Source organism: Streptomyces sp. NPDC093586, from assembly GCF_044764905.1.
GTDB lineage: Bacteria > Actinomycetota > Actinomycetes > Streptomycetales > Streptomycetaceae > Streptomyces.
On record NZ_JBIWJA010000015.1, the window covers coordinates 55926 to 113117 of the forward strand.

The 57192-nt window shown below is 72.8% G+C and carries 50 protein-coding genes, 1 tRNA gene and 3 pseudogenes (2 of these 54 running past the window's edge); 36 read left to right on the forward strand and 18 right to left on the reverse strand.

Annotated elements, in window-relative coordinates; translation table 11 throughout:
* The 4 genes and pseudogenes from ACIRFH_RS17760 to ACIRFH_RS17775 all read left to right on the forward strand — a co-directional run.
* Window positions 1-299: the final stretch of a type II secretion system F family protein gene (locus tag ACIRFH_RS17760; protein WP_403521518.1), read on the forward strand. Its footprint begins 496 nt before the window's first position; only the last 299 of its 795 coding nucleotides appear in the window; its start codon lies off the left edge, out of view; it ends in the stop codon at window positions 297-299.
* An 85-nt stretch (window positions 300-384) separates the two neighbouring features.
* Window positions 385-612, forward strand: a complete 228-nt coding sequence (locus tag ACIRFH_RS17765) for a DUF4244 domain-containing protein (RefSeq protein ID WP_403521520.1) — start codon at window positions 385-387, stop codon at window positions 610-612.
* Window positions 599-973 (forward strand): annotated as a pseudogene (locus ACIRFH_RS17770) (TadE family type IV pilus minor pilin); the annotation flags it as partial. The gene ACIRFH_RS17765 and the pseudogene ACIRFH_RS17770, both read left to right, overlap by 14 nt.
* A gap of 131 nt (window positions 974-1104) precedes the next feature.
* Window positions 1105-1566 carry an Rv3654c family TadE-like protein gene (locus ACIRFH_RS17775; RefSeq protein ID WP_403521522.1) on the forward strand — a complete coding sequence of 154 codons (462 nt, stop codon included), beginning with the start codon at window positions 1105-1107 and terminating at the stop codon, window positions 1564-1566.
* Window positions 1567-1610: 44 nt separating this feature from the next.
* Here ACIRFH_RS17775 and ACIRFH_RS17780 read toward each other — a convergent pair whose 3' ends face one another.
* Window positions 1611-4091 carry a DEAD/DEAH box helicase gene (locus ACIRFH_RS17780; RefSeq protein WP_403521524.1) on the reverse strand — a complete coding sequence of 827 codons (2481 nt, stop codon included), beginning with the start codon at window positions 4089-4091 and terminating at the stop codon, window positions 1611-1613.
* Window positions 4092-4173: 82 nt separating this feature from the next.
* On the opposite strand from ACIRFH_RS17780, the gene bldG reads away from it, so the two are divergent.
* The 11 genes from bldG to ACIRFH_RS17835 all read left to right on the forward strand — a co-directional run bounded on the left by bldG (window position 4174) and on the right by ACIRFH_RS17835 (window position 20472).
* Entirely contained in the window at window positions 4174-4515 is a 342-nt protein-coding gene (gene bldG, locus ACIRFH_RS17785; protein WP_003975386.1) for an anti-sigma factor antagonist BldG, read from the forward strand.
* A 105-nt stretch (window positions 4516-4620) separates the two neighbouring features.
* The gene (locus tag ACIRFH_RS17790) at window positions 4621-5052 is read left to right on the forward strand and encodes an ATP-binding protein (RefSeq protein WP_403521526.1); all 432 of its coding nucleotides are present in this window, start codon (window positions 4621-4623) and stop codon (window positions 5050-5052) included.
* Between the two features lie 319 nt (window positions 5053-5371).
* Window positions 5372-7777 (forward strand): sodium-translocating pyrophosphatase, encoded by a 2406-nt coding sequence (locus ACIRFH_RS17795; RefSeq protein WP_403521528.1) that lies wholly within the window; start codon window positions 5372-5374, stop codon window positions 7775-7777.
* Window positions 7778-7981: 204 nt separating this feature from the next.
* A complete protein-coding gene (locus tag ACIRFH_RS17800) occupies window positions 7982-8572 on the forward strand; it encodes a small secreted protein (protein ID WP_403521530.1) in 591 nt (196 codons plus the stop codon).
* A gap of 105 nt (window positions 8573-8677) precedes the next feature.
* The gene (locus ACIRFH_RS17805; protein WP_403521532.1) at window positions 8678-10243 is read left to right on the forward strand and encodes a methyltransferase; all 1566 of its coding nucleotides are present in this window, start codon (window positions 8678-8680) and stop codon (window positions 10241-10243) included.
* A 195-nt stretch (window positions 10244-10438) separates the two neighbouring features.
* Complete coding sequence (locus tag ACIRFH_RS17810) at window positions 10439-10636, forward strand: hypothetical protein (protein ID WP_403521534.1); 198 nt, start codon at window positions 10439-10441, stop codon at window positions 10634-10636.
* 271 nt (window positions 10637-10907) lie between these two features.
* Complete coding sequence (gene topA / locus ACIRFH_RS17815) at window positions 10908-13766, forward strand: type I DNA topoisomerase (protein ID WP_403521536.1); 2859 nt, start codon at window positions 10908-10910, stop codon at window positions 13764-13766.
* Window positions 13767-13899: 133 nt separating this feature from the next.
* Window positions 13900-17268 (forward strand): dTMP kinase, encoded by a 3369-nt coding sequence (gene tmk, locus ACIRFH_RS17820; RefSeq protein ID WP_403521538.1) that lies wholly within the window; start codon window positions 13900-13902, stop codon window positions 17266-17268.
* Between the two features lie 105 nt (window positions 17269-17373).
* Window positions 17374-18579 carry a DNA polymerase III subunit delta' gene (locus ACIRFH_RS17825; RefSeq protein WP_403521540.1) on the forward strand — a complete coding sequence of 402 codons (1206 nt, stop codon included), beginning with the start codon at window positions 17374-17376 and terminating at the stop codon, window positions 18577-18579.
* Between the two features lie 94 nt (window positions 18580-18673).
* A complete protein-coding gene (locus ACIRFH_RS17830; protein WP_403521542.1) occupies window positions 18674-20281 on the forward strand; it encodes an alpha/beta hydrolase in 1608 nt (535 codons plus the stop codon).
* 117 nt (window positions 20282-20398) lie between these two features.
* Window positions 20399-20472: transfer RNA gene (locus ACIRFH_RS17835), tRNA-Thr, on the forward strand.
* A 417-nt stretch (window positions 20473-20889) separates the two neighbouring features.
* On the opposite strand, the pseudogene ACIRFH_RS17840 reads toward ACIRFH_RS17835, so the two are convergent.
* The 3 genes and pseudogenes from ACIRFH_RS17840 to ACIRFH_RS17850 form a co-directional block, all read right to left on the reverse strand.
* Window positions 20890-21857, reverse strand: a pseudogene (locus tag ACIRFH_RS17840) (ABC transporter permease); the annotation flags it as partial.
* Between the two features lie 23 nt (window positions 21858-21880).
* Window positions 21881-23563: a bifunctional 3'-5' exonuclease/DNA polymerase gene (locus ACIRFH_RS17845; protein ID WP_403521544.1), complete on the reverse strand. Its 1683-nt coding sequence runs from the start codon at window positions 23561-23563 to the stop codon at window positions 21881-21883.
* A 103-nt stretch (window positions 23564-23666) separates the two neighbouring features.
* The gene (locus tag ACIRFH_RS17850) at window positions 23667-24428 is read right to left on the reverse strand and encodes a Clp protease N-terminal domain-containing protein (protein WP_403521546.1); all 762 of its coding nucleotides are present in this window, start codon (window positions 24426-24428) and stop codon (window positions 23667-23669) included.
* Between the two features lie 113 nt (window positions 24429-24541).
* Between ACIRFH_RS17850 and ACIRFH_RS17855 the strand changes: the two genes are divergently transcribed.
* Window positions 24542-25675 carry a DUF2786 domain-containing protein gene (locus ACIRFH_RS17855; RefSeq protein WP_403521548.1) on the forward strand — a complete coding sequence of 378 codons (1134 nt, stop codon included), beginning with the start codon at window positions 24542-24544 and terminating at the stop codon, window positions 25673-25675.
* Between the two features lie 19 nt (window positions 25676-25694).
* Here ACIRFH_RS17855 and ACIRFH_RS17860 read toward each other — a convergent pair whose 3' ends face one another.
* Genes ACIRFH_RS17860 through rpmB form a run of 4 tightly spaced genes read right to left on the reverse strand, consistent with a single transcriptional unit; the run spans window position 25695 to window position 27480 of the window.
* A complete protein-coding gene (locus ACIRFH_RS17860) occupies window positions 25695-26246 on the reverse strand; it encodes a DUF4232 domain-containing protein (RefSeq protein ID WP_403521550.1) in 552 nt (183 codons plus the stop codon).
* A 26-nt stretch (window positions 26247-26272) separates the two neighbouring features.
* On the reverse strand, window positions 26273-26884 hold the full coding sequence (locus ACIRFH_RS17865) for a hypothetical protein (protein ID WP_403521552.1): 612 nt from the start codon (window positions 26882-26884) through the stop codon (window positions 26273-26275).
* 54 nt (window positions 26885-26938) lie between these two features.
* Window positions 26939-27244, reverse strand: a complete 306-nt coding sequence (gene rpsN, locus ACIRFH_RS17870; protein ID WP_403521554.1) for a 30S ribosomal protein S14 — start codon at window positions 27242-27244, stop codon at window positions 26939-26941.
* A complete protein-coding gene (rpmB, locus tag ACIRFH_RS17875) occupies window positions 27244-27480 on the reverse strand; it encodes a 50S ribosomal protein L28 (protein WP_403521556.1) in 237 nt (78 codons plus the stop codon). Before rpmB ends, rpsN begins: the two co-directional genes overlap by 1 nt.
* Before the next feature lie 61 nt (window positions 27481-27541).
* Between rpmB and rpmG the strand changes: the two genes are divergently transcribed.
* The 5 genes from rpmG to ACIRFH_RS17900 all read left to right on the forward strand — a co-directional run bounded on the left by rpmG (window position 27542) and on the right by ACIRFH_RS17900 (window position 29930).
* Window positions 27542-27706 carry a 50S ribosomal protein L33 gene (gene rpmG, locus ACIRFH_RS17880; protein ID WP_044382365.1) on the forward strand — a complete coding sequence of 55 codons (165 nt, stop codon included), beginning with the start codon at window positions 27542-27544 and terminating at the stop codon, window positions 27704-27706.
* Window positions 27707-27714: 8 nt separating this feature from the next.
* A complete protein-coding gene (locus ACIRFH_RS17885) occupies window positions 27715-27969 on the forward strand; it encodes a type B 50S ribosomal protein L31 (protein WP_403521558.1) in 255 nt (84 codons plus the stop codon).
* Window positions 27966-29126: a CobW family GTP-binding protein gene (locus ACIRFH_RS17890; RefSeq protein WP_403521560.1), complete on the forward strand. Its 1161-nt coding sequence runs from the start codon at window positions 27966-27968 to the stop codon at window positions 29124-29126. Before ACIRFH_RS17885 ends, ACIRFH_RS17890 begins: the two co-directional genes overlap by 4 nt.
* A 5-nt stretch (window positions 29127-29131) precedes the next feature.
* Window positions 29132-29365: a 30S ribosomal protein S18 gene (gene rpsR, locus ACIRFH_RS17895; RefSeq protein WP_403521562.1), complete on the forward strand. Its 234-nt coding sequence runs from the start codon at window positions 29132-29134 to the stop codon at window positions 29363-29365.
* A gap of 295 nt (window positions 29366-29660) precedes the next feature.
* The gene (locus ACIRFH_RS17900) at window positions 29661-29930 is read left to right on the forward strand and encodes a DUF397 domain-containing protein (RefSeq protein WP_077799099.1); all 270 of its coding nucleotides are present in this window, start codon (window positions 29661-29663) and stop codon (window positions 29928-29930) included.
* Between the two features lie 95 nt (window positions 29931-30025).
* Here ACIRFH_RS17900 and ACIRFH_RS17905 read toward each other — a convergent pair whose 3' ends face one another.
* A complete protein-coding gene (locus tag ACIRFH_RS17905; protein ID WP_403521564.1) occupies window positions 30026-30526 on the reverse strand; it encodes an ATP-binding protein in 501 nt (166 codons plus the stop codon).
* 356 nt (window positions 30527-30882) lie between these two features.
* On the opposite strand from ACIRFH_RS17905, the gene ACIRFH_RS17910 reads away from it, so the two are divergent.
* The 6 genes from ACIRFH_RS17910 (at window position 30883) to ACIRFH_RS17935 (ending at window position 37049) form a co-directional block, all read left to right on the forward strand.
* Entirely contained in the window at window positions 30883-31707 is an 825-nt protein-coding gene (locus ACIRFH_RS17910) for a helix-turn-helix domain-containing protein (RefSeq protein ID WP_403521700.1), read from the forward strand.
* 75 nt (window positions 31708-31782) lie between these two features.
* Complete coding sequence (locus ACIRFH_RS17915; protein ID WP_403521566.1) at window positions 31783-33243, forward strand: aldehyde dehydrogenase family protein; 1461 nt, start codon at window positions 31783-31785, stop codon at window positions 33241-33243.
* Window positions 33244-33389: 146 nt separating this feature from the next.
* Complete coding sequence (locus ACIRFH_RS17920; protein WP_403521568.1) at window positions 33390-34031, forward strand: PadR family transcriptional regulator; 642 nt, start codon at window positions 33390-33392, stop codon at window positions 34029-34031.
* 77 nt (window positions 34032-34108) lie between these two features.
* On the forward strand, window positions 34109-35050 hold the full coding sequence (locus tag ACIRFH_RS17925) for an ATP-binding cassette domain-containing protein (protein ID WP_403521702.1): 942 nt from the start codon (window positions 34109-34111) through the stop codon (window positions 35048-35050).
* Complete coding sequence (locus ACIRFH_RS17930; protein ID WP_403521570.1) at window positions 35047-35808, forward strand: ABC transporter permease; 762 nt, start codon at window positions 35047-35049, stop codon at window positions 35806-35808. Before ACIRFH_RS17925 ends, ACIRFH_RS17930 begins: the two co-directional genes overlap by 4 nt.
* A gap of 479 nt (window positions 35809-36287) precedes the next feature.
* Window positions 36288-37049, forward strand: coding sequence for a MerR family transcriptional regulator (locus ACIRFH_RS17935; protein ID WP_403521572.1), 762 nt, complete (start codon window positions 36288-36290; stop codon window positions 37047-37049).
* Between the two features lie 69 nt (window positions 37050-37118).
* Here the strand turns inward: ACIRFH_RS17935 and ACIRFH_RS17940 are convergent.
* Window positions 37119-37466, reverse strand: a pseudogene (locus tag ACIRFH_RS17940) (YbjQ family protein); the annotation flags it as partial.
* A gap of 132 nt (window positions 37467-37598) precedes the next feature.
* On the opposite strand from ACIRFH_RS17940, the gene ACIRFH_RS17945 reads away from it, so the two are divergent.
* Window positions 37599-38525: a DedA family protein gene (locus ACIRFH_RS17945; protein ID WP_403521574.1), complete on the forward strand. Its 927-nt coding sequence runs from the start codon at window positions 37599-37601 to the stop codon at window positions 38523-38525.
* A gap of 121 nt (window positions 38526-38646) precedes the next feature.
* Here ACIRFH_RS17945 and ACIRFH_RS17950 read toward each other — a convergent pair whose 3' ends face one another.
* Entirely contained in the window at window positions 38647-40359 is a 1713-nt protein-coding gene (locus tag ACIRFH_RS17950) for a threonine/serine exporter ThrE family protein (protein WP_403521576.1), read from the reverse strand.
* A 113-nt stretch (window positions 40360-40472) separates the two neighbouring features.
* Window positions 40473-40964, reverse strand: coding sequence for an inorganic diphosphatase (locus ACIRFH_RS17955; protein ID WP_006132604.1), 492 nt, complete (start codon window positions 40962-40964; stop codon window positions 40473-40475).
* Window positions 40965-41088: 124 nt separating this feature from the next.
* On the opposite strand from ACIRFH_RS17955, the gene dacB reads away from it, so the two are divergent.
* The 6 genes from dacB (at window position 41089) to folE (ending at window position 48726) form a co-directional block, all read left to right on the forward strand.
* Window positions 41089-42639, forward strand: a complete 1551-nt coding sequence (gene dacB / locus ACIRFH_RS17960) for a D-alanyl-D-alanine carboxypeptidase/D-alanyl-D-alanine-endopeptidase (RefSeq protein ID WP_403521578.1) — start codon at window positions 41089-41091, stop codon at window positions 42637-42639.
* 144 nt (window positions 42640-42783) lie between these two features.
* Window positions 42784-43911 carry a zinc-dependent metalloprotease gene (locus tag ACIRFH_RS17965; protein ID WP_403521580.1) on the forward strand — a complete coding sequence of 376 codons (1128 nt, stop codon included), beginning with the start codon at window positions 42784-42786 and terminating at the stop codon, window positions 43909-43911.
* A gap of 194 nt (window positions 43912-44105) precedes the next feature.
* The gene (gene tilS, locus ACIRFH_RS17970) at window positions 44106-45152 is read left to right on the forward strand and encodes a tRNA lysidine(34) synthetase TilS (RefSeq protein ID WP_403521582.1); all 1047 of its coding nucleotides are present in this window, start codon (window positions 44106-44108) and stop codon (window positions 45150-45152) included.
* Window positions 45153-45225: 73 nt separating this feature from the next.
* Window positions 45226-45786, forward strand: coding sequence for a hypoxanthine phosphoribosyltransferase (gene hpt / locus ACIRFH_RS17975; protein ID WP_403521704.1), 561 nt, complete (start codon window positions 45226-45228; stop codon window positions 45784-45786).
* Window positions 45787-45960: 174 nt separating this feature from the next.
* The gene (gene ftsH / locus ACIRFH_RS17980; RefSeq protein ID WP_403521584.1) at window positions 45961-48000 is read left to right on the forward strand and encodes an ATP-dependent zinc metalloprotease FtsH; all 2040 of its coding nucleotides are present in this window, start codon (window positions 45961-45963) and stop codon (window positions 47998-48000) included.
* A 120-nt stretch (window positions 48001-48120) separates the two neighbouring features.
* The gene (folE, locus tag ACIRFH_RS17985) at window positions 48121-48726 is read left to right on the forward strand and encodes a GTP cyclohydrolase I FolE (RefSeq protein WP_403521586.1); all 606 of its coding nucleotides are present in this window, start codon (window positions 48121-48123) and stop codon (window positions 48724-48726) included.
* 51 nt (window positions 48727-48777) lie between these two features.
* On the opposite strand, the gene ACIRFH_RS17990 is transcribed toward folE, so the two are convergent.
* The 6 genes from ACIRFH_RS17990 to ACIRFH_RS18015 all read right to left on the reverse strand — a co-directional run bounded on the left by ACIRFH_RS17990 (window position 48778) and on the right by ACIRFH_RS18015 (window position 54582).
* Window positions 48778-49263, reverse strand: coding sequence for a DUF3180 domain-containing protein (locus ACIRFH_RS17990; protein ID WP_403521588.1), 486 nt, complete (start codon window positions 49261-49263; stop codon window positions 48778-48780).
* Window positions 49264-49365: 102 nt separating this feature from the next.
* Window positions 49366-49977, reverse strand: coding sequence for a 2-amino-4-hydroxy-6-hydroxymethyldihydropteridine diphosphokinase (gene folK, locus ACIRFH_RS17995; protein ID WP_403521589.1), 612 nt, complete (start codon window positions 49975-49977; stop codon window positions 49366-49368).
* The gene (folB, locus tag ACIRFH_RS18000) at window positions 49974-50333 is read right to left on the reverse strand and encodes a dihydroneopterin aldolase (RefSeq protein WP_403521591.1); all 360 of its coding nucleotides are present in this window, start codon (window positions 50331-50333) and stop codon (window positions 49974-49976) included. The genes folK and folB overlap by 4 nt, the downstream gene beginning before the upstream one ends.
* A gap of 238 nt (window positions 50334-50571) precedes the next feature.
* Window positions 50572-51081, reverse strand: a complete 510-nt coding sequence (locus ACIRFH_RS18005; protein WP_403521593.1) for a nuclear transport factor 2 family protein — start codon at window positions 51079-51081, stop codon at window positions 50572-50574.
* A complete protein-coding gene (gene folP / locus ACIRFH_RS18010; protein ID WP_403521595.1) occupies window positions 51078-52091 on the reverse strand; it encodes a dihydropteroate synthase in 1014 nt (337 codons plus the stop codon). The genes ACIRFH_RS18005 and folP overlap by 4 nt, the downstream gene beginning before the upstream one ends.
* Before the next feature lie 661 nt (window positions 52092-52752).
* Window positions 52753-54582: a phosphatidylglycerol lysyltransferase domain-containing protein gene (locus ACIRFH_RS18015; RefSeq protein WP_403521597.1), complete on the reverse strand. Its 1830-nt coding sequence runs from the start codon at window positions 54580-54582 to the stop codon at window positions 52753-52755.
* Window positions 54583-54812: 230 nt separating this feature from the next.
* On the opposite strand from ACIRFH_RS18015, the gene ACIRFH_RS18020 reads away from it, so the two are divergent.
* Both ACIRFH_RS18020 and ACIRFH_RS18025 read left to right on the forward strand, forming a co-directional pair.
* Window positions 54813-55934, forward strand: a complete 1122-nt coding sequence (locus ACIRFH_RS18020) for an alpha/beta hydrolase (RefSeq protein ID WP_403521599.1) — start codon at window positions 54813-54815, stop codon at window positions 55932-55934.
* Window positions 55935-56099: 165 nt separating this feature from the next.
* Window positions 56100-57192: the 5' portion of a hypothetical protein gene (locus tag ACIRFH_RS18025; RefSeq protein ID WP_403521601.1), read on the forward strand. 59 nt of this gene lie beyond the right edge of the window; only the first 1093 of its 1152 coding nucleotides appear in the window; the start codon lies at window positions 56100-56102; its stop codon lies beyond the right edge, outside the window.

A 57192-nucleotide genomic window follows, 5' to 3' on the forward strand; every position in this document is an offset into this window, starting at 1 on the left:
GCGGCGAACCGGGCGGGGCCTGGCGCGGACTGGCCGCGCTGCCGGACGCCGGGCCCCTGGCGCGGCTGCTGGAGCGCGCCGAGGTGTCCGGTCTGCCCGCCGCGGGGCCGGTCGCCCGCCTCGCCGCCCAGGCCCGTGCCGACCGGGCGCGCGCCACGACGGTCCGGGCCCGCCGGGCGGCCGTCATGGTCACCGCGCCGGTGGGGCTGTGCTTCCTGCCCGCGTTCGTCGCGGTGGGCGTACTGCCGGTGGTGATCGGCCTCGCGGGTGGGGTGCTGGGCGGAGGAGGTGGTGGATGACGGAGCGGAGCGGAACGGCGTGAAGCCGGCGAGCGAGTGACCGACGGACGAGTGAACGACGGAACCGAACCTCACGGGGGTTGTGATGAGTCGATTGGTACGGGCACGGCTGCGTGCCCTGGTGTGCAGGGCACGTGCGGCGCGGCGGCAGGCTGTGCTGCGGCGGGACGCGGGAATGGTCACTTCCGAATACGCGATGGGCATCGTCGCGGCGGTGGCGTTCGCCGTGGTGCTCTACAAGGTGGTGACGAGCGGGGCGGTCAGCGCGGAGCTCCAGGGCATCGTGAAGAAGGCGCTCGATGCGCGTATGTGAGCGGTCGGCGGGACGGGAGGCCCGTAGGAGGGCCGACGGGGGGTTCGTGACGGCGGAGACCGCCGTGGTGCTGCCCGTGCTGGTGGTGTTCGCGATGTCGCTGGTGTGGGGTCTGCTGGCCGTGGCCGCCCAGATCCAGTGCGTGGACGCCGCCCGTGCGGGAGCCCGCGCGGCGGCCCGTCAGGACCCGGCCGACGAGGTCGTCCAGGTCGCCCGGGAAGCGGCGCCGAACGGCGCGCGGGTCACCGTCGCCCGGGAGGCGGACCGCGTCCGCGTGGTGGTCGTGGCCGCACCGCCGATGCTGCACGGTTTGCCCTTCGAGGTACGGGAGGAGGCTGTGGCCTCGGTCGAGCAGGCGGTGAGCCCGGCCGTGGGCCCCACGAGTGGTCCCGCGGGTGATCCGGGGGCGGGCCCGGTGGCGGAGCCGGCAGCGGGCGCGGCGCCGGACCGGACGGCCGGCACGCCGGTGGGCGAAGAGGTGGGGGTGGGGTCGTGAGGAGCGTCCTTTCGTTCCGCCGGCCGACCGGCCGGGACTCGCCCGGGGACTGTGACCGGGGATCCGCCACCGTCTGGAGCGTCGGTGCCGTCGCCGTCCTGTGCCTGGTGTTCGGCGTCGTGCTGGCCCTGGGACAGGCCGTCGTGGCCCGGCATCGCGCGGCCGGCGGAGCCGACCTCGCGGCGCTCGCGGCGGCAGACCACTGGTCGCTCGGCGGCACGGCGGCCTGTGCCCGCGCGGACCGGATCGCGCGGGCCCAGGGCACGCGGCTGGTGCGGTGCGCACTCACCGGCCAGGTCTCGGACGTGACGGCGGTGTCGGGCCGGGGGCCCTTCGGGGCGGAGATCCGGGCCCGAGCCGGCCCGGCCGGGCCGGACCCGCTGGCTGGGCCGGTCCCGGCGGTGGAGCCGGCAGAGACGGCCCCGCGGGGTCGGCCCGTGGGCCCGTACCGGAGATGAGACGACGTGAGGTGATGACGTGATGGCGCAACGAGGCGCGGCGCCTATTGTGTCCCCGTCCCCGTCCCCGTCCCCGTCCCCGCCGCTCCCCGCAGCAGCGTCGTGAGCAGTCGTACGGCCCCCCGTTTGTGCAGTGGCTCGTTGCCGTTGCCGCATTTGGGGGACTGGATGCACGAGGGGCAGCCGGCGTCGCACTCGCAGGAGGCGATGGCCTCCCGGGTGGCCGTGAGCCAGGCCCGGGCCGTGCGGAAGGCGCGCTCGGCGAAGCCCGCGCCGCCGGGATGGCCGTCGTACACGAAGACCGTCGGCAGCAGCGTGTCCGGGTGCAGCGGCACCGACACACCGCCGATGTCCCAGCGGTCGCAGGTGGCGAACAGGGGCAGCATGCCGATCGACGCGTGCTCGGCGGCGTGCAGGGCGCCGCCGAGGATCTCCGGGTTGATCCGGGCCTCGTCCAGCTGGTCCTCGGTGACCGTCCACCACACCGCCCGTGTGCGCAGGGTCCGAGGAGGGAGGTCGAGCTTCGTCTCGCCCAGGACTTCGCCGGTGATCAGGCGCCGGCGAAGGAAGGAGACCACGTGGTTGGTGACCTCGACGGAGCCGAGGCACAGGCGGCCGTCGCCCCACGGGACCTCGGTGTCGGTCTCGAGGACGGAGATCGACGTCGTGTCGCGGGCCACCGTCGAGTACGACGGCGTGGCCTGCTCGACCAGGGCGACGGAGTCCTCCAGGTCCAGGGAGCGCACGAGATAGGTGCGGCCCTGGTGGAGGTGGACGGCACCCTCGTGGACGGTCGTGTGGGCGGCACCGGCGTCGACCGTGCCCAGCAGCCGGCCCGTCCCGGCCTCGACGATCTGGACCGGGCGTCCGCCTTCACCGCGGATGTCGGTCAGGTCGGCGGCCCGCTCACGGCGTGTCCAGTGCCAGGCCCGGGTCCGCCGGCGCAGCAGCTTCGCCGCCTCCAGCTGGGGGAGCAGCTCCTCGCACGCGGGTCCGAAGAGCTTGAGATCGTCCTCCGTCAGGGGCAGCTCGGCCGCGGCGGCGCACAGGTGGGGGGCGAGGACGTACGGGTTGTCGGGGTCGAGCACGGTGGATTCCACCGGTTGGTCGAACAGGGCCTCCGGATGGTGGACGAGAAAGGTGTCCAGCGGGTCGTCCCGGGCGACGAGGACCGCCAGGGCTCCCTGCCCGGCCCGGCCCGCCCGCCCGGCCTGCTGCCACAGCGACGCCCGGGTGCCCGGGTAGCCGGCGATGACCACGGCGTCCAGGCCGGAGATGTCGACGCCGAGTTCGAGGGCGTTCGTCGCCGCGAGGCCGAGGAGTTCGCCCGAGTGCAGGGCGCGTTCCAGGGCCCGGCGTTCCTCGGGGAGGTAGCCACCGCGGTAGGCGGCCACGCGCCGGGTCAGTGACCGGTCGACCTCGGCCAGGCGCTCCTGGGCGATCACCGAGATCAGTTCGGCGCCGCGCCGGGAGCGTACGAAGGTGATCGAGCGCATGCCCTGCACGGTGAGGTCGGTGAGCAGGTCGGCGGCCTCGGCGGTGGCGGTGCGGCGGACCGGCGCGCCCTTCTCGCCCTCCAGTTCGGTCAGCGGCGGCTCCCAGAGGGCGAACACCAGTTCACCACGTGGTGAGGCGTCGTCGGCGACCTCGACCACCGGCAGGCCGGTGAGCCGCCGGGCCGCCACCGAGGGCTCGGCGGCGGTGGCGGAGGCCAGCAGGAACACGGGCGACGCGCCGTAGCGGGCACACAGGCGGCGCAGTCTGCGCAACACCTGCGCGACGTGGGAGCCGAAGACGCCGCGGTAGGTGTGGCACTCGTCGACGACCACGTACTTCAGCGACTTCAGGAAGGAGGACCAGCGGGGGTGGGACGGCAGGATCCCGCGGTGCAGCATGTCCGGATTGGTGAGGACGTAGGTGGCGTACTGACGGATCCACTCGCGTTCCTCGAACGGCGTGTCGCCGTCGTACACGGCGGTTCGCACAGATGTGCCCAGCGGCTGTGCGAGTTCCTTCACGGACCGGCACTGATCGGCGGCCAGCGCCTTGGTGGGGGCCAGGTAGAGGGCGGTGGCACCACGCCCGTTCGGGGCCTCGGAGCCGTCCAGGAGCGTCGACAGGACCGGCACCAGATAGGCCAGGGACTTGCCGGAGGCGGTGCCGGTGGCGACGACCACCGAGTCGCCGTCCAGGGCGTGTTCCGCCACCCGTGCCTGGTGGGCCCAGGGGTGTTCGATGCCCGCGGCCCGTACCGCCGCGACGACCTCCGGGCGAATCCGGTCCGGCCAGCGGGCATGACGGCCCGCACGCGGGGGCAAGTGCTCCGTATGAGTGATGCGCGCAGCCCGGTTCGGTCCCGCGGCGAGCCGGCCCAGGACCGTGCCCGGATCCGGCCGGGAGCCGGGCCCCGCCGGGGGTCGATCGGATCGGTGATTCTCGGCCATCGGCATCGAGTGTGTCACTGGCGTGACGGACAATGGGACCAAGGCGTCGTGCACGCCTGCCGGTAAGTGATTGAATGCCATCGCGGCTGGCGAACCGTCCTGGGGGCTTCAAGCCGAGGTGTCCCGAGGGACGACCGCTCGATAGCAAGGTGCTGGAGGATCCGTGGACCTGTCCCTGTCGACCCGTACCGTCGGCGATCGTACGGTCGTCGAGGTCGGTGGCGAAATTGACGTATACACCGCGCCCAAGCTGCGCGAGCAGCTGGTCGAGCTGGTGAACGACGGGAGTTTCCACCTCGTCGTCGATATGGAGGGCGTGGACTTCCTCGACTCCACCGGGCTCGGCGTGCTGGTCGGCGGACTGAAGCGGGTGCGCGCCCACGAGGGCTCGCTGCGCCTGGTCTGCAACCAGGAGCGCATTCTCAAGATCTTCCGTATCACCGGCCTCACCAAGGTGTTCCCCATTCACACCTCGGTCGAGGAAGCGGTGGCGGCCACCGACTGACGACCGGTCCCGGGCCGTGGGCCCGGGACGACCGAACCAAGGAGGGGCCGGGCTGTTCGGCGGCCCGGCCCCTCGACAGCACGCCCGTAGTTCCGAGGGGGATGCATGGCCACCGTCGAACTCCGTTTCAGTGCGCTGCCCGAGCATGTCCGCACCGCTCGTCTGGTGGCGGCGGCGGTGGCACGCAGGGCCGGAGTGGACGAGGCCGTCCTCGACGAGGTCAGGCTCGCCGTCGGTGAGGCCTGCACCCGGGCCGTGGGTCTGCATCAGCACGGCGGCATCACGGCGCCGGTCAACGTGTCGCTGATCGAGGAGGAGAAGCAGTTCTCCATCGAGGTCGGCGACCGGGCGCCGCACGCGGCCCCCGGGGCCGGAACGCCGGGCACCGTCGCCGACGACGCGGAGACCGAGGAGGACGAGATGGGCCTCGCGGTCATCAGCGGTCTCGTCGACGACGTGGAGGTCACGGCCGGAGAGGACGGCGGACGGATCCGCATGACGTGGCCGACCGCGTCCGCGGTGCTGCCATCGGTCTGACACCCCCCGCATCATCCGAAGGGCCCTACCTCGTAGGGCCCTTCGTCATGTGCGGAAGACGAGGGCCGCGCTTACAGTGGTGCCGTGCGGACGATAAGTGAATTCATTCACGATCGATCCCGCGGAAAAGGATGCGGAAAAGGATCAGGTAAGGGGATCAAGAAAGAGGGTCGCGGATTAATGCCGGAAGGGCATTACTACGTCCGTGGTCCTTCCGGTTGACAGGTGGATTCCATTTGTCGTGCACTGTTTCGATCGGGTTCCGGTACCTGCAGTCCCGTCCACATCTTGAGCTCAGCCCAAGCGTCAAGGAGGACGAATGGCGGAGCTTTCCATCCTTCATCGGTCGGGCGACGCCTCGACCGTCGCCGCCGCCGTACTGACCGACGGGAACCGCGCCCTGGTCGCGGTCATCGCGGTCGTCGCACTGGCCGCGCTGGTGCTCGCGGGAGTCCTGGTGCGTCAGGTGCTCTCGGCGGACGAGGGAACCGACAGCATGAAAAAGATCGCGGCGGCCGTCCAGGAAGGCGCGAACGCCTATCTGGCCCGGCAGTTGCGCACGCTCGGCGTATTCGCGGTCGTCGTGTTCTTCCTGCTCATGCTGCTGCCCGCGGACGACTGGAATCAGCGTGCCGGGCGGTCGGTGTTCTTCCTGATCGGCGCGGTCTTCTCGGCGGCCACCGGTTATATCGGCATGTGGCTCGCCGTACGCAGCAATGTGCGCGTCGCCGCGGCGGCGCGGGAAGCGACACCGGCCCCGGGCGAACCGGAAAAGGATCTCACCCTCGTCTCGCACAAAGCGATGAAGATCGCCTTTCGCACGGGCGGCGTCGTCGGCATGTTCACGGTGGGGCTCGGCCTCCTGGGCGCCTCCTGCGTGGTGCTGGTCTACGCGGCCGACGCGCCGAAGGTGTTGGAGGGCTTCGGCCTCGGCGCCGCATTGATCGCGATGTTCATGCGGGTCGGCGGCGGCATCTTCACCAAGGCCGCCGACGTCGGCGCCGACCTGGTCGGCAAGGTCGAGCAGGGCATTCCGGAGGACGATCCGCGCAATGCCGCGACCATCGCCGACAACGTGGGCGACAACGTCGGCGACTGCGCGGGCATGGCGGCCGACCTCTTCGAGTCGTACGCCGTGACGCTGGTGGCCGCGCTGATCCTCGGCAAGGTGGCCTTCGGCGACGCGGGACTGGCGTTCCCGCTGCTCGTGCCGGCGATCGGCGTCATCACCGCCATGATCGGCATCTTCGCGGTGGCGCCCCGCCGAGCCGACCGCAGCGGAATGAGCGCGATCAACCGGGGCTTCTTCGTCTCCGCGGCGATCTCGCTGGTGCTGGTGGCGGTGGCGGTCTTCGTCTACCTCCCCGGCACGTACGCCGACCTCGACGGCGTCACCGACGCGGCGATCACCGGGAAGAGCGGCGACCCGCGGATCCTCGCGCTCGTCGCCGTGGCGATCGGCATCGTGCTGGCCGCCCTGATCCAGCAGCTCACCGGCTACTTCACGGAGACCACCCGGCGGCCCGTCAGGGACATCGGGAAGACCTCGCTCACCGGCCCCGCCACCGTCGTCCTCGCCGGTATCTCCGTCGGCCTGGAATCCGCCGTCTACACCGCCCTGTTGATCGGCCTCGGCGTCTACGGGGCCTTCCTGCTCGGCGGTACGTCGATCATGCTGGCGCTGTTCGCGGTGGCGCTGGCCGGCACCGGACTGCTCACCACCGTCGGCGTGATCGTCGCCATGGACACCTTCGGGCCGGTCTCCGACAACGCCCAGGGCATCGCCGAGATGTCCGGCGACGTCGAGGGCGCCGGCGCCCAGGTGCTCACCAACCTGGACGCCGTCGGCAACACCACCAAGGCCATCACCAAGGGCATCGCCATCGCCACGGCCGTCCTCGCGGCATCGGCGCTGTTCGGCTCGTACCGCGACGCGATCACCACCGGAGCGCGGGACGTGGGCGAGAAACTCAGCGGCGAGGGCGCTCCGATGACCCTGATGATGGACATCTCGCAGCCCAACAACCTCGTCGGGCTGATCGCGGGCGCGGCGGTCGTCTTCCTCTTCTCGGGGCTGGCGATCAACGCGGTGTCGCGGTCGGCGGGTTCGGTGGTCTTCGAGGTGCGACGGCAGTTCCGGGAGAAGCCCGGGATCATGGACTACAGCGAGAAACCCGAGTACGGCAAGGTCGTCGACATCTGCACGAGGGACGCCCTGCGGGAACTCGCCACGCCCGGGCTGCTCGCCGTGATGGCGCCCATCTTCATCGGGTTCACGCTCGGCGTGGGCGCGCTCGGCGCGTTCCTGGCGGGCGCGATCGGCGCGGGCACGCTGATGGCGGTGTTCCTCGCCAACTCCGGCGGCGCCTGGGACAACGCCAAGAAACTCGTCGAGGACGGACATCACGGCGGCAAGGGCAGCGAGGCCCATGCCGCCACCGTCATCGGCGACACGGTCGGCGACCCCTTCAAGGACACCGCGGGACCCGCCATCAACCCGCTGCTGAAGGTCATGAACCTGGTCGCGCTGCTCATCGCACCGGCGGTCATCAAGTTCTCCTACGGCGACGACAGGAGCGTCGGCGTGCGGGTGCTGATCGCGGTCGTCGCGTTCGTCGTCATCGCCGCGTCGGTGTACGTGTCCAAGCGGCGCGGGATCGCGGTGGGTGACGAGGACAACGCCGGTCAGGAACCCAAGTCGCCCGACGCGGCGGTGGTTTCGTAGACGTCGTCTCCGGCACCGGCGGGAAGTCCCGGACAAGGCACGGGCGGACAGCGCGTACTGACGCGTGGTCCGCCCGTGCGGCCGTTCGCGCGCCCTCACCGTGACCCTTCTCTCTCTTGGTGCAAATGGCTGCAATACGGTCTTAATGGATGCTCGTCCTGCGAGTGCCCTCCGTCCGGCGTGTATGTTCCGGGGCCGAGAGCCATGGAAGGGACCAATCCGGTGAACAAGAAGCTCGCGGCCGCACTGTCCGGCGGTGCGGTACTGGTACTGGCGCTGACGGGATGCGGCAGCAGCGACGACGGCAACGACAAGCTGGACTCCTGGGCCAAGCAGGTCTGCGACGCGGTGCAGCCGCAGGCGAAGAAGATCGAGGCCGCCAACGCCGCGATCCAGCGGGAGACCTCGGACAACAGCACGCCGGAGCAGGTCCAGAAGACCGATGCGAAGGCCTTCCAGGACATGTCCGACGCCTACCGGGCGATGGGCGGCGCGGTCCAGAAGGCCGGGGCGCCGAACGTCGACGACGGCGAGAAGAAGCAGCAGGACGCGGTCAAGGAACTCAACGGCCTCTCGTCCTCCTACGCCTCCCTGAAGACGCAGGTGGCGGGCCTCGACACCAAGAACCAGGCGAAGTTCGCCGACGGCCTCAAGGACGTCGCCACCGAGCTGAACAAGCTCAGCAAGTCCGGCAGCGACGCGCTGAAGACGCTCGAGGAGGGCGACGTCGGCACGGCGATGGCCAAGCAGCCCAGCTGCAAGTCGGCCACCGCGTCGCCGTCGGCCAAGAGCTGACACCACGGCGCGACCGGGACGGCGGCCGGGTCCGGCAGCCCTTCGCCCTCCGTTTCCGCCCTCCGCCCGGCGGGCGCGAGGCGGAGGGCGGGCCACAATGGGGAGGTGAGTAACGCCAGCCTCTCCCCCCTGCCCTCCGCCGACCGCCCCGACGTCACCGCGCGGCTGCGGGACGCCCTGCTCGGGGCCTCCTTCACCGCCGACGGGCTGCTGGAGCTGCTCGGTGCCCCCGCCTACGCGGCGCTGTCGCGCGGCGAGATCGTGCCCGCGCTCCGGGCCACCCGCGGCGACACGCCGCTGGAACTGCTCGCCCGGCTGTTCCTCCTCCAGCAACCGGTGCCCCACGCGCGCGCGGCGGACGTCCTGCCCGTCGACGCGTGCCTGGAGAGCGGATGGCTCGTGTCCGTCGACGGCGAGCTGGCGGCCACCGTGGACGTACGGCCGTACGGCGGGCCCGGCGGCGAGGACTGGTTCATCGTGTCCGACCTCGGTTGCGCGGTCGGGGGATCAGGGGGTGTGCGCGTCAGCGCTCCCGCCAAGGGGGGTGGCGGGCGACGGGAGGGCGGTACCGGCAGCCGTGCGGAGGGCGTCGTCCTCGGCGTCGGCGGCGCCTCCATGACCCTCGCCGGCCTCACCGTCCGCACCCCCGTCTCCGCCGCCCTCGACCTCGGCACCGGTTCCGGCATCCAGGCGCTGCACGCCTCCCGGCACGCCACGCGCGTGACGGCGACGGACGTCAACCCGCGCGCGCTGCACATCACCGCGCTCACGCTCGCCCTGTCCGGGGCCCCGGCCGCCGATCTGCGCGAGGGCTCGCTCTACGAGCCGGTCCGCGAGGACGAGACGTACGACCTGATCGTCTCCAACCCGCCGTTCGTGATCTCCCCGGGCGCCCGCCTCACCTACCGCGACGGCGGGATGGGCGGGGACGATCTGTGCCGCACGCTCGTTCAGCGGACGGGGGAGCGCCTGAACGAGGGCGGGTTCGCGCACTTCCTCGCCAACTGGCAGCACGTGGAGGGGGAGGACTGGACGGACCGGCTGCGCTCCTGGGTGCCGCGCGGCTGCGACGCGTGGATCGTGCAGCGCGAGGTGCAGGACGTCACGCAGTACGCCGAGCTGTGGCTCAGGGACGCGGGCGACCACCGCGGCGACGAGACCGAGTACCAGGCACGCTACGACGCGTGGCTGGACGAGTTCGAGGCGCGCAAGGTCCGGGCCGTCGGCTTCGGCTGGATCACGCTGCGCAGGACGGCGGCCGCGGAGCCGTCGATCACGGCGGAGGAGTGGCCGCATCCGATCGAGCAGCCGCTCGGCGAGACGGTGCGGGCGCACTTCGCCCGCCTCGACTACCTGCGCGAGCACGACGACGCGGCCCTGCTCGAGGCTCGCTTCACCCTGGCCGCCGAGGTCGTCCAGGAGCAGGTCGGCCTGCCCGGCGCCGAGGACCCGGAGCACGTCGTGCTGCGCCAGAACCGCGGCATGCGCCGGGCCACCCGGGTCGACACCGTCGGCGCCGGCTTCGCGGGCGTCTGCGACGGCACGATGAGCGCCGGCCGCATCCTGGACGCCATCGCGCAGCTGGTGGGCGAGGACCCGGTGGCGCTGCGGGACCGCACGCCCGCGCAGATCCGGTTGCTGGTGGAGCAGGGCTTCCTGGAACCGGCGTAGGGATTTCTCCCAGCGGCGCGAGGACGCGGCCGACCGTCCCGGTGCGCCCCGGCACCGAGGGCGGACCCGGCGGAACGAGCCACGGGCGGGGCCCGTCGGCTCCCCGTTCACCTCGGGTTCGCCTGCCCGCCGCCCACGCGTGTCAGCCTCCCGGAGGCTGAGCACTCGCGGACGGGGAAAAGGGGCACGGGGACCATGGAGAGCGGGCCGGCGATCTTCGCGGGAATGGTGTTCGCCCTGTTCGGGGGCGGCCTGCTGGTGTGGACCGTGACACGGGTGCGGCACGGCCGGCCCGTCGCGCTGGGTGTGAGGCCCGTCGCATCGGCGACCGTCGCGGGCGTCGTCGCCGTGGTCGCGCTGGCCGCCGGTACATGGTGCCTGACGCGCGTGTGACAGGCCGGATCCGGACGGCGCCCACGCCCCCGCCCAGGTAACCGGGGGATCGCGCTCCGGATACGCGCATCCGGGCCGCTGGACACTCCGGGCGGCAGGAACGGGGTTCGTCGGGTTACCGTTCGAGTGGCCGTTGCGGGCTTTTCCCGTTTGACAAGGGGGCGGGAGGTACCGTCACACTCCGCAGCGTCACGACCGAAATGCAGCACGACCCGACCCCGGGAGCACCGCCTGGGTCAGGCCCCAGCGTCGACCGGAGAGAAGAGCGAAGTTGTCCCCGACCAGCGAGACCGCGAACGGCGGCCGCCGACTCGTCATCGTCGAGTCGCCTGCCAAGGCGAAGACGATCAAGGGCTATCTCGGTCCTGGCTACGTCGTCGAGGCGAGCGTCGGGCACATTCGCGACCTCCCCAGCGGCGCCGCCGAGGTGCCCGAGAAGTACACCGGTGAGGTCCGCCGCCTCGGTGTGGACGTCGAACACGACTTCCAGCCGATCTATGTGGTCAACGCTGACAAGAAGGCCCAGGTCAAGAAGCTCAAGGACCTGCTGAAGGACTCCGACGAGCTCTTCCTCGCCACCGATGAGGACCGCGAGGGCGAGGCCATCGCCTGGCACCTGCAGGAAGTCCTCAAGCCGAAGATCCCGGTCAAGCGCATGGTGTTCCACGAGATCACCAAGGACGCGATCCGGGCCGCCGTCGCCAACCCGCGCCAGCTCAACCAGAAGCTCGTCGACGCCCAGGAGACCCGCCGCATCCTCGACCGCCTCTACGGCTACGAGGTCTCGCCGGTCCTGTGGAAGAAGGTCATGCCGCGCCTGTCGGCCGGCCGCGTCCAGTCCGTGGCGACCCGGCTCGTCGTCGAGCGGGAACGCGAGCGCATGGCCTTCCGCTCCGCCGAGTACTGGGACCTGACCGGCACCTTCGCGACCGGTCGCGCCGGTGACGCCTCCGACCCGTCGTCGCTGGTCGCCCGCCTGCAGACCGTCGACGGCCGGCGCGTCGCGCAGGGTCGCGACTTCGACTCCCTGGGGCAGCTCAAGAGCGCGAACACCCTCCACCTCGACGAGGCGAACGCCCGCGCGCTCGCCGCCGCGCTGGAGGACACCCGCTTCGCCGTCCGCTCCGTCGAGTCCAAGCCGTACCGCCGCTCGCCGTACGCCCCGTTCCGTACGACGACGCTCCAGCAGGAGGCGAGCCGCAAGCTCGGCTTCGGCGCCAAGGCGACCATGCAGATCGCCCAGAAGCTGTACGAGAACGGCTACATCACCTACATGCGTACGGACTCGACGACCCTGAGCGACACGGCGATCACCGCCGCCCGCGCCCAGGTCACGCAGCTGTACGGCGCCGACTACCTGCCGGCGCAGCCGCGGACGTACGCCGGCAAGGTCAAGAACGCGCAGGAGGCGCACGAGGCGATCCGCCCCTCCGGCGACCGCTTCCGCACGCCCGCGGAGACGGGACTGACCGGCGACCAGTTCAAGCTCTACGAGCTGATCTGGAAGCGGACCGTCGCCTCCCAGATGAAGGACGCGACCGGCAACAGCGTCACCGTCAAGATCGGCGGCACGGCCTCCGACGGCCGGGACGTCGAGTTCAGCGCCTCCGGCAAGACGATCACCTTCCACGGCTTCCTCAAGGCCTACGTCGAGGGCGCCGACGACCCGAACGCCGAGCTGGACGACCGCGAGCGCCGCCTGCCGCAGGTCGCCGAGGGCGACGCGCTGACCGCCGACGAGATCACGGTCGACGGCCACGCCACCAAGCCCCCGGCCCGCTACACCGAGGCCTCGCTGGTCAAGGAACTCGAAGAGCGGGAGATCGGCCGCCCCTCGACGTACGCGTCGATCATCGGCACGATCCTCGACCGGGGCTACGTGTTCAAGAAGGGCACGGCCCTCGTCCCGTCCTTCCTGTCCTTCGCCGTGGTCAACCTCCTGGAGAAGCACTTCGGCCGGCTCGTCGACTACGACTTCACCGCCAAGATGGAGGACGACCTCGACCGCATCGCCCGCGGCGAGGCCCAGGCCGTGCCGTGGCTGAAGCGGTTCTACTTCGGCGAGGGCGCGGGCGAGGGCGGCGCGGCCGACGCCGGCAACGGCGACGGGGACCACCTCGGAGGCCTCAAGGAACTGGTGACCGACCTCGGCGCGATCGACGCGCGCGAGGTGTCGTCCTTCCCCGTCGGCAACGGCATCGTGCTGCGCGTCGGACGCTACGGCCCGTACGTCGAGCGGGGCGAGAAGGACGCCGAGGAGCACCAGCGCGCCGACGTCCCGGACGACCTGGCACCGGACGAGCTGAGCGTCGAGCTGGCGGAGAAGCTGCTGGCCGAGCCCAGCGGCGACCGCGAGCTGGGCACCGACCCGGCCACCGGCCACACGATCGTCGCGAAGAAGGGCCGCTACGGCCCCTACGTCACCGAGGTACTGCCCGAGGGCACCCCGAAGACCGGCAAGAACGCCGTGAAGCCGCGGACGGCCTCGCTCTTCACCTCGATGTCCCTGGACACGGTGACCCTGGACGACGCGCTGAAGCTGATGTCGCTGCCGCGCGTCGTCGGCACCGACGCCGAGGGCGTCGAGATCACCGCGCAGAACGGCCGCTACGGCCCGTACCTGAAGAAGGGCACGGACTCGCGGTCCCTCACGTCCGAGGACCAGCTCTTCACGATCACGCTCGAGGAGGCGCTGGCGATCTACGCCCAGCCCAAGCAGCGTGGCCGGGCGGCGGCCAAGCCGCCGCTGAAGGAGCTGGGCACCGACCCGGTCAGCGAGAGGCCGGTCGTGGTCAAGGACGGCCGCTTCGGCCCGTACGTCACCGACGGCGAGACCAACGCGACCCTGCGCTCCGGCGACAGCGTCGAGGACATCACGCCGGAGCGCGGCTACGAACTGCTCGCCGAGAAGCGCGCCAAGGGGCCCGCCAAGAAGACGGCGAAGAAGACCGCGGCCAAGAAGACCACCGCCAAGAAGGCCCCGGCCAAGAAGACGGCGGCGAAGAAGACCGCGGCCAAGACGACCGCCAAGAGCACGGCCGCCAAGACGACGGCGAAGAAGACGACGGCCAAGACCGCGACGAAGACGGCCGCCAGGAAGGCGACCGCTTCCCCGGTGACGGAGGACTGAGCCGGCCTCAGACCCTCGCGCGGCACGCGCTGCCGTTCGCTGAGCGAACGCCCCGGCATCGATTCGGTGTCGGGGCGTGCGTACGTTCGGCCGGGTACCGCGGTCTGCCGGTGACGCCCGATAGGCTGAACGCATGACGCGAGCCGACCAGCCAACGGCCCCTCACCCCGCCCCGGACGACGCCCTGGTCGCGGACTCCCGCGAGCGTGCCGTCCGCGCCCTGCTGCGGCGACCGCAGCTGAGGCGGTTGTGGAGCGCACAGCTCGTGGGGGGTGTCGGCGACACCCTCGCCCTGCTGGTGCTGGTCCTCCTCGCCGTGCAGGCCGCCCTGGGCGCGGACTCGTTCGGCGGGGGCTCCCGGGGCGTGGCGTTCGCAGTGGCGATCGTTTTCGGTGTTCGCATCCTGGCGACGCTGCTCTTCGGCGCGGTCCTGCTCGGCCCGCTCACGTCGCTCACCGCGCAGGGCGGTCCCCTCGACCGCCGCTGGACCATGGTGGGCGCGGACGGCCTGCGGGCGGCGCTGCTGATCGTGGCGCCGCTGTGGATCGACTGGACGCCGGACAACGCCCTCACCGTCCTCCTGGTGACCGTCTTCCTCACCGGTGTCGCCGAGCGCTTCTGGACCGTGTGCCGCGAGAGCGCGGCCCCCGCGCTGCTGCCCCCGCCGCCTTCGGAGGGCGCGACGGTACGGCCCCTGCCGGACCACATGGACGCCCTGCGCCGCCTGTCGCTGCGCACCGGCTTCGTGGCGATCCCCCTCGCCGGCGCCGTGCTCGTCGTCGCCGGCCTGCTGAACAACCTGCTGGGCGCCGGCGTCGACTGGTTCGCCCAGCACCAGGCGGCCCTCGGCTCGTACGTCGCGGCCGGACTGTTCGCCGCCTCGCTGTCCCTGGTGACCTTCCTCGAACTGCCCGCGACCCGCACCCCGCGCGCGCGGTCGCCGCTGGAGGGCATGCGCCGCCCGCGGACGGCCGCCGGCGTCGACAAGGGCCGCACCGGTGTCCTGCCGCTGCTGGTGTTCGCCTGCGCGGCCGTCGCCGAGGCCGTGTCCGCCGCGGTCGCCGTGGCGGTGCTGCACGCCGGGGACCTGGGCGGCGGCCCGGTGCTGTACGGGCTGATGGTGGGTGCGCTGACCGGCGGGGTGGTCGTCGGCATCCGCACGGCCCCCGCCCTGCTGCCCTCCCTGTCGCGGCGGCGGCTGCTGGCCCTGGCGATCGCCTTCGTCGGCATCGCCCTGCTGGCCGCCGGCCTCGTCCCGGACGTCACCACGGTGCTGCTGCTCCTCGTCCTGGCCGGCGTCGGCGCGGGCGTGGCCGCCAACACCGGGCACGCGCTGCTCGACCAGGAGACCGAGGAGCACCGCCGGACGCGGACGACCGAGCACCTGCACGCCGTCGTCCGGGTCTATGTGGCGCTCGGCGCGGTGATCGCGCCCGTCGTGGCGGCGGGGATCGGGCCGCACCGGCTGGAGAACGGGAAGTTCGTCTTCGCGCACGGTGGCGCCGCGTTCGTGCTGATGCTGGTCGGCGCGCTGCTGCTGCCGGTGGCCGCGCTGGTGCTGGCCAAGGTCGACGACCGTTCCGGGGTGCCGCTGCGGCACGACCTGCGGGACGCGCTGCTCGGCGGTGACGACCCGGTGCCGACCCCCGCGGCGAACGGTTTCTTCATCGCCCTGGAGGGCGGCGACGGTGCCGGTAAGTCCACCCAGGCGGAGGCTCTCGCCGAGTGGATCCGGGGCAAGGGGCACGAGGTCGTGCTGACGCGCGAGCCGGGTGCGACGCCCGTGGGCAAGCGCCTGCGGTCGATCCTGCTGGACGTGTCGAGCGCCGGTCTGTCGCACCGCGCGGAGGCGCTGCTGTACGCCGCCGACCGGGCGGAGCACGTCGACACCGTGGTCCGGCCCGCGCTGGAGCGCGGCGCCGTGGTCATCTCCGACCGGTACATCGACTCCTCGGTGGCCTACCAGGGCGCCGGCCGCGACCTGTCGCCGACCGAGATCGCCCGGATCAACCGCTGGGCGACCGGCGGTCTCGTCCCGCATCTGACGGTCCTGCTGGACGTTCCGCCGGAGACCGCGCGCGAGCGGTTCACCGAGGCACCGGACCGCCTGGAGTCGGAGCCCGCCGAGTTCCACGCGCGCGTGCGGGCCGGTTTCCTCACGCTGGCCGCCGCCGACCCCGGCCGCTACCTCGTCGTGGACGCGGGCCAGGAGCCCGAGGCCGTCACCACCGTCGTACGCCACCGGCTCGACCGGGTGCTGCCGCTGTCCGAGGCCGAGATCGAGGCCCGGGAGGAGGCGCGCCGCAAGGCCGAGGAGGAGGCCCGGCGCAAGGCCGAGGAGGAGGCCGCGCGCAAGGCCGAGGAGGAGCGCCTGGAGCGTGAGCGCCTCGAGCAGCTGGAGCGGCTGCGCGCCGAGGAGGAGGAGCGCAAGCGGCGCGAGCTGGAGGAGGCGCAGCGGCGCGAGGCCGAGCGGCAGGCCGAGGAGGCCCGGCGGCGGGCCGAGGAGGCACGCCGGAAGGCGGAGGAGGAGCGGGCCCGGCTCCTCGCGGAGGAGAAGGCCCGCGCCGAGGAGGAGGCACGTCGGCGGGCCGAGCAGGAGCGGCTGCGCAAGCGGGCCGAGGAGGAGGCCCGGCTGCGCGCCGAGGCCGAGGCCCGGCGCCTGGAGAAGCAACGCAAGGCCGAGGAGGCCCTGATGCGCGCCGAGGAGGCACGCCGGGCGGCGGAGCAGGCGGCGGCCGCGGCCGCAGCGGGCCCCGGACCGGCGGCCCCGCCCGCGGCGGACGCCCCCCGGCGCACTCCGGCCGCACCGGCCACTCCGGCCGCACCGGCCACTCCGGCCACGCCGGACCCCTCGGACGCGATGACCGTTCAGACGCCGGTCGTGACGCCGGCCAACGCCCCCGGCGGGACGGGGGAGGACACGGCGGTACTGCGGCCGGTGCGGGACACACGGGGTGACGACCGGGACGACGACCGCGGCGACGCCGACGGCCGGGCCCGGGACGGGCACGGCGACGACGGCAGGACGTCCGGCGTGTCCGAGTCCGAGGTGACGGCCGAGCTGCCCAAGCCGCCGGTGCCGCCCGGCGCGGCGGACGAGACGGCGGTGCTGCCGGCGGTGGACCCACGTGCCGCGGACGAGACGGCGGTTCTGCCGCCCGTGACGCCGGGAGCCGCCGACGAGACGGCGGTGCTGCCCCCCGTGCGCGGGGACGACCCCGCCGACCGGGTCCCGCCGGGCTACTTCCGGGAGGAGGACCCGGCCGGTGCCGACCGGTCCGGGGAGCCCCGGGAGACCACGCGGGAGACCACGCGCGAGCTGCCCCGGATCGACCCCGACCAGGCGCCGCCCCGCAGGCGTCGCTCCGACTGGGCCGAGGAGACACCGCTGGACGACCTGCCGACGCTGGCGGACGAACTGCTCGGCCCGCGCGACGACGACCGCGACGACGGCCGCGACGGCGACGGGGAGGACCGTCGGAGGGGCCGGGGCCGGCGCTGACCGGCGTCCGCAGGCCGGTCGGCACCGGTTGTCAGAGGCGGCCCCCACAATGGAGGGCGTGGCGCAGAGCGCGCGGCGGAGAGTGACGGAAGGACGGCGTGACCCATGACCGTGTGGGACGACCTCGTCGGACAGGAGAAGGTGAGCGAACAGCTCGCCGCCGCCGCCCGGGACGCCGACGCCTTCGTCACCGCCGCCGCCACCGACGGCCCCCTCCCCGAGGCGTCGAGCATGACGCACGCGTGGCTGTTCACCGGCCCGCCCGGTGCGGGGGTGACGCAGACGGCGCGGGCCTTCGCCGCCGCGTTGCAGTGCGTGAGCCCCGACCGCGCCCTCGGCGGCGTCCCCGGCTGCGGATTCTGCGACGGATGCCACACGGCACTCGTCGGCACCCACGCGGACGTCAGCACGGTGACCGCCGTGGGCGCCGAGATCCTGGTGAAGGACATGCGCGACACCGTCCGCAAGTCGTTCACCTCGCCGGCGAACGGCCGTTGGCAGATCATCCTCGTCGAGGACGCCGAGCGGCTGAACGAGAAGTCCGCCAACGCCGTCCTCAAGGCCGTCGAGGAGCCCGCCCCGCGGACGGTCTGGATGCTGTGCGCCCCGTCCGTCGAGGACGTCCTGCCCACGATCCGCTCCCGCTGCCGCCACCTGAACCTGCGCACGCCGTCGGTCGAGGCCGTCGCCGACATGCTCGTGCGCCGCGAGGGCGTCGAGCCGGACGTCGCCGCCGCGGCGGCGCGGGCCACCCAGGGCCACGTCGACCGGGCCCGCCGCCTGGCCACGGACCCGGCTGCCCGAGAGCGCCGGGCGGCCGTGCTGAAGCTGCCGCTGAGGGTCGACGACATCGGCAGCGCACTCAAGGCCGCGCAGGAGTTGGTGGACGCGGCGGCGGCGGATGCCAAGGAACTCGCCGAGGGGATGGACACCAAGGAGACCGAGGAGATGAAGGCCGCCCTGGGAGCGGCCCAGGGCGGTCGCCTGCCGCGCGGCACGGCGGGTGTGATGAAGGATCTGGAGGAGAACCAGAAACGCCGCAAAACGCGCACACAACGCGACAGTCTCGACGTCGCCCTGACCGATCTCACCACCTTCTACCGTGATGTCCTGGCCCTTCAGCTCGGCTCCCGCGTGGCGATCGCCAACGCCGACTCCATGGACGTCCTGGAGCGCCTCGCCCGCGCCGGCTCGCCGGAGTCCACCCTGCGCCGCATCGAAGCGATCACCGCCTGCGCGGAGGCACTCGACCGCAATGTGCCGCCGCTGCTCGCGGTGGAGGCCATGACGATGGCGCTCAGATCGGGCTGACGAAGTACACCGACGGCGGTTGACCGGGGAACTCGTTCGAGGCACGGAGAGTACTTTAAGCGTTCGCATGGTCGCGGAGAGTTACGCTCGCAGGATGGAGACAAGGCGCACCCATCGCAGGACCCGTACCGGAACCACGCTGCTCGCCGCCGCGCTGCTCGCCACCGCCTGTTCGGCCGGGAGCGCCTCGACATCGGCCGGTCCGGCGGCCGCGGAGGAGGCGGCCGGAGCGACCAAGGCGGTGCAGGCGACCCTGGCCGCGCTGCCCGAGCCCACGCCGTCGTCGCTGGCCCCGTACTACGGGCAGAAGCTGAGCTGGCGCGACTGCGGCGTCCCCGGCTTCCAGTGCGCCACGATGAAGGCGCCGCTCGACTACGCGAAGCCGGCCGAGGGGGACGTACGCCTCGCCGTGGCGCGCAAGAAGGCCACCGGCCCCGGAAAGCGGCTCGGCTCGCTGCTGGTGAACCCGGGCGGGCCGGGCGGCTCCGCGATCGGCTACCTCCAGCAGTACGCCGGGATCGGGTACCCGGCGGAGGTCCGTGCCCGGTACGACATGGTGGCGGTCGATCCGCGGGGCGTGGCCCGCAGCGAGCCCGTGAAGTGCCTCGACGGGCGGAAGATGGACGCGTACACGCAGACGGACGTCACCCCGGACGACGCGCGGGAGACCGACCGGCTGGTCGGCGCCTTCAAGGGATTCGCCGAGGGCTGCGGAGCGGCCGCGCCGAAACTGCTGCGCCACGTCTCGACCGTCGAGACGGCCCGGGACATGGACATCCTGCGGGCGGTGCTGGGCGACCGGAAGCTGACGTACGTCGGCGCCTCGTACGGCACGTTCCTCGGGGCGACGTACGCCGGGCTGTTCCCGAGCCGGGCGGGGCGCCTGGTCCTGGACGGCGCGATGGACCCGTCCCTGTCCGCGCGCCGCCTGAACCTGGAGCAGACGGAGGGCTTCGAGACGGCGTTCCGGTCCTTCGCGAAGGACTGCGTGCGCCGGTCCGGCTGCCCCCTCGGCGGGCCGGGCACGTCACCCGACCAGGTGGGCAGGAACCTGAAGGCGTTCTTCGACGACCTGGACGCCGAGCCCGTCCCCACCGGCGACGCCGACGGCCGCAGGCTCACCGAGTCCCTGGCCACCATCGGCGTGATCGCGGCGATGTACGACGAGAGCGCCTGGCAGCACCTGCGCGAGTCACTGACGTCGGCGATGAAGAACCACGACGGCGCCGGCCTGCTGGCCCTGTCCGACAGCTACTACGAGCGCGAGGCCGACGGCGACTACAGCAACCTGATGTCCGCCAACGCGGCGGTGAACTGCCTGGACCTCCCGGCGGCCTTCTCCTCCCCGGACGAGGTGCGCGCCGCGCTGCCCGAGTTCGAGAAGGCGTCCCCGGTCTTCGGCGAGGGCCTCGCCTGGTCCTCCCTGAACTGCACGTACTGGCCGGTCCACCCCACGGGCGAGTCCCACCGCATCCGGGCCGCCGGTGCCGCCCCGATCGTCGTGGTCGGCACCACCCGTGACCCGGCCACCCCGTACCGCTGGGCCCAGGCCCTGGCCGGCCAGCTCTCCTCCGGCCGCCTCCTCACCTACGAGGGCGACGGCCACACCGCGTACGGCCGCGGCAGCACCTGCATCGACTCGGCGATCAACGCCTACCTGCTGCGCGGCACCCCGCCGGCGAAGGGCAAGCGCTGCTCCTGACGCGCCCTGCCTGCTCCACCCGCCCCGGAGGCCCGGCCTCCGGGGCGGGTGCGAAGCACCCCCGGAAACTGTGTAGACTTACCGTCGTTGCTGATCGCACCATGGTGCGCACAGCGCGCCGCCTTAGCTCAGATGGCCAGAGCAACGCACTCGTAATGCGTAGGTCTCGGGTTCGAATCCCGAAGGCGGCTCAACCGGAACCCCAGGTCACATTTCCCGTGCCCTGGGGTTCGCTGTTGCTCGGGGCGTGACGTGTCACACGGACGGGACGCCGTGGGACCGCTCGCGTGAGCGATGCGCGAGCGGAGGGGGACCGGCCCCGCTCCGACGATCATCGGGTGGCCGGGCTCGGGCACGGGCAGGACCACCCCGGTGACCGGCCGGTGCGACCCGGGAGCCATGGCGCCGATCCGCCGGGGACAGCGCGGGGACTCTCCTGGCATCGATCCGGGCGCCGCGGTCCCACTCGTCGACGTCTGTGCCTCTCGGGCTCGCAGGGATCGGTCGATGCCTCTCCGGTGGGGCTGTTCGCGCATGCCCGCCGGCTCCACCGGCCGGGTGCGCAGGGCGAACGACGCGGGCAGAGTGGCCGAGAGGACCGCGAGCACGGCGCCCGGCAGCCGGGCGGGCAGCCAGGCCAGCAGTCGGGTCAGCGGCCGCACCAGAACCAGCGCGAGCAGGGCGGTCGCCACGATGAGCAGCATCGGCTGGGTGATGTACGTCTTGCGCTTCAGCACGTCGCCGGGGTCATCCACCAGCGCCGTCACCAGCAGGCCGAGGCCCGTGAGCAGCACGGCGACGGCCACCAGGCGGCGGCTCCACGGCATCGTGCCGCTGTCGACGGCGGACCCCCGCAGCGCCGCCGTCGGGCCGGTCCGGCCCGCGCGGAAGGACGCCACGACGACGCCGCACAGGGCCACCGTCAGGCCGGTCCAGAAGGCGACATGGAGCGGCCAGGTCTGCTCGCCGATCCGGAACCAGGCCGGGGCGATGCCCTGTCCCGTCATCCACGAGGTGAGCCGCGGCGCGGCCCACCGGCCCAGCCGGCACCTCGTGCCCGATGCGAGCACCCCGATCACCAGGGCCTCCGCGCAGACCATGCGCCGTACCTGACCGGGCGTCGCGCCCGCCGTCCGTAGGAGGCCGAACTCCCGCCTGCGCTGCGCCACCGCGAAGGTGAACGTCGAGGCGACCACGAACACCGACACGAACGCGGTGATGCCGGCCGCGGTGCCGAGCAGGGCGTTCACGGAGACCAGGGCCTCCTTGTCGCGGTCCGGGGCGGGGTCGGCGCGCCGCCGGTCGTCGCCGGTGAGGACGGCCATGCCCGAGCCGGTGCCGAGCACCGCGCGGACGGCCGCCGGGTCGGCGTCCACCGTCACCCGGTCGATCCGCGGTGACAGGCGCGCGGCCTCGGCGGCGGTGAAGAACACCGCCGACTCGAAGCCGGCCGCCGGCACCGTGCCGACCACGGTGCGGGTGCCGGCGCCCTCGGGCGTGACGATCCGGATCCGGGCCCGGCGCGCACCTGCGCGCCGGGCCCGGTCGTGACGACGACCTCGCCGGGCGCCACGGGGCACGAAGCGGCGCCGTACGCGCTCACTTCGCGTCCGCGTAGCACTCCACCACCGCCGTCGTGAACGGGAACCGCACCGGTGTCCGCCCGAAGGTGAGGTGCCCCGCCAGGTCGGCCGCCTCTCGGATCGCCGCGACGACCGTGTCGGCCTCCTCCCGCGGACAGTGCACGATCACCTCGTCGTGCTGGAAGAAGACCAGCTCCGCCGCCATGTCCGCACAGGCCCGCCGCAGCGCGGCGAGCATCAGCAGGGCCCAGTCGGCGGCGCTGCCCTGGACGACGAAGTTGCGGGCGAAGCGGCCACGCGCGCGGGCGTCGGTGGATGTGTGGCCAGGGACCCGTTCCTGCGTACCGGGGCCGTCCTGGGGAATGCCCGCCTCCTCGGCGGGATCGTCGCCGGACGTCCCGGCCGCCGGCGGGCAGGTGCGCCCCAGCCAGGTCCGCACGAGCCGGCCCTCCTCGCCCGCGCGGGCCGCGTCGTCGACGTAGGCCACCGCCCTGGGGAAGCGGCGCCGGAGGGCGGCGAGGTTCTTCAGGCCGTCGCCGGAGGTCTGTCCGTACACCGCGCCGAGCACGGCGAGTTTGGCCTGGGCGCGGTCGCCGGAGAAGGCGCGGTCGGACACCGCCTGGTAGAGGTCGCTCTCCCGGCCGGCCACCTCCATCAGCCCGGGGTCGCGGGAGATCGCGGCGAGGACGCGCGGTTCCATCTGGTCGGCGTCGGCGACGACGAGGCGCCAGCCCGGGTCGGCCACGGCGGCCCGCCGGATCACCCTGGGGATCTGCAGCGCGCCCCCGCCGTTGGTCACCCAGCGTCCGGTGACGGTGCCGCCGGCGAGGAACTCGGGGCGGAAGCGGCCGTCGCGCACCCAGTCCTGCAGCCAGGACCAGCCGTGGGCGACCCGGATCCGGTACAGCTTCTTGTACGCGAGCAGGGGCTTCACGGCCGGGTGGTCGACCGATTCCAGCTCCCAGCGGCGGGTGGAGCCGACCTTGATCCCGGCCCGGGCGAACGCCTTGACGACGTCGGCGGGCAGGTCGGGCCGCACCCGGTGCCCGAACGCGGCGGACACCTCCTCCGCCAGCTCGGCCAGGCGGCGCGGCTCGCCCCCGCCCGCGTACCGCTCGCCGAGCAGGTCGTGGAGCACCTCGCGGTGCACGTCGGCCCGCCAGGGCAGGCCGGCGCGGTTCATCTCGGCGGCGACCAGCGTCCCCGCCGACTCGGCCGCCGTCAGCAGCCGCAGCCGGTCGGGGTGCGCGGACCGGTCGTGGCGGCGCTGCTGCTCGGCGTAGACGGCGAGGAGGTCGTCCAGGGGCAGGTGCGCGTCCTGCGGTTCGAACAGCGGGGACTGCGCGCCCGGTGCGGCGGACCGCTGGGGCGGGTCGGGCGGCACGGGGCCGCCGCGCAGGCGGGCGAGGGCCGCGGCGGCCGAGCGGGGCTGCCCGTAGCGCCCCTCGTGGCCGAGCAGGAGGGTCTCGGCGGCCTCGATGTCGTAGCACCGCTCCACCCGTACCCCCGCGGCGAGCAGGCGCGGGTAGACCTCCGCGGTGGACCGCCACACCCACCGGGCGACGTCCGGCCGGGCGCGTACGGCCTCGGCGAGGCCGGGCTCCCGTCGCACCGGTCCGGCGGGCAGCCCGTCGGGGCCGAGGGGGGCGACGTCCACGCCACCGTCCTCGGCCACGGCGAGCGCCCATCGGTCGGCCATGCCGCGAGTGTGACAGGGGGGTCTGACAACGGCCCCCGGGCGGGGAGCGCGGTTCGGGCGCCGGCCCTGTTCAGGAGCCCTTGCCGCGGAAGCGGCGACGGGCTCAGTCGCCCGCTGCCCCGGCTGTCCCCCGGTCCGGTTCCTCGGCCGTCTTCAGGAACCGGGCCAGCGTCTCGGTGACGTACCGTTCGACCGCCTCCTTGCCGATGCCGAGGCCGCTCAGCACGCCCTCGCCGTGCTCGTGCTCCAGCAGGGCGAGCAGGATGTGCTCGGTGCCGATGTAGTTGTGGCCGAGGCGCAGGGCCTCGCGGAAGGTGAGCTCCAGGACCTTCTTGGCGGCCGGCCCGTAGGGCACCAGTTCCGGGACCTCCCCGGCGGCCGGCGGGAGCGCCGCGAGGGCCGCCCGGCGGACCGCGTCGAGGGGGACGCCCTGCTGGGCGATCGCCTTGGCGGCGAGGCCCTCGCGCTCGGTGAGCACGCCGAGGAGCAGGTGCTCGGGCAGGCCCTCGGTGGCGCCCGCGGCCACGGCCTCGTTGTGCGCGGCCATCACCGCGTTGCGCGCGCGGGGCGTGTAGCGGTTGAAGCCCTGGCTCGCGTCGAGGTCGGCCGACTCCTTGGGCACGAAGCGCTTCTGCGCCGCCTGCCGCGTGACGCCCATGCGCCTGCCGATGTCGGTCCAGGACGCGCCCGAACGCCGGGCCTGGTCCACGAAGTGGCCGATGAGGTGGTCGGCCACCTCGCCGAGGTGCTCCCCGGCGATGACGGCGTCCTGGAGCTGTTCGAGCGGCTCCGCGTGCGCCTTCTTGATGGCGTTGATGAGTTCGTCGAGACGGACGGATGACGTGATGCTCGAATTCGTCGTCATGTGTCAACCGTAGGTTGCGCCCCCCGCGCTGTCAACCGATGGTTGACAGTGCTCTTCCGTGCGGGCGGGGCACGCCGCGGCCCGGTGTCCGGGGGCCGTGGCACCATCACCGGGTGAGTACGTCCAGCACCGTCGACCGTGCCTTCGAAGCCGCCCTGTACGACACCGCCGACACCGCCCTCGACACCGCGGCCTCGCTGCTCGCGGCCGATCCGGCGGCGGATGCCGAACTGGCCCGGCGGGGCGAGGAGTTCGTGACCACGGCCTGGCGGCGCGGCTGGCAGCCCGCCGACCTCGTGCGGATCGTGCGGCGCGAACTGGACGACGTGCACGTCCGGCTGGTGGCCGCGCTGATCCGGGCCCAGGCGGCGCACGACCGGCCGCGCGGTCCCCGCTGGGCCGCGCAGCTGGACGGCCTGCCGGACCGTGCGGCGGCGCCCCGCACCGACCGCTTCTCGCACGCCACCGCCGTACTGGAGCTCTACCGCCTGCTGCTGCGCCTGCCCGTGCTGGAACCGCTGGAGGCGGGGACGCCCCGTCAGGAGCACCGGCCGGAGTCCCGCGCCCTCGCCCGCATCCGCGCGCTGCTCGCCAAGGCGGAGGCGACGGGCTACCCGCAGGAGGCGGAGGCGCTCAGTGCCAAGGCGCAGGAGCTGATGGCCCGGCACAGCGTGGACGAGGCGCTGCTGTCGGCCCACGCGCCCTCGCCCGACGCGCCGGGCGCCTGCCGGATCGGGGTGGAGCCGCCGTACGAGCAGGCCAAGGCGGTGCTCCTGGACGCGGTGGCCGAGGCCAACCACTGCCGGGCGGTGTGGAACGAGGCCTTCGGTTTCTCGACCGTCGTCGGTTTCGAGACCGACCTGGAGGCGGTCGAGCTCCTCTACACCTCCCTGCTGGTGCAGGCCGAGACCGCGATGACCGGGGCGGAGGCCGCCCAGCGGGCCGGCGGGCGCAGGCGGACCAAGACCTTCCGTCAGTCCTTCCTCGCGGCCTACGCCCATCGCGCGGGCACCCGGCTGAGGGCCGTCGCCGAGCGGACGGCCGCCGGGGCCGGCGCGGCGGACGCCGATCTGCTGCCCGTACTCGCATCCCGCCAGGTCGCGGTCACCGACCGTCTGGAGCGGATGTTCCCGGAGACGACCACGACCCGGCTGCGGGGCGTCGGCGACGCGGCGGGCTGGACGGAGGGCACCCGCGCGGCCGACCGGGCCCAGGTCGGCCGCCGGCGACCACTGTCCGGGCAGTGACCCCGGGCGGTCGCGCCGGTCAGTCCCCGGCGGGCTGGAACGCGCTCACCGTGGCGTCCGGCGCCCCGCCCTCCGTCGCCACCTCGCCGTACGACCACGGGATGCGATGGGTGGCGGCGTCACCGGGCAGGGCGAACTGTGCCGACCGCACGGCGAGGCCGTCGGCGCCGCCGCGGACGTAGGTCAGGGTGAAGGTGGCCGTGCCGTCCGCGGCGAGGTCCAGCCGCTGAGCGGTGGCGGCCTCGTCCGCGGGGACCTCGGCCGGGGCGGCGTCGGAGGAGCCGTCGGCGGTGAGGGTGACGGCCGGGAAGCCGTCGAGCGTGCACGCCGGGCCCTGGTTGGTGAGGTTCACGGCGACGGTGCCCGTGTCCCCGGCGGCCGGTGCGGGGCTCGGCGCGAACTCCACGCCCATCTCCCCGATCCGGCAGGCGGCGGGGCCGCGGTCGCCGGTACCGCCCTTGTCGGCATCGTCGTCACGACTGCCGCTGCCGCTACCGCCGCCGCAGGCGGTGAGGAGGAGGGCCGCGGTGACGGCGGCCGTCGCGAGGGCGGCCGACTTGGTGGTGCGCATGGGCGTGGTTCCTTCGTGGATGCGGTTCAGGACCCCAGACCGGCCGTCGGCAGTCCGGGCGGCAGCGTACCGCCCTCGGACCTGGTGTACGTCTCCTCGCCCACGGCGCCCCGCCACTTCACCTTCAGCGACGTCGCGTCGACCGACTCGACCGTCCCGTCCACCCGGTCGTCGCTGCCGTCGGTGCACTTCAGGCGGATGGTGCGGGTGCCGGACGCCTCGCCCGCGGTGCCGCTGCACACGGACCCGCCCGTGGCGAAGAGGGCGGCCTTGTCGCCGGTGACCATCAGGGCGACGGCGTGGCCGTCGGCGGCCGCCAGCCAGCTGCCCTCCAGCTCACCGGCGGCGGACGGCGAGCCGCCGCCGCTACCGCCCGTGTCCGCGCCCGTCGAGGCGCTGGGCGCGGCCGAGGGGGTGCCGCCCTTGTCCGAGCCGCCGTCGGAGCCGCCGTCGTCGCTGCACGAGGTCAGCGTCAGCGCGCCCACCAGGGCGACGGCCGCGGCGGCCGCCCGGACGGACCGCCGCGCGGGGCCGCGGACGCCACCGGGGCCGTCCACGCGGGCAGGCGCACGAGCCGCGTCCGCCGCGTCCGCCGTGTGTGCCGTACTCGTCGTGCTCCGCGCAGTCACCAGTGTCACCGCAAGCTCCAAGCTGTTGCCGGACGGCCGGGTGGGCCCCACGTCAGCCGCAAGCTACCAGGACGACTTGCGCACCCCCGGCAGATGTCCGGCATGTGCCTGCTCGCGCAGATTCACCCGGGACAGGCCGAAGGCGCGGAAACAGCCGCGCGGGCGCCCGTCGACCTGGTCGCGGTTGCGCACCCGCGTGGGGCTCGCGTCGCGGGGCTGACGGCGCAGCTCCCGCCGCGCGGCGAGCCGTTCGGCCTCGGTGGACGACGGCCTGCGGACGACCTCCTTGAGTTCGGACCGTCGCGCGGCGTACCGCGCGACGGTCTCCCGCCGCTGCTCGTTCTTCGCGATCTTGCTCTTCTTCGCCATCAGATCCGCACCCCCCGTGCGCGGATGCGCGCCACGGCCGCCTCGACGCCGATCGCGTCGACCGTCCTGATCGCCTTCGTGCCCAGCCGCAGCCGCACGTGCCGGCCCTCGCTCGGGAGCCAGTAGCGCTTCGTCTGGATGTTGGGGTCGAAGCGGCGCGAAGTCCGCCGGTGGGAGTGGGAGACGCGGTTGCCGAAGCCCGGCCGGGCGCCGGTCAGCATGCAGTGCGCGGACACGGTGACGTACCTCTCGTCGGATTCAGCTATTAATGGAATTCATTTTCAGTAAGGTACCAGCATGGCACGCAACGAACTCCGTCCGGTCATCAAGCTCCGGTCCACCGCCGGGACCGGCTTCACCTACGTGACCCGCAAGAACCGCCGCAACGACCCGGACCGCCTGACGCTGCGCAAGTACGACCCGGTCGCCGGCCGCCACGTCGACTTCCGAGAGGAGCGCTGACCGCCGCCATGCGCAAGGGAATCCACCCGGAGTACCGCCCGGTCGTCTTCCGCGACCGCGCCGCGGGCCACGCCTTCCTCACCCGGTCCACGATGACCGGCGACCGGACGGTCGAGTGGGAGGACGGCCGCACCTACCCGGTCGTCGACGTCGAGACCTCGAACGTCAGCCATCCCTTCTACACCGGCACCGCCCGCGTCCTGGACACCGCCGGACGCGTGGAGCGCTTCGAGCGCCGGTACGGGAAGCGGGGCGGGGCGTGAGCCGGCGGGCGGACCTGCCGGTGGTGGTCGTCGGCGGGCTGCACGCCGACGCCCGCCGCGCCGCCGTGGCGCGGCTGCTGGCCGACGTGCCCGGCTGTGTGGTCCTCCACCACGACCTGGCGACGGCCACCGCGGGCACGGTCGTGCGCACCGTCCGGGACGCCGGCGGCGTCCTGTCCGCCGGCGAGGCCCCCCTCGTCGACGACTGCGCCTGCTGCGCCCTGCGCGAGGACCTCGTCCCCGAGCTGGAACGGCTGGCGGACGCCGGGGGCACCCCGCTCGCCGTGGTCGAACTGTGGGACTCGGTCGAACCCAGGGCGATGGCCGAGGCGGTGACGGCCGGCGGCTTCACCGTCACCGGCGTGATCACGGCCGTCGACCCGGCGCTGGTCCTGCCGTACCTCGGCAACGGCGACGACCTCGCGGAGGGCGGCCTCGCCGCCGCGGCCACCGACCGGCGCACCGTCGCCGACACCTTCGCGCGCCAGCTGGAGTACGCCCCCGTCCTCGCCGTCGCCGACTCCCCGGAGGCCGACGACGAGGACCGCGAGCTGCTCTCCCAGCTGCACCCGACGGCCCGCCGGGTCCCGATCGGCCACGGTGACCCGGCGGGCGCCCCCTCCGCCCTGGCGCGGGAGGCGCTCGCCGGCTTCGACGTGGAGGCCGCGGCGGCCGCCCAGCACCCGGCCTGTGCACTGCTGCCCGCGGAGGCCGACGCGCACGGCGTCGCCACCTTCGTCTGGCGCCGGCACCGTCCCTTCCACCCGGGGCGGCTGTACGCGGCGCTGGAGGACCTGACCTGCGCCGCCGCCCGCAGCCGGGGCCGGTTCTGGCTCGCCGACAAGGCGGACGCGCTGCTGCACTGGGACGCCGCGGGCGGTGCCCTGTGCGTGGAGAGCGCGGGGCCGTGGCTCGCGTCGCTCCCCGACGCGGCCTGGGAACTGGTCCCGCCCGTGCGCCGCGCCGCCGCCGCCCTGGACTGGCACCCCGAGCACGGCGACCGCTGCCAGCACCTGGTCTTCACGTCGCCCGGACTCGACCGCGACGGCCTCGAACGGCTCCTGGAGTCCTGCCTGCTGACCGACGCCGAGTACGCCGCCGGGCGCGATGCCTGGCGGCGGCTGCCGTCCGCCTTCGACACCCTCCTGGAGGCCTGACCCCCATGCCCCGCACGAGCGACCGCAAGCCCGCCGGGCACCGGCCCGATCCGCCGGCCCGGGACGGGGTGACGTACATCGACTACAAGGACACCGACCTGCTGCGGAAGTTCCTCTCCGACCGCGGCAGGATCCGCAGCCGTCGCGTCACCCGTGTGACGGCCCGGCAGCAGCGGCAGCTCTCCCGGGCGGTCAAGAACGCCCGGGAGATGGCGCTGCTGCCGTACGCGGCGCGCTGACCGGCGGCGTCCTCGGCGGCACACCGACGACACCGGGGACCGATCCGACGGATCGGTCCCCGGTGTCGTCGCATGTTCTCCCGAATCCGGGGCATACGCGGGAACGACTTCTTCGGAGCGGGCGTCAAAAGGGGCAAGGGCTTCGGTGAAGCGGCCGTCAACGCTGTAACCACGGGAACACCGCGCGTGCACGTGCATTTGCTCAGGCAGATGCACGCGAACGGAGTTATGATCCGGACCAGTTGACCACTGCATCAATGGCCACACCAGCCAGTGCACCACCGGGGAGCGACCTGTGGACCACGACGTGTACGACGTTGACGACGCGTCCGGCGTGTACAACGGCATGGCCGCCACGCAGCTGCACGACGTGGCCTGGCAGAAGAGCCGGCACAGCAACTCGCAGGGCTCCTGCGTGGAGTTCGCGCGACTGCCCGACGGCGGCGTCGCCGTGCGCAACTCCCGCTTCCCCGACGGTCCCGCGCTCGTCTACACGCGCGCCGAGATCGAGGCCATGCTGCTGGGCGTCAAGGACGGCGAGTTCGACCACCTGATCGCGAGCTGACCGCGGGCCGATCGCTGCCCGACCGCGCCCGGACCGGCGCGCGGCCACGACGCGGGGGTGTGGCGCGGGGCATGGCGCGGGGAGCCCGCGGACGGTCAACCGGCGGACCGCTGGAGCCGGAACAGCGCCCAGACGACCTTGCCCTCCAGCGCGCCGGCGAGCGGGTGCCAGCCCCAGCTGTCGCTGAAGGAGTCGACGAGGAACAGGCCGCGGCCCGACTCCGCCGAGAAGTCGTCGGTGTCCCGGGTGACCGGGCTGTCGTGACTGGGGTCGCGCACCGCGCACACCAGTCGCTCGGTCCAGCGCATCAGGTGCAGCCGTACGGGACCGTTCTGGTCGGCCGGTCGCGGGGTGTCGGCCGGCAGCGCGTGCCGCAGGGCGTTGGTGACCAGCTCGGACACGACGAGGCAGACGTCGTCGAAACGGTCGCTCATCTCCCAGCCGTCGAGCGTCCTGCTGGTGAACCGCCGAGCCTCGCGCACGGCCTCGTAGCGGGGCGGCAGGGCGCAGGAGGCGGCGTTGGAGACGGCCGAGGGGTCGAGTGGGGGAAGGCCCTGCCGTAACGGCTCGAGCATGGTCGATCCATTCGTCCCCATGCGAGGCACTCCCGGGAGTTCGCGGTCGTAGCGATGCGGCGCGGTGGTGCGGGACCATGGTTTCGGATGCGTTCCGCAGATGCAAGGGCAGATGCACGTGCACGTGACCGAAATGGACCTGCCCGTGCCGCTTGTTGGGCAATTTTTCCGTCATCTTCGCGTCCCCTTCACTTCGTATCGGGAGTTGGCGGCGCCAACACCCCTGCCGTTCCCGCGCGTTCCCTCCGGCTCGATTCCGTTTCCGTAACCGGACGAGTACAGCTCGGAGTGTTTTAGTGGCAGACTTCGGCCCTTGGAGACGGCTGGGGAGGCTGGCGAACGTGAGCGCGGGAGAGCCCGGATCGGTGGTGCGGCGCATGCTGCTCGGATCACAACTCAGGCGACTGCGTGAGACGCGGGGGATCACGCGCGAGGCGGCGGGCTACTCGATCCGCGCCTCGGAATCGAAGATCAGCCGGATGGAACTGGGCCGGGTGAGCTTCAAGACGAGGGACGTCGAGGACCTGCTGACGCTGTACGGCATCACGGACGAGCAGGAGCGCGCCTCCCTGCTCGCCCTGGCCAAGGAGGCCAACGTCGCGGGCTGGTGGCACAGTTACTCCGACGTGCTGCCCAGCTGGTTCCCCACCTATGTGGGCCTGGAGGGCGCGGCGTCGCTGATCCGCGTGTACGAGGTGCAGTTCGTCCACGGCCTGCTGCAGACCGAGGAGTACGCCCGTGCGGTCGTCCGGCGCGGCATGAAGGGCGCGAGCGAGGCGGACGTCGAGCGGCGGGTGGCGCTGCGCCTGGAGCGGCAGAAGCACCTCGTCGCCGAGAACGCCCCCGAGTTCCACATCGTCCTGGACGAGGCCGCGCTGCGCCGCCCGTACGGCGGTCGCACGGTGATGCGCGGCCAGCTCCAGCACCTGATCGACATGTCCGAACGCCCCAACGTGCGGCTCCAGGTCATGCCGTTCGGCTTCGGCGGACACTCGGGTGAGAGTGGCGCGTTCACGATCCTCAGCTTCCCCGAGTCCGACCTCTCGGACGTCGTGTACCTGGAGCAGCTCACCAGCGCCCTGTACCTGGACAAGCGCGAGGACGTCACCCAGTACGAGACGGCGCTGGGGGAGCTCCAGAAGGACAGTCCGGGGCCGGACGAGAGCCGGGACATCCTGCGGGGTCTCCTCCAACTCTCCTGAAACATAAGTACGATGACGCCCCATCAGGCGGCTCGCCGGCGGCGGCTGCGGCAGCTATGGGGATTGAGGGATCACATGTCGTCGTACTTCACCGACCTCGCCCAGCAGTACATCGACGGCGAGTGGCGTCCGGGCACCGGTTCCTGGGACATCATCGACTTCAACCCGTACGACAACGAGAAGCTGGCCTCGATCACGATAGCCACCGTCGACGAGGTCGACGCCGCGTTCCGGGCGGCCGAGCGTGCGCAGAAGAAGTGGGCGGAGACGAATCCGTACGCGCGCCGCGCGGTGTTCGAGAAGGCGCTGCGGCTCGTGGAGGAGCGCGAGGAGGAGATCAGTGAGGCGATCGTCGCCGAGCTGGGCGGTACGCGCCTGAAGGCCGCCTTCGAGCTGCACCTCGCCAAGGAGTTCCTGCGCGAGTCCGTCCACCTGGCGCTGCGTCCCGAGGGGCGGATCATCCCCTCGCCGGTCGACGGCAAGGAGAACCGCGTCTACCGGGTGCCGGTCGGCGTGGTGGGCGTCATCAGCCCCTTCAACTTCCCCTTCCTGCTCTCCCTGAAGTCGGTCGCCCCGGCCCTCGCCCTCGGCAACGGCGTCGTCCTCAAGCCGCACCAGAACACGCCCGTCGTCGGCGGCACCCTGGTCGCGAAGCTCTTCGAGGACGCCGGACTGCCGGGCGGTCTGCTCAACGTCGTGGTCACCGACATCGCGGAGATCGGCGACGCCTTCCTGGAGCACCCGGTCCCGAAGGTGATCTCCTTCACCGGCTCGGACGCGGTGGGCCGCCACGTCGCCACGGTCTGCGCCGCGCACTTCAAGCGCTCGGTGCTCGAACTGGGCGGCAACAGCGCCCTGGTGGTCCTCGACGACGCCGACGTCGACTACGCGGTCGACGCCGCCGTCTTCAGCCGCTTCGTCCACCAGGGCCAGGTCTGCATGGCCGCCAACCGCGTGCTGGTCGACCGCGCGGTCGCCGACGAGTTCACCGAGAAGTTCGTCGCCAAGGTGAAGTCCCTCAAGGCCGGCGACCCCCGCGACCCGTCGACGGTCATCGGCCCGGTGATCAACTCCTCGCAGGCGGACGCCCTCACGGGACTCGTCGAGCAGGCGCTCGCCGAGGGCGCGACCGCCCTGGTGCGCGGCACGACCACCGACAACCTCGTCACACCGTCGGTCCTGACCGACATCCCGGCCGGCTCCGCGCTGCTCCGGCAGGAGGTCTTCGGCCCGGTCGCCCTCCTCGTCCCCTTCGACGGCGAGGAGGAGGCCGTGCGCCTGGTCAACGACACCCCCTACGGCCTGAGCGGCGCCGTGCACACGGCGGACGTCGAGCGGGGCGTCGCGTTCGCCAAGCGGATCGACACCGGCATGTTCCACGTGAACGACGGCACGGTGCACGACGAGCCGATCGTGCCCTTCGGCGGCGAGAAGCACTCCGGGATCGGTCGGCTGAACGGCGACACGATGCTGGACGCCTTCACCACGCAGAAGTGGATCTCGGTCCAGCACGGCCGGAGCGGGTTCCCGTTCTGACGTTCCGAGTGCCCTGACGGTGCCGGGTACCCCGTCGGCGGACACCCGTGCGGCCGCGCGCCGGACGGGGGTCCGCCGGGCATCCCCTCGCGGAGGCGAGGGGCGGGCCGCACGAGCCGCCCCCGCCCGCGCCTAACCTGGACCCCATGTCAGTGATCCGTCTCCTGGTGCTCGGCGCGGTGCGGCAGCACGGGCGGGCCCACGGCTACCAGGTGCGCAACGACCTGGAGTACTGGGGCGCGCACGAGTGGTCCAACGCCAAGCCCGGCTCGATCTACCACGCGCTCAAGCAGATGGCCAAGCAGGGGTTGCTGCACGCGCACGAGATCGCCCCGTCGACCGCCGGCGGCCCGCCGCGCACGGAGTACGAGATCACCGAGAAGGGCACCGAGGAGTACTTCGCCCTGCTGCGGGAGTCCCTCACGGCCTACGACCAGAAACCGGACGTGCTCTCCGCCGGGCTCGGCTTCATGGTCGACCTCGGCCGCGAGGAGGTGCTGGCCCTCCTGGAGGAGCGGATCCGGGCCATCGGGGAGTGGCGCGAGTCCGTCACCACGTACTACACGCCCGAGGACGGCCCCGGTCAGCTCGGTCACATCGGCGAGATCATGAACTTCTGGGTGCACTCCGCCGACACCGGAGCCGAGTGGACCCGCGCGCTCGTGGAGCGCATCCGCGGAGGCGCGTACACCTTCGCGGGCGAGGGCGAGCCGTTCGTCGGCGTCCTGGCGGAGGGCGAGGAGAACCCGTACGCGACGGGGGACCGGCATCCCGAGGACGCCGACTGATCAAGTTTGACTAAGAGGAGGAGCGGGGATTATCTTCCCGCATCAAGTAGTCAAATTTGACTAACAAGGGAGGCGCAGTGGCCGACGCGGCGATCACCGTCGAAGGGGCACGCAAGAAGTACGGCGGCAAGAACGCGCTGGACGGGCTCGACCTGACGGTCACGCGGGGCACGGTGCACGGGGTGCTCGGTCCCAACGGCGCGGGCAAGACCACCCTGGTCCGGATCCTGTCCACCCTGCTGCGGCCGGACGCGGGCCGGATCGAGGTGGCCGGCCACGACGTCGTCACCGACGCGTACGCCGTACGGCTGCGCATCGGCCTGCTCGGCCAGCACGCGGCACTCGACGAGGAACTGGGCGGCCGGCAGAACCTGGAGATGTTCGGCCGCCTGCACCACCTGGGCGCCCGGCGGGCACGCGCGCGCGCCGGCGAACTGCTGGAACGCTTCGGCCTCACCGACACCGGACGCAAGCCGGTCGGCGTGTACAGCGGCGGCATGCGGCGCCGCCTGGACCTCGCGGCGTCCCTGATCACCGACCCGGAGGTGCTCTTCCTGGACGAACCGACCACCGGACTCGACCCGCGGGGCCGCGCCGAGGTGTGGGACTCGGTCCGCTCCCTGGTCGGCGGCGGTACGACGGTCCTGCTCACCACCCAGTACCTGGAGGAGGCCGACCAGCTCGCCGACCGCATCTCGGTCGTCGACGCCGGCCGGGTCGTCGCCGACGGCACGGCGGACGAACTGAAGGCCGCCACCGGCGGCGACCGCATCGACGTCGTCCTGCGCGACGCCGGCCGACTGGAGGCCGTCGTCGCCCTGCTGCCGCTCACCGGCGTCCGCGTCGACCCCGACCGCCGGCTGCTCAGCGCGCCGGTCACCGACCGCATGGCGGCGCTCTCCGGCGTCGTACGGGCGCTGCGGGAGGCCGGGATCGAGGCCGAGGACGTGGCCCTGCGCCGGCCGACCCTGGACGAGGTGTTCCTGCACCTCACCGACCACACCGAGGAGGCCGCGTGACCGCCTGTGCCCTGACCGACTCCTGGACCATGACCCGCCGCGAGCTGGCCCGCTGGGCACGGCAGCCCGTCACGGTCGTCGTCAACCTGGTCTTCCCCGTCATGCTGCTGCTGATGTTCGGTCACCTGGTCGGCGGCGGCCGGGGGGTGAGCGGCGACTACGTCGACTACCTGGTCCCCGGGATGCTGGCGCTCACCATGGCCTTCGGCCTGGAGGGCACCATGATCGCCGTCACCCGGGACCTCGACAAGGGCGTCATCGACCGCTTCCGCTCGCTGCCGATGGCCGACGGTGCGGTGCTGGTGGGCCGTTCCGCCGCCGACATGCTCCAGTCGGCGGCGGGGCTCGTGGTGCTGACCGCGGTCGGGTACGCGCTCGGCTGGCGCGCCCACGGCGGGGCCGGCGCGTTCCTGGGCGCGATGGGCCTGCTCCTGCTCCTCCGGTTCGCCATGCTGTGGATCGGCATCTTCCTGGCCCTGGTGGCGGGCAAGCCCGAGCTCGTGCAGGCGGTGCAGATCCTGGTCTGGCCGGTCGGCTTCCTCTCCAACGCCTTCGCCGCACCGGACTCCATGCCCGGCTGGCTGGGCACGGCCGTCGAGTGGAACCCCATGTCCCAGACCGCCACGGCCGTCCGCGACCTGTTCGACGGCCCCGGAGGGGAACCCGGGCACCTCTGGGCGGCCGTCGCCTGGCCGCTGGCCCTGCTCGCCGTGTTCTTCCCGCTGGCCGTACGCGGGTTCGCGCGCCTGAGCCGGTAGGCCCTGGTGCCGCGGCGGGCGACGTTCGCCCGGTGAGGAGCGGCGTCCGGTGCGTGCTCCGGGGGTCCCCCCGGCCGGAGGCTGGGGGAGTGCCGGCCGGAAGCCCCCGTACTGGACGTACGCGGGCTTCCGTCCGGTGCGGCGAGTGGGGGCACCCCCTTCGAGGTGCGTGCCGGGCGTCGCGACGGGGCGAACGCCGCCTGCCGCGGCACTAGTGGTGGAAGCCGGTCGCCGCGCCCTTGCCGTGGGTCAGGGGGTGCTGCTGCCGCTCCAGGTCGGCCATGAGCAGGCCGGCCATGTCGGCCGAGAAACCGTTGCGGGGTTCGCGGCGAGCCGGCGTCGGCGGGCGTCCTCGCGGGGCGGGTGGCGCCCGTGGTGCAGTGGCATGCGTCCGACGGTAGGTCCGGACCGCGCACCCGGGCTTGCACCTCACGTCACGTGAGGGGGCAGCGTGGACGGCGTCACAGAAGGGAGCGGAAGTGAGCTACTCCGTGGGACAGGTGGCCGGCTTCGCCGGGGTGACGGTGCGCACCCTGCACCACTACGACGACATCGGCCTGCTCGTACCGAGCGAGCGCAGCCACGCGGGCCACCGGCGTTACAGCGACGCCGACCTCGACCGGCTGCAGCAGATCCTGTTCTACCGCGAGCTCGGCTTCCCGCTCGACGAGGTCGCCGCCCTGCTCGACGACCCGGCCGCGGACCCGCGCGCGCACCTGCGCCGCCAGCACGAACTGCTGACCGCCCGGATCGAGAAGCTGCAGAAGATGGCGGCGGCCGTGGAGCACGCCATGGAGGCACGCAGCATGGGCATCAACCTCACGCCCGAGGAGAAGTTCGAGGTCTTCGGTGACTTCGACCCCGACCAGTACCAGGAGGAGGTGCAGGAACGCTGGGGCGACACCGACGCCTACCGCCAGTCGCAGCAGAAGGCCGCCTCGTACACCAAGGAGGACTGGCAGCGCATCCAGGACGAGGCCGACGAGCTCACCCGGCGCTTCGTCGCGCTGATGGACGCCGGTGAGCCCGCCGACTCCGAGGCGGCCATGGACGCCGCCGAGGACCACCGGCAGGGGATCGTCCGCAACCACTACGACTGCGGGTACGAGATGCACACCTGCCTGGGCGAGATGTACGTCTCGGACGAACGTTTCACGCGAAACATCGACGCCGCCAAGCCGGGCCTCGCCGCCTACATGCGCGACGCGATCCTCGCCAACGCCGCCCGGCACACCTCCTGAGCGGTGGGGGGGGGGGGGGGGGGGGGGGGGGGGGGGCCGCCCCCCCCCCCCCCCCCCCCCCCCCCCCCCCACCGCCGTCCCGTACGCGCACACCTCGGTGCCCACGTCCGCCGCCTCCGTCACGTCGAAGCGGAACGCCAGCACCGCGTTGGCACCCCGCGCGCGTGCCTGCTCCACGAGCCGCTCCATGGCCTGGTTGCGGGTCTCGACGAGGGTCTTGGTGAGCCCGCGCAGCTCACCGCCGACCAGCGACTTCAGCCCGGCACCGATCTGGCTCCCCAGGTGCCGGGAGCGTACGGTCAGTCCGAAGACCTCCCCGAGCACCTCCTGCACCCGGTGGCCGGGCAGGTCGTTCGTGGTCACGACGAGTACGTCGGGCTGAGGGCCCTGTCCGCCGCCGTATTCTTCAATGCCCATGGTTCACAGGGTTCCCCGGCCGGGCGCACAGCGCACCCCTTGGATCTCCGTGGAACCTGGGCCCCGACGGCCGCGTTGATACGTTGGGGCAGCCAGACCCCAGCCCACCCCCAGTGCAGGAGCCACAATCCCGTGACCACGCTTGCGCTCGGCCCCGAGTGGCTGAGCCCGGACTACCTGATCGAGACCTTCAGCCTGGCCGGCATCCTGCTGATCGTCTTCGCCGAGTCCGGACTCTTCGCGTTCCTGCCCGGCGACTCGCTGCTGTTCACCGCGGGCCTGTTCGTCGCCCAGGGGCAGTACATCAGCCAGCCGCTGTGGCTGGTGTGTGCCCTGATCGTCGCCGCCGCCGTCCTCGGCGACCAGGTGGGCTACATGATCGGCAAGTTCCTCGGCCCCAAGCTCTTCAGTCGGCCCAACTCCAGACTCTTCAAGCAGGAGAACCTGGAGAAGGCCCACGAGTTCATGGAGAAGTACGGCCCCAAGGCGATCGTCCTGGCCCGTTTCGTGCCGATCGTGCGCACCTTCGCGCCCATCGTGGCGGGCGCCGGCCGCATGAAGTACCGAACCTTCCTCACGTACAACGTCATCGGCGGCGTGGCCTGGGGCACGGGCGTCACCCTCGCGGGCTACTGGCTGGGCCAGATCGAGTTCATCCGCACCAACGTCGAGGCGATCCTCGTCCTGATCGTCCTGGTCTCGGTCGTCCCGATCGGCATCGAGTTCCTGCGCGAGCGCGGAAAGAAGAAGCGCGCCGCCGCGGCCGCCCCGCCGTCGGCCCCGCAGCAGCCCCAGCAGCCCCAGCAGCCGCAGTACCCGGTCATGGACGACGCGACGACCCAGCTCCGCCGCGTGGACCCGTACCAGCAGCCGCAGCAGCCCCACCAGCAGTACGACCAGCAGTACGACCAGGGCTACGGGGACCAGCAGCCGTACGACGGGCAGCAGCCGTACGACGGCCGGCAGCAGCCGTACGCGCAGCAGTACCCGCAGGGCTACGGCCGGCAGCCCTACGGCGACCAGCAGAGCGGCCAGTACCCGTACGACCAGGGGCGCTGAAGCGCTCCGCAGGGGCGCGGGGCCGCATCGACGTGCGGCCCCGCCGTGCGGGCGCGACCAGCCCGCACCGGGCCTGCGGCCGCCCGCGCTCCCGCGGCCCCGAGCTCGTGGGCACCCGGCGCTAGAAGCCCCGCGTCCGCTTGGCCGCCCGCCGGCCCGCCGCGCTCGCCGCCCCCGGCACCTTCAGGAACAGCCGCGAGATCTCCCCGCCGAGATTCACCCCGATGGCGATGGCCATGGCGAGCGCCACCGCCTTCGACAGCGACAGCAGCCCCGCGTCCACCTCGCTCTGCGAGATCGCCAGCAGCCCGAAGTACGTCGCCGAACCGGGCAGCAGCGGACCGATCGCCGCGGTCGTGTACGGCAGCGCCGACGCGAACCGGTACCGGGACATCAGCTGCCCGAACAGGCCCACCAGTCCCGCCGCGGCGGCCGTGGAGGCCACCGGCGAGATGCCGCCGGCGACGTGCATGGCGCCGTACACGCACCAGGCGACGCCGCCGTTCAGGGTCACCGCCAGCACGGTGGACCGCTCCTGCTGGAGCAGGATCGCGAAGGCCAGCGACAGCAGCATCGACGCGAAGATCTGCACGACGGGCTGGTCGCCCGTGCCCAGCGCGGCGTCCGGATTGAGCTCGGCGCCCAGCTGGACGCCGAAGTACAGCACCACCAGCACCCCGCCGACGATGCTGACGAAGAAGTACATGACCTCCAGCAGACGCGCGGCGGCCGTGATGTAGAAGCCGGTCAGACCGTCCTGCACGCCCGCGACCAGCGCCCTTCCCGGCAGCAGGGCGAACAGGCCACCGGTGATGACCGCGGACGCCTTCACGTCGACGTGCGTCAGCGTCAGCGCGATGCCGATCGCGGCCGGCGGCATCGCGGCCACCGCGAACTGGTAGAACTCCGGCAGCCCGCGCCCCGCGCACAGCCACGCCAGCCGGTCGCCGAGCATCGCGCCGAACAGCGCCGCGAAGAACACGATCACGTCACCGCCGACCAGCAGCGAGGCCGCGCCGGCCAGCGATCCGCTCGCCGCGGTCAGGACCCAGGTCGGGTACGGGTGCCGGTTGCGGCGGATCTCCGCGAGGCGCCGGTAGGCCTCCTCCAGGGAGATGTGCGTGTCCGGGTCGCTGAGGTCGTCCACCAGCCGGAACACGGCCGCGAGCCGTGTGTAGTCGGTGCCCCGGCGGCGCACCGTCCGCGACGCCGTCACCGGGTCCTCGACCAGGGACGGCTGGTGGGAGATCGACAGCAGCGTGAAGGTGACGTTCGGCTCGCAGCGGTCCAAGCCGTAGGAGCGGCAGACGGCGAACATCGCCGCCTCCACGTCCTCGGCGCCCTCACCGCCGGCCAGCAGCAGCTCCCCGATGCGCAGCGTCAGGTCGAGCACGCGCGGCACGGCGGGGCCCGCTTCGTCGTCGTGCCGCTGCGCCGTCTCCGGCGCGGGCCGCTCGGCCACCGGCATGCGCAGCATCAGGCGCATCCGGTCCTGCCACGGCACGTCCTTGGTCAGGCTCACCGCCGGGAACCCGCTCGCCGGGGTGAACGCGGCCGGCGCGCTCCACGCGCTGTACGTGCTCGGCGTGCTGAACGCCGACCCCTCCGACTCGGCGGGCGGCGCCGGAGTCACGTCCAGCCCCTCCGGCAGCGCGAACTCCGACGTCGTCTCGGACTCCGAACCGGTGGGCCGCGGGACGGCCAGCCCCTGGGGGATCTCGAACTCGGACGTCGTCGACGACTCGCCGTCGGACGACGCCGCGACCCCCTGGGGCTGCCGGAAGGCGCTGTGCGCCTCGTCCGACTGCGGCTTGCGGTCCTCGGCCTCCGTCACCTGCGTAACGCTCCCTGGTACGAACACACCCTCCTGTAACCCTCAGTATGCGCACCCAAACGTGAACGGGCCGCACGCTCTCGCGTGCGGCCCGTGACGAGAGGGGCGCTGCCTCAGTGGCCGCCCTGCTCCTTGAAGCGCTTGTAGGACCGCTCGATCTCGGCCTCCGCGTCGACACGGCCGACCCAGTTGGCGCCCTCGACCGACTTGCCCGGCTCCAGGTCCTTGTAGACCTCGAAGAAGTGCTGGATCTCCAGGCGGTCGAACTCCGACACGTGGTGGATGTCCCGCAGGTGCTCCACCCGCGGGTCGGTCGACGGCACGCACAGCAGCTTGTCGTCGCCGCCGGCCTCGTCGGTCATGCGGAACATGCCGATCGCGCGGCAGCGGATCAGGCAGCCCGGGAAGGTCGGCTCGTCCAGGATGACCAGCGCGTCCAGCGGGTCGCCGTCCTCGCCGAGGGTGTTCTCGACGAAGCCGTAGTCGGTCGGGTAGGCGGTCGAGGTGAACAGGCGGCGGTCCAGGCGGATACGACCGGTCTCGTGGTCCACCTCGTACTTGTTCCGCGAACCCTTCGGGATCTCGATCGTGACGTCGAACTCCACCGGACGCTCCTCCATGATCAGCACATAGTTCTGGTGGTTAAGTGTCCCTCACGCAGGTGTGTGATCGCGAAAGGGGCTGGTGGTAGTGCCGGAGCTGAGGCCTTGGCGGACCGCGGGACCGCGCGTGGCGCGGGCCGCGGGCGCCGTACGTCCGCGTCTCGCACGCGCCGCCCGGTCCGCCGGCCCGCGTCTGACGCGGCTCGCGCGGGCCACGGCACCGCAGCTCACCCGCGGGCCGAAGACCTGGCAGTACACCGCCGGCGCCGCCACCGCCGGGCTGGCACTGGCCGCCGGTGTGGTGACCGCCGCCGGTCCCTGGGACTCCACGGGTCAGCGTACGGCCGAGCGGGACCGGGCCGTCGCCCTGGAGCGCACGGGTGGCGCAGATCACGGTCGCGGATCCGCCGGCCCCGGCGCGGCCTCGGGGACGCCCCGGCCCGCCCCCAGCGCCGCGTCCGTGCTGACCGCCCTCGCCGGCACCCCCGGCGCCGCCCCCGGCGGCGTCAAGGCGGCACCGCGCGGCGAGGCCCTCGCCGACGCCCTCGGGCCCCTCCTCGCCGATCCGGCGCTCGGCACCCGGCGCGGGGCGGCGGTCGTGGACCTCACCACCGGCGAGCGCCTGTACGGGCAGGGCGCCGGGACACCGCTGACCCCCGCCTCCACCACCAAGATCGCCACCGCGGTCGCCGCCCTCGGCACCCTCGGTCCCGACCACCGCCTCACCACCCGCACCGCCCTGGAGGCCGACACGGGCGAACTCGTCCTGGTCGGCGGCGGCGACCCCACCCTCACCGCCCGCCCGGACGCCCCCGGCCCCGGCCCCGCGAGCCTGCGCGCCCTCGCCGAGAAGACCGCCGCCGCCCTGGAGAAGCGCGGCGTGCGCGAGGTGACGCTGTCGTACGACACGACGCTCTACGCCGGTACGCAGACGCACCCGATCGGGGTCAACGAGAACCTCGCCCCCATCACCGCCCTGATGGCCGACGAGGCCCGCACGGACGTCTCCACCAGCGGCCCGGCCCCGCGTTCGGCGGACCCGGCGGCGGACGCTGCCCGCGCCTTCGCGGGCTTCCTGGGCGAGCACGGCGTCACCACGTCGGCCCCGGGCCCCTCCAAGGCCACGGACCGCGCCGCCACCCTCGCCACCGTCTCCTCGCCCCCGCTGTCCGCCCTGGTCGAGCGGATGCTGACCGACAGCGACAACGACATCGCCGAGGCACTCGCCCGCCACACCGCCCTGGCGACCGGGCGATCCGCCGACTTCGACGGCGTCTCCGCCGCCCTCACCGCCCGGCTGAAGCAGCTCGGCCTGCCCGTGCGGGGCGCGGTGTTCCACGACGGCAGCGGCCTGGACCGCACCGACCGGATCACCGCGGACCTCCTGACGGCCCTGCTCGCCGAGGCGGCCGACCCGGCCCGGCCCGAGCTGCGCCCGGCCCTCACCGGACTCCCCGTCGCCGGCTTCACCGGCACGCTGAGCAGCCGCTACACGGAGGGCGCGGCCGGCCTCGTCCGCGCCAAGACCGGCACCCTGACGGGCGTGAACACCCTCGCCGGCACGGTGGCCACCCCCGACGGCCGCCTTTTGGCCTTCGCCTTCCTGGCCCACGACACGACGGACCCCCAGGCGGCCCAGAAAGCCCTGGACCGGGCGGCGACGGCCCTGACGTCGTAGCGGCCGTAGCCGCGGGCGGTCGTGCCGCCGTTCCGCCGTGCCGGGCGCCCTCGCGGCGGTCCCCACGGGCACCGGCCCCCCGGCGCCCACCCCACCGCCCCGCACGGCCTGCCCCCAGCGGCAGCGCTCACGTACCGTTGAGGGATGACGAGCATCGGCGCATCTTCCGGCATGGTCGACTGGAATCTCGCGGTGGCGACCGCGACCCGGCTCGTACGGCCGGGACCCGAGGTGAGCCGCGACGAGGCCCGGGCCGTCGTCGCGGAGCTCCGCCGCCACGCCAAAGCCTCGGAGGAACACGTCCGGGGCTTCACTCGTATGGCCACCGAGGAGACCCACGACACCCCCGTCCTCGTCGTCGACCGCCCCGGCTGGGTGCGGGCGAACGTCGCCGGGTTCCGGGAGATCCTCAAGCCCCTGCTGGAGAAGATGCAGGAGCGCCGCGGCGGCTCCCCCGGCAGCGCGGTCCTCGGCGCCGTCGGCGGCAAGGTCACCGGCGTGGAGCTGGGCATGCTGCTGTCGTTCCTGTCCTCCCGCGTCCTCGGCCAGTACGAGACCTTCGCCCCCGCCTCCCGCGAGCTGCCCGCCGGCGCGAACGGCGGCGGCCGGCTGCTGCTCGTCGCGCCGAACATCGTCCACGTCGAACGCGAACTCGACGTCGACCCCCACGACTTCCGGCTGTGGGTGTGCCTGCACGAGGAGACGCACCGCACGCAGTTCACCGCCGTGCCGTGGCTGCGCGACCACCTCGAGGGCGAGATCCAGTCGTTCCTCGCGGAGACCGACGTCGATCCCATGACCGTGCTGGAGCGCGTCCGCGAGGCCGCCCAGACGCTCGCCGGGGGCCGTCCCGAGGGCGAGGAGGACGACGGCGGCCGGTCGCTCGTCGAGCTGGTGCAGACCCCCGCCCAGCGGGAGGTCCTCGGCCGTCTCACCGCCGTGATGTCCCTGCTGGAGGGCCACGCGGACTTCGTGATGGACGGGGTCGGTCCCGCGGTCGTGCCGAGTGTCGGGGAGATCCGCGAGAAGTTCCAGCAGCGCCGCGCCAAGGGCGCGTCCCGCCTCGACCTGGCCCTGCGCAAGCTGCTCGGCCTGGACGCCAAGCTCCGCCAGTACCGGGACGGCGAGCGCTTCGTACGGGCCGTCGTCGACGAGTGCGGCGTGGACGGCTTCAACCGCGTGTGGACCTCGCCCAACACCCTCCCCACCAAGGCGGAGATCGCCAAACCGGCGGACTGGATCGCGCGGGTGCACCGCAAGCCGGAAGCGTGAGCCCCGCGGGCGGGTCGTGAACGAATCCGGCCGACGGCAGGCGAACGCCCCTTCAATCACCCGTCCGAGGGACCGAAACCCCTCGGCGGGCGTGCGATGCTCGGGGAACGGCCCGTTTCTGTCACCATCTACACACTCTACGTGACCGAACCTCGGGTCTCACCCCCCGAAAAACTTCATGAAGGGCACCGGACATGGGTCCCCATCCTGCGGTCGCGGCGATACGCCTGGCGGTCCGCCGCGTCCTCCACGACATCCTCACCGAACTGAACACCACGGCAGGCGTCCCCGCCGGGACGGCCGCCGAGCGCGCGCCCGGGCGTCCGCCGTCGCCGCTCGTGCTCGTGGCCTGCTCCGGCGGCGCCGACTCGATGGCGCTCGCCTCCGCCCTCGCCTTCGAGGCCCCCCGGCTCGGCATCCGCGCCGGCGGCGTCACCGTCGACCACGGCCTGCAGAGCGGCTCCGACCTGCGCGCCGAAGAGGTCGTCCTGCGCCTGCGAGAACTCGGCCTCGACCCCGTCGAGGCGACCGCCGTGACCGTCGGCCGGGAGGGCGGGCCCGAGGCCGCCGCCCGCGACGCCCGCTACGCCGCCCTGGACGCCGCGGCCGCCCGCCACGGGGCCGCCGCCGTCCTGCTCGGCCACACCCGCGACGACCAGGCCGAGACCGTCCTGCTGGGCCTCGCCCGCGGCTCCGGCATCCGCTCCCTGTCGGGCATGGCCGCGGTCTCGGGGGCCGGCGGCCGTTACCGCCGCCCCTTCCTCCAGGTCGACCGGCAGACCGCCCGCAAGGCCTGCATGGTCCAGTCCCTCCCGGTCTGGGACGACCCGCACAACGCCGACCCGGCCTACACCCGCTCCCGGCTGCGCCACGAGGGCCTGCCCGCCCTGGAGAAGGCCCTCGGCAAGGGCGTCGTCGAGGCCCTCGCCCGTACGGCCCAGCTCTCCCGGGACGACGCCGACGCCCTCGACACCTGGGCCCGCCAGGCCGAGGCCGGCGTCCGCGACGCCACCGGCGTACTGGAGTGCGCCAAGCTCTACGCCCTGCCACCCGCCGTACGCCGCAGGATCCTGCGCCGTGCCGCCATCGAGGCCGGTGCCCCGGCCGGCGCGCTGTTCGCCCGCCACATCGAGGAAGTCGACCGGCTGATCACCGGCTGGCGCGGTCAGGGGGCCATCAACCTCCCCGGCAAAGTCGTCGCCCGGCGCCAGGGTGGCAGACTGGTGATTCGGCAAGGCTGAATCCGGACCTTCCCACCGACCCGACCGGGTCGCCGGGGGTGCTCCGGAGTGGCCGGTGGGACGACCGAAAGTGATGCGGGTGGACGCGAACGACATGGGTGCCGACCTCGAGAAGGTGCTCATCACCAAGGAAGAGATCGACGCGAAGCTGGCCGAACTGGCCGCGAAGATCGACGCGGAGTACGAGGGCAAGGACCTGCTGATCGTCGGTGTCCTCAAAGGCGCCGTGATGGTCATGGCGGACCTGGCCCGGTCGTTGTCCACCCCCGTCACCATGGACTGGATGGCGGTGTCCTCGTACGGCGCGGGCACCCAGTCCTCCGGCGTGGTGCGGATCCTCAAGGACCTCGACACCGACATCAAGGGCAGGCACGTCCTGATCGTCGAGGACATCATCGACTCCGGCCTGACCCTGTCCTGGCTGATCTCCAACCTCGGCTCGCGCGAGCCCGCCTCCCTCAAGGTGTGCACGCTGCTGCGCAAGCCCGACGCCGCCAAGGTGGCCATCGACGTGGAGTGGGTCGGCTTCGACATCCCCAACGAGTTCGTCGTCGGCTACGGACTCGACTACGCCGAGAAGTACCGGAACCTGCCGTTCGTCGGTACGCTCGCGCCCCACGTCTACGGGGGCTAGCACAGCCCCCGCAGGGCGGACGGGAACCCTCGCGGCCCGCGCGCCGTTGGAGCATGAAGACGGGACGTCGGCCGTCCTGTGCGGCTTCGGGCCACCAGGCTGGGGTACCGTCAGAAGAACTGTCTTATCAAACTCACTATGGCAGGAGGGACGGGGCGGCACCGCTCCGTGTGGATGGACGTGAAGCGATACTTCCGTGGGCCGGTCATGTGGATCGTGCTGGCCGTCCTTGCCGTGGTCGTGTTGATGCAGGTCGTCGGCTCGTCCGGCGGCTACAAGACGGTGGACACCGGCCAGGTCGTCCAGGCGATCAACGACAACAAGGTCGAGTCGGCCAAGCTGACCACCGGTGACGAGCAGACCATCAAGGTCCAGCTCAAGAACGGTGAGAAGATCAAGGGCAGCTCGAAGATCCAGGCGAGCTACATCGGCGACCAGGGTGTGACCATCGCCGGCACCCTGCAGAACAAGTACCAGGACAAGCAGATCCCCGACGGCTACACCGTGTCGCCGTCCAAGCAGAACGCGTTCGTCGGCATCCTGCTGTCCCTGCTGCCGTTCGTCCTGATCGTGGTCGTCTTCCTGTTCCTGATGAACCAGATGCAGGGCGGCGGCTCCCGGGTCATGAACTTCGGCAAGTCCAAGGCGAAGCTCATCACCAAGGACACCCCGAAGACGACGTTCGCCGACGTCGCCGGGTCGGACGAGGCCGTCGAGGAACTCCACGAGATCAAGGAGTTCCTCCAGGAGCCGGCGAAGTTCCAGGCCGTCGGCGCCAAGATCCCCAAGGGCGTGCTGCTGTACGGCCCGCCCGGTACCGGCAAGACCCTGCTCGCGCGTGCCGTCGCGGGCGAGGCGGGCGTGCCGTTCTACTCGATCTCCGGTTCCGACTTCGTCGAGATGTTCGTCGGTGTCGGTGCCTCCCGAGTGCGTGACCTCTTCGAGCAGGCCAAGGCGAACGCCCCGGCGATCGTCTTCGTCGACGAGATCGACGCGGTCGGCCGCCACCGCGGTGCCGGCCTCGGCGGTGGTCACGACGAGCGCGAGCAGACGCTGAACCAGCTGCTCGTCGAGATGGACGGCTTCGACGTCAAGGGCGGCGTGATCCTCATCGCCGCGACGAACCGGCCCGACATCCTCGACCCGGCGCTGCTGCGCCCGGGCCGCTTCGACCGGCAGATCGCCGTCGACCGGCCGGACATGCAGGGCCGTCTGGAGATCCTCAAGGTCCACCAGAAGGGCAAGCCGGTCGCCCCGGACGTCGACCTGGCCGCCGTCGCCCGCCGTACGCCCGGCATGACAGGTGCCGATCTGGCCAACGTGCTGAACGAGGCCGCCCTGCTGACGGCCCGCAGCGACCAGAAGCTGATCGACAACCACATGCTGGACGAGGCGATCGACCGTGTGGTCGCGGGCCCGCAGAAGCGGACCCGGATCATGTCGGACAAGGAGAAGAAGATCACCGCGTACCACGAGGGCGGTCACGCCCTGGTCGCGGCGGCCTCGCCGAACTCCGACCCGGTCCACAAGATCACGATCCTCTCCCGCGGCCGTGCCCTCGGCTACACGATGGTGCTCCCGGACGAGGACAAGTACTCGACCACGCGCAACGAGATGCTCGACCAGCTCGCCTACATGCTGGGTGGCCGCGCGGCCGAGGAACTGGTCTTCCACGACCCGACGACCGGTGCCGCCAACGACATCGAGAAGGCCACCAGCGTGGCCCGCGCGATGGTCACGCAGTACGGCATGACCGAGCGGCTCGGTGCGATCAAGTTCGGCGGCGACAACACCGAGCCCTTCCTCGGCCGTGAGATGGCGCACCAGCGCGACTACTCGGAAGAGGTCGCCGCGCTGGTCGACGAAGAGGTCAAGAAGCTCATCGAGACGGCGCACAACGAGGCCTGGGAGATCCTGGTCGAGAACCGCGACGTCCTCGACAACCTCGTCCTCGCCCTGCTGGAGAAGGAGACGCTCGGCAAGGAGGAGATCGCCGAGATCTTCGCCCCGATCGTCAAGCGTCCGCCCCGGCCCGCCTGGACCGGCTCCTCCCGCCGCACCCCCTCGACCCGTCCGCCGGTGCTCTCCCCCAAGGAGCTCGCGCTGACGAACGGGGCGAACGGCGCGACGGCGGCGATCTCCACCGCCAAGAGCACCACCACGGAGCCCGCCCCGGCACCGGAGCGAGCGCCGGAGGACCGCCCGGAGAGCTGATCCAGGCCCTCCCCGCGGCTCCACCGGGCCCGGAATGTAAGCCGCGCCCCCCAGGTTCTAGCCTGGGGGGCGCGGCATTTCCGTATGCCGACACGCGAGAAGACAGGAACGAGGCACCCGATGACCGACCCCGTGACCCTGGACGGCCAGGAACCGATCGGTGAGTTCGACGAGAAGCGGGCCGAGAACGCCGTCCGCGAACTGCTGATCGCGGTCGGCGAGGACCCGGACCGCGAGGGCCTCAAGGAGACGCCGGCGCGGGTGGCGCGGGCGTACAAGGAGATATTCGCGGGCCTGTGGCAGGAGCCCGGGGACGTCCTGACGACCACGTTCGACCTCGGTCACGACGAGATGGTCCTGGTGAAGGACATCGAGGTGTTCAGCACGTGTGAGCACCACCTGGTCCCCTTCCGCGGTGTCGCCCACGTCGGGTACATCCCGTCCACCAGTGGGAAGATCACCGGCCTGTCCAAGCTCGCCCGCCTCGTGGACGTCTATGCCCGCCGCCCGCAGGTGCAGGAACGTCTCACCACGCAGGTCGCGGACTCCCTGATGGAGATCCTGGAACCGCGCGGCGTGATCGTCGTCGTGGAGTGCGAGCACATGTGCATGTCGATGCGCGGCATCCGCAAGCCCGGCGCGAAGACCATCACCTCGGCGGTGCGCGGCCAGCTGCGCGACTCCGCCACCCGTAACGAGGCGATGAGCCTGATCATGGCGCGCTGACCCCGGTGCGCCGATCACGGCGCGAGCCGGGATCGCCGGGGCCGTGACGGGTCAGGTCGTCGGGGCCGTGCCCGAGTTGTCGTCCTCGTCGTCCGGGAGCTTGCAGACCCGCTCCAGGAACACGGCGGCCGCTATGACGCCGATGCCGGTGAGGACCGAGAAGCCGGCGTAGACGGCCTGGTCGCGGCGGGCGGGGACGTCGAGGTACTCCAGCAGGAAGACACCCGTGCCGCCGTACATCCCGGCGACCAGGGCGGCCACGAGGGCGCTGGCCTGGCCGAAGACGACCGAGCGGGCCGCCATCAGCGGGTCGACGCCCTTGGCGCCGGGGACGCGGTCGCGCTGGGCCTTCAGACGGGCGCGGATCGAGAGCGCCGTGGCCAGCAGGACCACGGCGATCAGCGCGAGCACGATGGGGGCGGCGAGGGGGACGCTCGGGAGGGTTCCGACCGAGTTCCACAGGCGGGCGCCCGCCCAGGACAGGACTCCGGCGACGACGAACACGCCGGCCAGCATCCTGATGCGCAACTCTTTCACGGTGCCCCTTCGCTCCCCCGGATGTCCGGCTCAGGCGCCGGCTGCCGCACGCCCGGACGGTGGGCGTCCGGCGGCGGACTTCGGTCGTCTCGACCTTAACGACTATTCGGGCAGGTGGAGTTCCAGGTCGGCCCGGGGGACGACGCCCTCGCGCGTCACCGCGTCCAGCAGGTCGGCGACCGGGCCGTGGCCGGGCAGCTGTGCCTCGGGGTCCACGTCGTGCCACGGGGCGAGGACGAAGGCGCGCTGGTGGGCGCGCGGGTGGGGCAGGGTGAGGTGCGGGTCGTCGGAGACCACGTCGGCGTAGGCGACGATGTCGACGTCGAGGGTGCGAGGGCCCCAGCGCTCGTCCCGGACGCGGTGGAAGGCCTCCTCCACGGCGTGCGCCCGCTCCAGGAGGGAGGAGGGGGGCAGGGTGGTCTTCAGGACCACGACCGCGTTGAAGTACGACGGCTGGGTGCCGGGCTCGACGCCCCACGGCTCGGTCTCGTACACCGGCGAGACGCCCTTGATCCGCACGCCGGGGGTCTCCTCCAGGGCGTCGATGGCGCCCTGGAGGGTCTCCAGGCGGTTGCCGAGGTTGGCGCCGAGGGCGATCACGGCGCGTTGGGGGTTGGACAGCGTGCTGTCGGCGGCGTCCACCCTCTCGACGACGGACGCGGGCACCGGCTGGACGGTCGGGTCGCTGGGACCGTTGGTGAACGGGACACTCATACACGGCTCCGGATGATGGTGACGGTCACGTCGTCGAAGGGCACCGTGATCGGCGCGTCCGGCTTGTGGACGCAGACCTCGACCTCCTCGACCCCCTCGTGCTTCAGGCAGACCTGGGCGATGCGCTCGGCGAGCGTCTCGACCAGGTTGACGGGCTCGCCCTCGACGACGGCCACGACCTCCTCGGCCACGATGCCGTAGTGCACGGTCTTCGCCAGGTCGTCGTCGGCCGCGGCCGACCGGGTGTCCAGGCCCAGGACGATGTCCACGAGGAAGGTCTGGCCCTCCTCGCGCTCCTTGGGGAACACACCGTGGTGCCCACGGGCCTTCAGGCCGCGCAGCGCGACACGATCCACACGAATCACTCCTGCAGTCGTCGGTCACGGCCGGTGCGCACCACGTGCGGGTGGTGCGCCGGCCTCAGTCGAATCTACCCGCGGGCACTGACAGCGCCGGGCCACGGATGGCGCGGGTCCGGGCGGACGTCCGGAGGTTTCACCGTGCGTTTGCCCTGGCGGACCCGGTGGCTCACGGGCCGGTGGCCTCCCGTGCCCGGCGGACCGTGATTCCCGCCACTTCTCGTCTTCCGCCGGGTCAGGGGGGTGTGTCCCCGCCGCCCTCGCCGCCCTCGTCGTTCTCCGCCAGGACGGGCGAGGCGTGGTGCGACCAGAGTTTCCAGCCCGAGGGCGTGCGCCGGTACGTGTTGGTGGCGACCACGAGCTGGCCGACGAGCGGTCCGAGCTCGTCACCGCCCTCGGGGGCGGGGCCGCCGCTGAGGATGTTCTCCGTGCAGGTCACCAGGGCGGTGTCGCCGGTGACGGAGACGTGCACGTCGGTGAGGAAGAACTGGATGTAGTCGGTGTTCGCCATGATCAGCGCGTACGACCGGAGGACCTCGCCGCGGCCGGTGAGCACCGGCCAGCCGGGGTGCACGCAGGAGACCACGCCGGCGTCCGCCGGGTCGTGGTAGCTCTCGTCGATGCCCAGGTCGGACGGGGTGAGCCAGAGATCCGACACCTTCTCGAAGTCGCCCTGCTCGAGGGCCTCGTAGAAGGCGGTGTTGGTGGCCTCGACCTCTTCGACGTCGACGTGAGGGGCGTTCACCGGGCACCTTCCGGGCCGCCTCTGTCCGCCGGTGCCTGCGGCGCCGGTGCTGTCTCCGGGTGCGGCTTCGGATTCGGGTGCGGCTTCGTCGCCGGTGCGCTTGCCGGGGCCGTCGTCCGGGCTCCCTCCACGGCGCGGGCTCCCTCCACGGCGCGGGCTCCCTCCACGGCGCGTGCGACCCGTACCGCGTCCGCCGTCGCGCGTACCTCGTGCACGCGCACCGCCCACGCGCCGGCGTGCGCCGCGAGCGCGGAGACGGCGGCGGTGGCCGCGTCGCGCTCGCGCGCGGGCGGCGGGGCGGCCTGCGGGCCGGCGAGGACGCGGCCGAGGAAGCGCTTGCGGGAGGCGGCGACGAGCAGGGGGTGGCCGAGGGCGAGCAGGCGGTCGAGGTGGGCGAGGAGGACGAGGTCGTGCTCGGCGTCCTTGGAGAAGCCGAGGCCGGGGTCGACGACGATGCGGTCGGCGGCGACGCCGCCCTCCAGGACCGCCTCCACGCGGGCGTGGAGCTCGTCGACGACCTCGGCGACGACGTCGGCGTAGGTGCCGCGGACGTTGCCGCCCTCCAGGAAGCCGCGCCAGTGCATGACGACGAAGGGGGCGTCGGCGTCGGCCACGACCGGGATCATCCGGGGGTCGGCGAGGCCGCCGCTGACGTCGTTGACGAGGGCGGCGCCGGCGGCGAGGGCCTGCTCGGCGACCGAGGCGCGCATCGTGTCGACGGAGATCGTGACGCCCTCGGAGGCCAGGCCGCGCACGACCGGAACGACCCGGCGGAGTTCCTCGTCCTCGTCGACGCGGGTCGCGCCGGGGCGGGTGGACTCGCCGCCGACGTCCACCAGGTCGGCGCCCTGGGCGACGAGGTCGAGGCCGTGCTTGATGGCGGCCGTGGTGTCGAAGAAGCGACCGCCGTCGGAGAAGGAGTCGGGGGTCACGTTGACGACCCCCATGACCGCACAGCGGTCCCATGCGGTCAGTCCCGCCAGGTGGCGGCGGCCGGTCTGCTTGCTCATGTGTTCAGCCTAGGCCCAGAGGGGGGTGCCTCCGGCGGCGGTGGGGTGATGCCTGCGTTGGCCTGCGGCGCGTGGGCGGGCGTGCCTACGGGTGCCTGCGGCGCGTGGGCGGGTGTGCCTGCGGCGGCCTGTGCGGGGTGGGTGGGGGTGCCTGTGGGTGCCTGCGGCGCCTGTGCGGGTGGGGGTGCCTGCGGGTGCCTGCGGCGGCCTGTGCGGGTTCGGTGGGGGTGCGGGTGGCGCGTTGGGTGGTCTTGTGGGTCGGGGCCGCGCCGGGGGGTGTCCGTCCTCGGAACGGCGCGGAATCGGTCCCTTACGAGCAGGCGGGGCGTCGACGCGCCAACCGCTGCGGGCGGACACCCCCCGACACGTCCCCTTCCCGCCGTACACGGCTGACCGCCGTCACCCCGTCCGCCAAGACCTGTCGCGCTACGCCGCCCCAGCTGCGGGCAGTCGTGCCTCCTCCAGTGCCTGAACGGCCTGGGAGGTACCCCCAGGGGCGATGGGGGTCCCCCCGCGCGAGCGAAGCCGAGGCCGTTCTCGGCGCCCGGCTGGAGACCGAAATCGGGGCCCCCGCGCGAGCGGAGCCGAGCGGGGGGGACCCCCTCCGGGGGAGGCACCCCGGCAGCGCCGGGCCACGCGACCCACCGCGCACCCGGCCCCGTCACGCCGCCCGTGCCTCCCGCTCCGTCACCCCGTGCGCGCACGGGCGTCCACCGGCCGCCCGGCGGCGCAGGAAGCGGGGGAGCGGCGGGGTGAGTGTGACGAAGCCCTCCGCCTGCATGGCGGCGAAGCCGATGCGGGGCAGGTCGGCCGACGCCCGGTAGACCACGAAGCGAGGCTCCCAGCGGGGCTGGAACTTGGCGTTGAACTTGTACAGGGACTCGATCTGGAACCAGCGCGAGAGGAAGACCAGCAGCCCGCGCCAGGCCCGCAGCACCGGCCCCGCGCCGATCTTCTCGCCGCGTGCGAGCGCCGCGCGGAACATCGCGAAGTTCAGGGAGACCCGCGCGATGCCCAGCTTCGGGGCGGCCTGGAGCGCGGCCACGATCAGCAGTTCGTTCATGCCCGGGTCGGCCGAGCGGTCGCGGCGCATCAGGTCCAGGGAGACCCCGTCGGTGCCCCACGGCACGAAGTGCAGGATCGCCTTGAGGTCGCCGTACTCGCCGGGCTCCGCGTCCTGCTTGTGCGCGGTCGCGATCAGGCAGTCCCCGTCGGCGGGGTCGCCGATGCGGCCCAGGGCCATGGAGAAGCCGCGCTCGGTGTCCGTGCCGCGCCAGCCGTCGGCGGCCCGGCGGATCCGGTTCAGCTCGGCGTCGCCGAGGTCAGCCACGCGTCGTACCCGGGTCTCGTAACCGGCCCGCTCGATGCGCTTGACCATCTGGCGCACGTTGCGCATCGCGCGGCCGGCGAGAGAGAAATCCGCGACGTCCACCACCGCCTCGTCGCCCAGTTCGAGGGCGTCGAGCCCGGTCTCGCGGGTCCACACCTCGCCGCCGGTCTCGGAGCAGCCCATGACGGCGGGCGTCCAGGAGTGGGCGCGGGCCTCGTCCATGAAGCGTTCGATGGCGCCCGGCCAGGCCTCGACGTCACCGATCGGGTCGCCGCTGGCGAGCATCACGCCGGAGACGACGCGGTAGGTGACGGCGGCCTTGCCGCTGGGGGAGAAGACGACGGCCTTGTCGCGGCGCAGCGCGAAGTGGCCGAGGGAGTCGCGGCTGCCGTGCTTGGCCAGCAGGGCGCGCAGGCGCTCTTCGTCCTCCTCGGTCAGGCGCGCGGCCGGGTGCTCGGGGCGGAAGGCCAGGTAGATGGTGGTGACGGCGGTGAGCAGGCCGAGGGCGCCGAGGGAGAAGGCGACCGTCCAGGACGTGTTGCCCCGGTAGTCGACCGGCCCCTCGAAGCCGAACAGGCCGTACAGCACGTGGGTGATGCGGTCGGCCAGGCTCGGGTCGCCGACCATGCGGTTCGGGTGGGCACTGACGATGACCAGCCCGAGGGCGAGGGAGCCGGCGCCCATGAGGACGAAGTTGGCGAGCGCCTTCCAGCGGCTGCGTGGGTCGGGCAGCGCCGCGAACTGGTCGCGGTGGCGCAGCAGCGGAGCGAGCAGCGCCAGGGAGATGAGCACCCCGACGAGGGAATGACGGTAGGTGAACTGTGCGACGGCGCCCAGCGGCAGCAGGGCGACGGCGGCCCGCCAGGCCCGGCGCTTGCGGCGCTTGAGTCCGTGCGCGAGCAGCAGGAGCAGGACGCCCGTGCTGAGCGAGAGCGCCGCGGCGAACGGGCCGACCGTGCCGGGAAGCACCTCGGCGACGGCGTGCATACGGCTGTGCCGGAAGCGGGGGAAGACACCCGAGGCTATGTTCAGCAGGCCGACCAGCGTGCAGGCTCTGCCGACGAGGACGGGCACGGCCTCCGGACGCGGCCCGCGCAGCACCCGGCCCGCGCGCGTGGGGCCGGCGGTCTTGGGGGCAGCCCCCGGAACCGCACCCGACATTTCCTCATCTGTCCTGACAGACATCGCACCCGTAGTTCTGCGAGAGACCGTGGATCCGGGCCCGTTTCGGGCATCCGGCGACATTGCGTCCTCTAAGACGGTGTCTCGGGGAGAGAGGTTCACTCCCCTCCTCGAAGCCACGTCACAGGCAGAGGACAGTTACGGGACAACCCCTCGCGAACGACGGGGGGCCGGGCTCCGCGTGGGAAAGCGTAGGCAGGTAGCAAGGCATGGGTCTGACAAGCAACAAGGTGCTGGCGCTGGCGGTTCTGTGCGGCGTGCTGCTGTTCGTCGGCACGGTGTGGCTGTGGCCACGTCTGGCCGGGCGGAACTGGCGCGCTCTCATAGGCAGGATAGGTCTGCTGTTCGCCACCCAGCTGGCGGTCTTCGTCGCGGTCGCTCTCGCCGCCAACCAGTCCTTCGGGTTCTACGCGAGCTGGGCCGACCTGTTCGGGCGGGAGACCGGGCAGGGCGTGGTGGTCGACCACGCGGCAGGCACCGGCGGCCCCCTCAAGGTGGTCGGCGAACGACGGGTGCGACAGGCGGGCGGGGCCCGGCCGGAGATCGGCGGTCAGATCCAGAGCGTCAGGATCGTTGGCCGTACGACGCACATCGCGACGCCCGCCGAGGTGTACCTGCCGCCGGAGTACTTCCAGTCGCAGTACCGCACCCGTACCTTTCCCGCGGCCGTCGTCCTGACCGGCTACCCGGGGACGACCGAGGCGCTGGTGGGCAAGCTCCACTATCCGCGCACGGCGCTGGACCTGGCCAGGGACGGCCGCATGCAGCCGATGGTGCTGGTGATGCTGCGGCCCACGGTGGCGCCGCCGCGCGACACGGAGTGCGTGGACGTGCCCGGCGGTCCGCAGACGGAGTCGTTCTTCGCCAAGGACCTCCCCGAGGCCGTCACCGCCCACTACCGGGTGGGCCGGAAAGCGGGCAGCTGGGGAGTCATCGGCAACTCGACCGGCGGTTACTGCGCGCTGAAGCTCGCCCTGCACCATCCCGGCGTCTACGCCGCCGGCGGCGGCCTGTCCCCGTACTACAACGCCCCCAGCGACCCGACCACGGGCGACCTCTTCCACGGCGACAAGGAGCTGCGGAATCGGGCCAACCTCTGGTGGTACGTCAAGAACATGCCCGCTGCCGACACTTCGCTGCTCGTCACCAGCAGCAAGTCCGGCGAGACGAACTACAAGGACACCCTGAAGTTCATAGAGCGGGTGAAGGAGAAGAAGCCGACGCGGATCTCGTCGATCATCCTCGAAAGCGGCGGGCACAACTTCAATACCTGGCGGCGCGAGATCCCCGCGACGCTGCAGTGGCTCAGCGGGCGGCTGAGCGGCGGCTGACGCGTGGTCGCCGGCCGACGGCCGGGCTTTCTGGAAATGATCTTGAGTTAATTCCGCCGTCGGTGAGCGGGCGGAATCCCGATGCCGTGTGAACGCGGCGGAAGCGGCCGTGTTTTCATGGGGGTGGGGCGCCAACATTCGCCTACGCGCGGTAAGTTTCTGGCCATGCCACGTGGACGTCACCGTCATTCCCCGCCTCTGCACAGGCTGCTTCCTCCGTCGGCGATCGCAGGCGTATCGGTCGTCTGCGCGATCGGCCCCTGGGTGTTCAGCGAGGCGGTGATCCTCCGCGCGCTCGCGGCGGCCGCCGCGGTGACGGCGGTCGCGGGCGCGGTCGTCATGCGTCACTGGGACGCGCAGGCCGGCAAGCGCGTCGCCGACCTCACGCGCGCGCGTGCGAGCGACGAGTGGCGTCACGAGGAACGGGTCGCCGAACTGGAGTCGGACCTGGAGGAGTCGCGCGAGCTGCGCAGGAAGCTGGAGCACCGGCTGCGCGCCAAGCGCGCGGAGCTGGCGGGGCTGCGCAACGAACACGCCTCCCTGCTGCGCCGGTACGCCACCGCGGAGACCGAGCGCGCCAGCGCGCTGGAGGGCCGCCGCCTGCTGGAGATCGAGACCGCGCCGACGGCCCCCGCGCTGCCCGCGGCCCGGCCGGCGCCGGTGCGGGAGACACGCCCGCCGGGGGCCGAGAGCCCAGAGGCCGCGGAGTCCGCCGGAGCGGCGCCCGAGACGCCTGCCCTCTTCTCCCCGGCCGGCTCCCGGTTGTTCCTGGCGGCGAGCGTCGCACTGGCACGGCTCGGTGCCGAGGCGCCCGCCGGTGAGGGTCATGAGCCCCTCGGGGGCGACGGCGGCGGTGATGACGGTGACGGCGGCGAGACCGCCGCGGCGGCCGACGGGCACGAGGCCGCGCCCACCACCGCGCCGGGCCGGTCCGGTGACCGGGCCGACGAGTCCGCCCAGCAGCCCGGGCAGTCGCTCGACCGGCAGCCCGCCGGGACCCACGCGGTGCCGACCGCGGTGGCCGTCGTGCCGGCCGCTCCCGCGCGGCGCCCGGTGGTCGAGGGCGGCTTCGACTTCTTCGGCACGAAGAACACCGAGGACGCGACGGCGTCGCCCGCCGCCCTGGAGGCCGTCCAGCACGAGGACCTCGCCGACGTCGTCGGCCAGGAGGCCCTCGCCCTGCACGAGGCCGAGACGGAGGCCGCCCTCGAGCCGGCCGGCGAGGAGCCCCGGGGGGCGGGCCGGGTGATCGACCTGA

Coding starts and splice junctions, on each gene's coding strand:
- ACIRFH_RS17800 (WP_403521530.1), top strand. CDS start 7,982: ATGGAAGGGACCAATCCGGTGAACAAGAAGCTCGCGGCCGCACTGTCC.
- hpt (WP_403521704.1), top strand. CDS start 45,226: ATGCGGGTGGACGCGAACGACATGGGTGCCGACCTCGAGAAGGTGCTC.
- ACIRFH_RS17845 (WP_403521544.1), bottom strand. CDS start 23,563: ATGGCCGACCGATGGGCGCTCGCCGTGGCCGAGGACGGTGGCGTGGAC.
- ACIRFH_RS17825 (WP_403521540.1), top strand. CDS start 17,374: ATGACCGTGTGGGACGACCTCGTCGGACAGGAGAAGGTGAGCGAACAG.
- ACIRFH_RS17810 (WP_403521534.1), top strand. CDS start 10,439: ATGGAGAGCGGGCCGGCGATCTTCGCGGGAATGGTGTTCGCCCTGTTC.
- rpmG (WP_044382365.1), top strand. CDS start 27,542: ATGGCACGCAACGAACTCCGTCCGGTCATCAAGCTCCGGTCCACCGCC.
- ACIRFH_RS17920 (WP_403521568.1), top strand. CDS start 33,390: ATGTCAGTGATCCGTCTCCTGGTGCTCGGCGCGGTGCGGCAGCACGGG.
- tmk (WP_403521538.1), top strand. CDS start 13,900: ATGACGCGAGCCGACCAGCCAACGGCCCCTCACCCCGCCCCGGACGAC.
- ACIRFH_RS17765 (WP_403521520.1), top strand. CDS start 385: ATGAGTCGATTGGTACGGGCACGGCTGCGTGCCCTGGTGTGCAGGGCA.
- ACIRFH_RS17850 (WP_403521546.1), bottom strand. CDS start 24,428: ATGACGACGAATTCGAGCATCACGTCATCCGTCCGTCTCGACGAACTC.
- ACIRFH_RS17915 (WP_403521566.1), top strand. CDS start 31,783: ATGTCGTCGTACTTCACCGACCTCGCCCAGCAGTACATCGACGGCGAG.
- ACIRFH_RS17885 (WP_403521558.1), top strand. CDS start 27,715: ATGCGCAAGGGAATCCACCCGGAGTACCGCCCGGTCGTCTTCCGCGAC.
- ACIRFH_RS17790 (WP_403521526.1), top strand. CDS start 4,621: ATGGCCACCGTCGAACTCCGTTTCAGTGCGCTGCCCGAGCATGTCCGC.
- ACIRFH_RS17905 (WP_403521564.1), bottom strand. CDS start 30,526: ATGGGGACGAATGGATCGACCATGCTCGAGCCGTTACGGCAGGGCCTT.
- ACIRFH_RS17860 (WP_403521550.1), bottom strand. CDS start 26,246: ATGCGCACCACCAAGTCGGCCGCCCTCGCGACGGCCGCCGTCACCGCG.
- ACIRFH_RS17830 (WP_403521542.1), top strand. CDS start 18,674: ATGGAGACAAGGCGCACCCATCGCAGGACCCGTACCGGAACCACGCTG.
- ACIRFH_RS17780 (WP_403521524.1), bottom strand. CDS start 4,091: ATGGCATTCAATCACTTACCGGCAGGCGTGCACGACGCCTTGGTCCCA.
- rpsN (WP_403521554.1), bottom strand. CDS start 27,244: ATGGCGAAGAAGAGCAAGATCGCGAAGAACGAGCAGCGGCGGGAGACC.
- folP (WP_403521595.1), bottom strand. CDS start 52,091: ATGAGCAAGCAGACCGGCCGCCGCCACCTGGCGGGACTGACCGCATGG.
- ftsH (WP_403521584.1), top strand. CDS start 45,961: ATGGACGTGAAGCGATACTTCCGTGGGCCGGTCATGTGGATCGTGCTG.
- ACIRFH_RS17910 (WP_403521700.1), top strand. CDS start 30,883: ATGCTGCTCGGATCACAACTCAGGCGACTGCGTGAGACGCGGGGGATC.
- ACIRFH_RS18020 (WP_403521599.1), top strand. CDS start 54,813: ATGGGTCTGACAAGCAACAAGGTGCTGGCGCTGGCGGTTCTGTGCGGC.
- rpsR (WP_403521562.1), top strand. CDS start 29,132: ATGCCCCGCACGAGCGACCGCAAGCCCGCCGGGCACCGGCCCGATCCG.
- folK (WP_403521589.1), bottom strand. CDS start 49,977: ATGAGTGTCCCGTTCACCAACGGTCCCAGCGACCCGACCGTCCAGCCG.
- tilS (WP_403521582.1), top strand. CDS start 44,106: ATGGGTCCCCATCCTGCGGTCGCGGCGATACGCCTGGCGGTCCGCCGC.
- ACIRFH_RS17795 (WP_403521528.1), top strand. CDS start 5,372: ATGGCGGAGCTTTCCATCCTTCATCGGTCGGGCGACGCCTCGACCGTC.
- ACIRFH_RS17965 (WP_403521580.1), top strand. CDS start 42,784: ATGACGAGCATCGGCGCATCTTCCGGCATGGTCGACTGGAATCTCGCG.
- ACIRFH_RS18015 (WP_403521597.1), bottom strand. CDS start 54,582: ATGTCGGGTGCGGTTCCGGGGGCTGCCCCCAAGACCGCCGGCCCCACG.
- folE (WP_403521586.1), top strand. CDS start 48,121: ATGACCGACCCCGTGACCCTGGACGGCCAGGAACCGATCGGTGAGTTC.